The following is a 57,671-nucleotide window of genomic DNA, read 5'->3' as shown; positions in this document are numbered from 1 at the left end:
CGCGAGAAGAACCTGGTAATCGACAGGATTCTTATCCTTTTCAAAAAGGTATGCCACTAATAGCATGCGGCTAATCTTGGCCAGCAGATGCGACTCAACCCACTGTTCCTCAGGGAGTGAAAAGTAGTCAATCATCGAAAGGACAAGACGTTCCTTTGCGGAATAATCACCTTTTTTAGTCAATTTCATCGGCGTACTTTTTAGTTCGACGCCTATTTTTGTAAAGTCTGCTTCTGCATTACTGTTAGCCGGAATCTTGAAATAGAGTGTCTCTAACGCGGAACCGAATGCCCCTCGCTTTACCCTCGGATCATCCAAATCCTCGACACCAAGTGCCTCTCGAAGAGATTTTCCGACTATCTTTTCGGCGTAGTTTACAACTGACTCCACATCAGAATCGTCATAGCCTAGCTCAGTCGAAAAGCTCTTCATAGCAAAAAATGTCCCATCACTCGATTCCTGCATATCTCTTTTCGTATGCTGGTGCGTTTAGCTTATATAATTTTGCGGCCAAAATACTAAAGCAAACCCCCTACCCCGCCACCATGGCGGAATAGGGGGTTGGACGGAGCGTCGTAAAGCGAACGCCCTATCTACGAGACTGCGGTGACCTGATTAGAACAGGCTCGGCAGGTTCGCCTGCGAGGAAATGTTGCTGGCTGCCTGCGTTGCCTGAGCGGTCGCACCCGACAGCTCCGGAATCGGCAGCTCCGGGAGAGACGGGCTCTCCGAGATGATGTCGGCAATCTCCGGCGGGACCTCGACGCCCTCTGGGAGCAGCTCGCCAATCGGGCCCAGCTCCGGCTCTTCCTGTGGGACGTGCTGCTTGGTGTACTGGGAGTCCTCGTCAATCGTGCGGAACTCGGACTGCGGTTCAGTGGAGGTCTCTACCTTGAAGCGCTCGTTGACCTGGCCGTCCGGGATGTCGTACTGCTCTTCAAGAGCAACGTCAATCGGCTGGAAGCGACTCAGCGGGCCGATGCCCATGGAGTTAACGCCAATGGCCTCGCGAGTCTCCGGGTTGAAAGCGTTTCCGCCCGAATCGCCGTGGTCAATCGGAGCGATAGCCCAGACACCATTGCGGACTCGGAAGACCTGGAAGCCGCAGCCACGGCCGGTACGGGAACCGTCGGTGCACACAGGCTCACCGAAGTTGTCGACAGAAATCTCCATCGGCTCGAGAGTGCGCTTGTCCTCGATACCGACGATCTGAACCGGCTCGCCGTGGACGTTGCCGAACTCATCAACAGAGTGGGACATAGAGGTGGTCTTGATGTCGTCCTGAACCTCAATGATGCCGTAGTCACCGCTATTGAAGAGGTCGTTGAAGAACTCCGGCATAGTGGTGTTTTCGTCGAAGTCACCCTCTTCCGGCATGATATCGGTGCCCATGTAGTCCTTGTTGACCAGCTTGTCGCCGTCCTTGGTTGGGATGAAGAACTGGCCGGTGACCTCTTCGCCGGTTTCAGTATCCTTCGCCACAACACAGTGACCGGCAGTCATGATGACACGATGCGAAACGCCATTCTGATCCACAACGGTGCCGGGAACTCCCAGAGAGCACATCGGGGACTGAACATGCCGTCCGTCGATGTTCTTACTGCTCGGGAACGGCATTCGCAACGGCGAGCCCGGGCCGATGACAACATCCGAGTTTGCCGGTGCAGCCTCAGCTACCGCGATTCCGGGCACAAAGCCACCCGCAGCTACCGACAGTGCAGCCGTGAGTGTGGCGACCTTCTTTGAACTGGCCATAGTGTGCGATACTCCATTTCTGTACAGAAAACTTGTCCCACTCAGTGTATTAGGGACACCTTTACAAAGCTCTCCAAAAATGGAACCTAGGGTGAAATTCTCAGTCGAGGAACCGTTCATTCGCCTTCACGGCACGCGCATTACACATCAAAAGGTTTGTTCAACAGCAATGCAAGAGCCAGAACCATCCGCCTTGGATGATTCTGGCTCTCTTAACGGTTCGGGGGTGATTTTTGTCAGATTCTCAGACTGGTGCTAGCCCTCAAAGCTTGGAAGCTGAATTTCTGCCAATTGAGGCAGCTCAAACGGCTGTGACGATTGTGGCAATTGGGGCGATTGTGGCAGTTCAGGGAGCTGCGGTGACTGCGGCAGCTGGTCCACAAGATCAGCTAACTGCGGTACAGAAGCTTCCTGCGAAGCCTGCGAATCCTGCGCCCGGGCATACTCCTGATCCGCCGCCATATCCTCATTGAGGGTGCGGTAGGAGGAGTCGCGCTGAGCCGTGGAATCCGATACCTCGAAGTGGTCATTTACCTGACCATCGGGAATGCCGTAGGCCTCCTGAATGGCAATATCCGCGGGCATCACACGCGAGACCGGACCGAAGGTCATCGAATTTACGCCAATAACTTCGTTAGTGGTCGGATCATAGGCATTTCCGCCGGAGTCACCATGGTCAACGCCAATACCAACCGTCCAAATGCCGTTTCGAGCCCGAAATACCTGATAGCCACAGGCACGTCCAGTACGCATGCCGTCCTTACAGATAGGTTTGCCAAAATTATCGAAGGAGACCTCGCCACGCGGCAGATCTTCATTGTCTTGAATGCCAGTCATCGCTACAGGCTCCCCGTAGCTCTGACCATTTTCATCGATGGAGTAACTTGCGCCGGTAGTTTCTACGTCCGGATCAAGGTTGATTACTCCATAGTCTGCACCATTAAAGGCCGCCGGCAACGACTCCAGTCCGACATCTTCCTGCGGCACTTCCCAACGGTGAGCACCTGTCGTACCAATGCGCTTATCGCCTTCGGTGGTTGGCACATACACCTCACCGGTAACGATTGGCAGCCCCACATCCGGAGCATCATTCACACAGTGCCCTGCGGTCAACATGACCCGATGCTTTTCCCCATTGCGGTCCGTCACCGTCCCAGGAACACCCGCCGAACACATCGGCGAGTTGACATTTCGGTGCCCATCCCACGGGCTTCCCTCCATGGGAGTTCGAATCGGGTCACCCGGACCAACCACGAGAGCATGTGCCGCGACCGGGGCTGCCAAGGACAAAAGTGCTGCGAAAGCCGATACCGCTATTCGACTTCTTGCGTGCTTCATTGAGACGAATCTTTCAAATTTTTAGTTTTCCTTTAGGACCATCCCCCACACTAATCCACCACCCCACCCCCAGAAATAGCGTTTTCTCAGACTCTTGGACTTTTACAAAAGTCGTTATCGAATCGTTTCCACAACCCCACATGTCCCTGCAATAACGCCAGGCACCTAGCCAATTGACTACCCCCACTTGGGTAGCCAATTGATGCTAAACATATCTCGAACAATAGTTCTATATGTTCGAAAATGTGAGTCCGGGGTGTTCGATAACTTGTGAGCCATGAACACAGCAGACGAGTTTCCCATTCATCGCCGCCTAACTCTTCCCCCACTATCCGCTACCTACCGTGCAGAATGTTTCGAAGACCTCGACCTCATCCGCACAATCCTCTGCCACCCCACCATCGCCCGTAGGCATTCGCCCGGCGCGCTAGATCACACCTTTTCGCTTCCCGACGGGCCTGTGGTCACCGTCCGCGCGTCGCGGATAGCGCTTCCTCGCGCACTGGTCTCTCAGCTTGCCGACGTGCACGCGGAATACTTCATCCTGAAGGATGAGCCCATGTTCATGTACTCCGTTTCCGTCAAGGTGGCATCCTCATCGGAGGTAGTCCTCCGCGGAATTGGCGGTTCGAATCGGACGCGGGAAGAAAACCGCCGACGTACTCGGGCTGTGGCTGAGGCTCTCCATCGTGCGCAGGACTGCAGCAAGATACACGAAAACGGCACTGACCTCGCACTCCCCGGGCGCCGTTATAGCTGGATTGGCACCAGGGACGCGCGGCCACTGCCGTGTCCTAACGAGCTCTTTTCTTCTCGCCCATCAGCGGCTTAGCACTGGTCACAGTGCTGCCACAGTACGGCTACTCGCTGTCGTCGCCTTCTTCGTCGTCCTCGTCGTCATAGTCGCCATCGTCATAGAGGTCATCATCGTCGTCATCGTCATCATCATCCCCGTCCAAGGAGGCAACGTGATCAGAGTAGATATACTCCGCGTACCCGTCATCGACGGGTGCCAGCTGATCTTCCCATTCCTCTGCGCGGTCTACCACGAGCGCAAGGACATCCATCAGCTTGTCAAAGTCCTTGAAGGTGCCCAGCGTCAGAACCTCATTGCGCAAGGTCTGGATGTCAGAGTAGAGGTCAGCGAACATCTTGCGACGGTCATCATCGGTGAGAACCGTTTCGGTGTCCGAGTCCCAGAACTCTGCGATGGCCTGGTCGACAATGTCGTCCAAGTTCGCGTCCTGAGAGATGAAGCGGACGTGTGCGCTGGGCTCGTTGTTGTGGGCAGTTACCAAAACCTGGACCAACGAGGAGGTACCAACTTCGGAGGTGACCAAGGTTGCCTCTTCGGGGTCCTGTTCAAACTCCAGGTCAGCAATGCGGTCATCATCACCATCGAGCAGAGTGCGCAGCAGGCCAACAACCTGGTCAGTAGCTACATGGTGGGCGACTGCCGCGACGGCGTCTTCGACGGAGAATACAGCGGAGACCAGAACAGCTTCGAACTCGTCGTCCTCATCATCCACATCGGCAGCGGCTACGTAAACTTCGGCAGCCGGGATGTCCTCATCAATGGTGACGAACTGAACCTCCAGGTCAGAGGTAATGGGAACGAAGAGGGTGTCATCGTTGACACGGCTTTCAATGCCCTCGCGGTCCAGTGCCGCAGCAATCTGCTCGAAAAAGCTCATGGGTGGAATCCTCCCTTGAAAGATAATTGGCCTCTACCCGCAGCCAATCGTAGCGACAAACGCGCAATCATGGGGTGGCTCATGCCCCCGGCAATTGCTGCGAAAGATCACGCCGGCAGCGTCCGTGCTGCTGCAAAGCCGCCAACGCGGTCGGTTGAGGAGCAGGCCACCAGCTGTCGATTCTCGAAAACAGAGCGCTCAGTAGCGTGCCCAGAGTTGATGGCGTTCCTCACGAGAACGTTTTGGACAGGAGACACACAGATCGGCATCTGGGCTGTGATAAATCATGCAGCAAGTAGCTCTCTCCAGGTGAGTAACTACATCGAAGTCCGGTTCTTCTCCCGATTCAGCAGCGGCTTCATCCCAGGGGCGCACCTCGCCTCCGCAGGAATCCATGAAACGAGGAAGAGGGACCCGATGTACTCGCTGTATTCCCTCAACGACATGTTTGCCAATAAGCGCTCCACGCCAGGGCTCCATCAGCTCATTACCGGCGGATATTGCGGCGTTAGCTACGGCATCGGCAGCCACGGCCCAAAGAGGGGCAGGCTTGATTTCCCCGACTTCTCCAACAACCTGAGCCAACGGCTCCAAGAAATGAGCCAGTGCTTCGCCGGAATCCTTCAGCTCATCCGCATCCTCAGCGGAAATGCTTTCAAACTGTTGAGCTTGGAACCCAACCCAATAGTCATCTCGAAGAAATGTGAGCCAAGAAGACCACTGCCACACCGGAACTCGATTGGACACCAACACGCATGCCAGCGATGGCCCTACCAATGCTCCGCACATGGACCACCACCACAACTGGGTCTGGAAACGGGTATCCACCTCAACCTCGGGCATGGGAAACAGCTTTCTCCCAGCCTCAATTCCGGCGGCTACAGCTTCGGTAGAAAGGTGCCACTCCGCAGCGCCGTCGTGAGGCATGACATCTGCGGAAAACCGAGGAAAGTCCGCCAAAAGCTGGGAGTACTCGGGAGGCAATGCGGCACCCCGCGTGACATCGTTCACCAGTCTCATCCTTCTATCGACTGTGTTAATCGCCGTACACCTGTCTATTTTTCCACCGACTACGGAATTTCCCCACAGCTCAGTAGTGTTTATATGGGCATATGGCTCTCAACGGACCCGTTTAGGAGGTCTACTACTTTGTTCCAAAAGACGAAGAAGGATTCAACTCGCACAGTAACTGATGCGGTGAACTCAACCCCCGAAGCGATCGAACGTGATGCCGGAAAACTGGGAACCCTTCTTATCCAAACCCTGGATAAGACCATGAGCTGGCAGTCGTCTGCCATCACCGGGTACGTCAGTTCCCTGCACAAGCGCAAAAAAGATGAAACTCCGGCGCAGGTACAAGAACGTATTGATTCCCACTACCTCAACCTGGTCACCGGCACCGGTGGTGCCGCCGGCGGCAGTGCGGTTCTTCCCGGCGTCGGCATGATTACGGGCTTGGCTGCGGTTACCGGTGAATCGCTGCTGTTCCTGGAAGCATCAGCCTGGTACACACTGGCCTCAGCAACCCTGCGCAATATTGACATCACCGATCCGCAACGCCGTCGCACGCTGATTCTTGCGGCCATGAGTGGTTCTGAGGGGACAGCTATTATGGCCTCTCTGCTTGGCGAGGAATCGCTGCGGAAGCAGACCAAAACTTCCGTAAATTCTCTACTGCCACGGCTTGGCGTTCCGCAGCTGGGTGCAGCAAACCGCCTGCTGATTCGCGAGGCACGCAAGCGCTTGATGAAGAACGCTCGCCTGGCCATCATCGGTAAGATTTTGCCATTTGGAATTGGCGCCGTGGTTGGGGCCTCCGCCAACCGCAAGCTCGGTGGCATTCTTATCAGCTCCACTCGCGCATCTCTGGGCCCGCTTCCCCAGGATTGGTCGGACTTTGAACGAAAGCTACCGGCTAAATCCAACACCTCGGAGGACTCGAAGAAGGACTCAAAGTCATCGAGGTTCTCTATTCCCTCGGCGCTGAAGTGGCCGAAGAAAAAGAAGAATAAGTAGTTCCTCTTACCCCGATTACCCTTCAGCAACGTTTTTCAATGGAAGAGCGGTACCCACCATGGCCCAGAGCAAACCCCTCAGAACCTCTCCCATGAAGTTCTTGTGGAAACAGTCTCTTCACAGGCCACTACCGCTCTATGGTGTCATTGTTGTAGCGCTAATCGTTGTCGGGCTAGAGTCCGTACTTCCGCTTCTCACTAGAGATGCCATTGATGTGGCAACGGGCTCTTCCGATGGCGGTGTCCCCGCGCGCCTACTGCCTTCCCTAACTCCCCTGCAGGCAGTCATTTCCGTCTTTCTGGCCATCGCGTTAGTACGCTTCGTCGCCCAGGTGGGGCGCAGATTCTTCTCCGGCAAACTCTCCATTGATGTTCAGCACGACCTGCGACTAAAGATCCTTCGCTCCCTACAAAACCTCGATGGTCCAGCACAAGACCGAGTCAACACCGGCCAGGTCGTGTCACGGTCAATTTCCGACCTCCAGGCAGTGTCCGGACTACTGGCGATGTTGCCGTTGACACTGGGATCCGTCGTCAAGCTGTTCATCACTATCGGCATCATGCTCGCCCTCTCGCTGCCCCTGACACTGGTCGGCCTCGCCGTCGTGCCAGCGATTGTCTACATTGCGGTGAATTCGCGTGACAAACTCCATGCCGCAACCTGGGCTGCCCAACAGCAAGCAGGCGAGATCGCCGGACAAGTCGAGGAAACCGTTTCCGGCATTCGCGTTGTCAAGGCGTTTGCGCAGGGTGACAACGAAGTTGCGAGGATGGAGCGTAACTCGTCGCTGCTCTATTCCCTACGCCTGCGAGCGGCAAAACTCAGCGCTCGATTCCAACCGGCGCTGCAGTCGTTGCCGCAACTGTCCCTCGTCGGAAATATCGCAGTCGGTGGCTGGCTCGCGATTAACGGACACATCACCCTAGGCACGTTCGTGGCGTTTGCCACGTATCTCACCAGCCTGACTGCCCTGTCGCGTCTGGTCTCCAACATGGTCATCTCGATACAGCTGACGTCGGCAAGCATCGACCGCATTTCCGATGTCATCGACGCCCGACCAGACAACCCCGAACCCACCGACGCGCTCCCCCTCCCCAACGGTCCTGTTGGCATCAGCTTCAACCACGTCACCCACAGCCGTGGCGGACGCACGCTTATCGACGATGTCTCATTCTCCGTCGCGCCAGGGGCGACCTTAGCGTTGATTGGCCCACCGGGGTCCGGAAAGACTATCGCCACGGAGTTACTCGGCCGTCACTATCTGCCGGATTCGGGAACTATCACTATCGATGCGCCCAGCCACAGCACATCCACAGATACGGCGCGCATTCTCTCCAGCGACGTATATGACGCTATAACTGTCGTTCCGGACACTCCTTATCTATTTGCGGGCACGTTGCGTGAGAACATCGCATTCGCCAATCCCGCGGCGTCCCAGGAAGAGATTAACGCCGCAGCGACCGCCGCCCAGGTCAACTTCGTCGACGATCTGCCTCAGGGGTGGGACACAGCCATCGGCGAGCGCGGGCATAATCTCTCCGGCGGACAAGCTCAACGCGTCGCGTTAGCACGGGCATTCCTCGCCCGTCCTCGAGTTTTGGTTCTCGACGACGCGACCTCAGCAATCGATGCTGCAACAGAGTTAGAAATCTTCAACGCGCTGACCTCGCAGCTAGCGGAAACGACTATCGTCATCGTGGCGCATCGATCTTCCACTCTCGAGCAGGCGGACCACATCGCCATTTTCGAAGACGGTGCCATCACTGGCATTGGCACCAAGGCCGAACTGATTACTTCTCATCCGCGCTTCACCGAGCTGATGGACATCGACCAGAGCGCCTACCCCGAAATCGAAAACCTCGTTCTCGACCCCATTGGCAGTGAGGACCCCAACCCCGAGGAACTCTGGCCCGACGAAACCGCGCCAACCTCCGACAACTCCACGCCAGACACCGCTGCGCGGCTTCCCGGAGGTGCCACTTCTCAAATGAGCCGCGGGGTTGGCCGAGCCGGAGGAGGTCCAGGCGGTCCAGGTGGACCCGGTGGTCCAGGTGGCCGCGGCGGCGGTCGTGGTGGCATGGGGGCGGCTCTCGCCAATGCTCCTGCGACGCCTGAGCTTCTCGAGCGTGTGCGAAACCTCCCACCCGCTACCGAAAAACCGCGTGTGCCCGCTGCGGCACTCGACAACTCCGAGCTTTTTTCTCTGCGCCGGCTGCTCTCCTATGTCCGTGGCCTATTTATAAGTGTCATTGCGCTACTCGCCCTCATTGCCGTCGCCGATCTGGCGTTCCCCATGCTCGTGCGCTACGCCATTGACCACGGCATCAGTGAGCACAATGAGGCCGTGCTGTGGGCTTGCGCCGCAGGTGGCTTGGCGACGGTCCTCATCAGTTGGCTTGCCGTAGCCACAAATGCTGTTATTACTGCGCGCACTGGTGAGCGGCTGCTCTATGCCCTGCGTGTGCGCTGCTACCGTCACCTGCAGTCGCTTGGCATTAACTACTTCGAGGCCAATCGCTCGGGCGCCATCATGACGAGGATGACAACCGACATCGACGCGCTGTCCTCTTTCCTGCAAACGGGACTGGCAGAAGGGGCTATCGCCGCGTTTACTCTGCTCGGTGTCACAGCGCTGTTGCTTGCCACACAGGTGTCACTCGCCGCAGTGGCGTTGGCATCGCTTCCCATCATTGTGGTGTCCACTCTGGTATTCCGCCGGATCTCCTCGCGCCTATACAAGGCTGCGCGAGAGCAGCTCTCCTTGGTCAACGCTGATTTTCAGGAGACTATTGGTGGGCTTCGCGAGATTCAGATGTACCACCGCGTCGCCGATATCGAATCTTCCTTTGCCGAGGAATCCAACAAGTACCGCGCAATTCGTCAGAGAGCACAGCTGGTCGTGGCTCTATTCTTCCCCGGCATCAACTTCGTCTCTGAGTTGGCAACAGCCGCGGTATTGGCTGTCGGTGCCCAACAGGTTGCTTCGGGAACCACGACACCCGGCGTACTCGTCGCCTTCACGCTGTACCTAGGAATGCTCTTTGGCCCGATTCAGCAGCTGTCCCATGTTTTCGACGGCTACCAGCAGGCGAAGGTCGGCCTCAATCGCATTGATGACCTCCTACAGACCGCCCCCATGCCAGATCACGGCACTACTGACGGCGCGTCCCGCGCAGCTGCTGGCGACCTGCGCTTAGACAAGGTAACTTTCTCCTACCCCGCCGCCGACTCTGAGCACGAACGCCCGCAGGTTCTCGATGCTCTCGATTTGCAGATTCCTGCCGGAGAAGCAGTCGCAATTGTCGGATCCACCGGCGCCGGAAAATCAACAATCATTAAGTTGTTTGCTCGGTTCTACGATCCAGTTGACGGTGTGGTGCGAGCCTCCGAAACTGACATCCGCGACTTCCCTCTTAACGATTGGCGACGCACCCTCGGCTATGTCCCCCAAGAATCACACCTGTTTTCGGGGACAGTAGCAACAAATATTTCCTACGGTCTACCGGACAGCAGTCATGCTGAAATTCAGCAGGCCGCGAAAAACGTCGGTGCCCTCAGCACCATTGCCAGCCTGCCCGGTGGCTTCCACCACCCCGTCGGCCCAGATGGCCGAGGGCTCTCCTCCGGACAGCGTCAGCTCATCGCACTCGCTCGTGCCGAAATGATGCGTCCTGAACTGCTGCTTCTCGACGAAGCCACCGCGACACTCGACCCTGCAACAGAGTCGGCAATCCTTGAAGCCACTGACCGTGCGTCGCGTCAACGCTCGGCAATTATTGTGGCCCACCGCCTGGCTACGGCGGCTCGGGCCAACCGGATTTTGGTACTTGACCACGGGCGTATTGTCGAAGACGGCTCCCATGATGAACTTCTAGCGGCGGGTGGCCAATACGCAGAGCTCTGGAGCAAGTACCATATGGGGAGCGCGACGGTGTAGTAATTCAGAATTTTCGTTATCCTTGAATGACACTTTGACGCTTGCGCTAATTAGAATAAACGTGAGTTAGTAAAACTAAGACGAAAAGAGGCGAGTACCTGCCGTGAGCAGCGACATGAGCTTCGGCCAGAACGAATGGCTGGTCGACGAGATGTACCAGCAATTCCAGAAGGATCCACAGTCTGTGGGTCAGGAATGGCGCGAATTCTTCGCAACCCACACCCCGTCCCAAAAGGGCGAGGACCTTTCCAATATGGCAAAGCCAGCAGCAGCCACGAAGGAGGAAGCTAAGGCAACCGGACGTCGTGAATCCAAGGGGGTCGAACCCACTAAGACCCCGAACAAGCCGGCGTCCCCGAAGCCAAAGAAGTCCCCAATGGATGCAGCAGCCAAGGTTTCGGCTGTTGAATCCGGCGAGGAGCCTCTGAAGGGCGTCGCACGAGCTATCGCTAAGAACATGGATGTCTCCCTGGAGATGCCGACCGCTACGTCGGTTCGCGATATGCCGGCACGTCTGATGTTTGAAAACCGCACCTTGGTTAACAATCATCTGGCACGCGCTCGCGGCGGCAAGATCTCCTTCACCCACATCATTGGTTACGCCATGGTGAAGGCTGTCATGCTCCACCCGGACATGAACAACAACTACAAGGTGGTTGACGGCAAGCCAGTTCTGGTTACCCCGGAGCACATTAACCTCGGCCTGGCCATTGATATGCCAGCTAAGGACGGCTCTCGTTCGCTCGTAGTTGCTGCTATCCGCGAGTGTGAAACCCTGACCTTCAAGCAGTTCGTCGACGCCTACGAGGACATCGTCGTTCGTGCTCGCCACGGCAAGCTGACCGGTAAGGACTTCCAGGGCGTCACCATTTCCCTGACCAACCCGGGCGGTATCGGTACTCGCCACTCCGTCCCGCGCCTTACCAAGGGGCAGGGCGCGATTATCGGTGTCGGCTCCATGGATTACCCGGCTGAGTTCGCCGGTGCTTCCGCGGACCGTCTGGCAGAGATGGGCATCGGCAAGCTGGTGACCATCACCTCTACTTACGATCACCGCATCATCCAGGGTGCAGAGTCCGGTGAGTTCCTGCGCACGATGAGCAATCTGCTTGTCGACGACAAGTTCTGGGACCACATTTTCCAGACCATGCATGTTCCTTACACCCCAATCCGTTGGGCGCAGGATCTGCCGAACACGGGTATTGACAAGAACACCCGCGTCATGCGTCTGATTGAGGCCTACCGTTCCCGCGGTCACTTGCTGGCTGACATTGACCCGCTGCGTTCTGACCAGCCAAATACTTCTGCTCCGAACCACGCTGACCTCGATATTGAGGAACACGGTCTGACCCTGTGGGATCTGGACCGTACCTTCAACGTCGGTGGTTTCGGCGGCAAGGAGACGATGACGCTGCGCGAGGTTCTCTCTCGCCTTCGCAACGCATACTGCCTCAAGGTCGGTTCCGAGTACGCTCACATCCTCGACCGCGAAGAGCGCGAGTGGCTGGAAGAGCGCATTGAGGGCGGCCAGCCAAAGCCGTCCCACGCTGAGCAGAAGTACATCCTGCAGAAGCTAAACGCCGCAGAGGCATTCGAGAACTTCCTGCAGACCAAGTACGTCGGTCAGAAGCGCTTCTCCCTTGAGGGCGCAGAGTCGCTGATTCCGCTGATGGACTCCGCCATCGACACCGCTGCTGGTGCTGGTCTGGATGAGGTCGTCATCGGTATGCCACACCGCGGTCGACTGAATGTGCTCGCAAACATCGTCGGCAAGCCACTGCGCCAGATCTTCACCGAGTTCGAAGGCAACATCGACCCGGCACAGGTCGGCGGTTCTGGTGACGTCAAGTACCACCTGGGTACTACTGGCCGTCACATCCAGATGTTCGGCGAGGGCGAGATTGACGTCACCCTGACTGCGAACCCGTCCCACCTCGAGGCCGTCAACCCGGTCGTTGAGGGTCTTGCTCGTGCACGCCAGGACAAGATCAACAAGGGCGAAGAGGGCTACTCCGTCATGCCGCTGCTGCTGCACGGTGACGCATCCTTCGCCGGCCTGGGCATTGTCCAGGAGACCCTGAACCTCATGTCCCTGCGTGGTTACAAGGTCGGCGGTACCGTCCACATCGTGGTGAACAACCAGATCGGCTTCACCACTTCGCCGGACTCCGGTCGCTCCTCCTACTACGCAACCGACATCGCCAAGGCATACGGCTGCCCGGTCTTCCACGTCAACGGTGACGACCCGGAGGCTGTCGTCTGGGTCGGCCAGCTGGCTGTTGAGTACCGTAACCGCTACGGCAAGGACGTCTTCATCGACCTGGTTTGCTACCGCAAGCGCGGCCACAACGAGGCCGATGACCCGTCCATGACTCAGCCGCTGATGTACAAGGTCATCGACGAAAAGGAAAGCGTCCGCGCTCAGTACACCGAGGACCTGATTGGTCGCGGTGACATTTCCGAGGAAGAGTACGAGGCAGTTCGCCGAGACTTCCACGACCAGATGGAAGCTGTCTTCAACGAGGTCCGCGCAGCACAGGACGCAAAGCCGGGCGAACAGTCCGGTATTGCAGGCTCTCAGCCGCTGCCGCATGGTCTGAAGACCGGCATCGAGAAGGCTGAAATCGTCGAGATTGGTCAGTCTTACGTCAACCTCCCTGAGGGCTTCAAGATTCACCCGCGTGTTGCGCCGGTCGCTAAGAAGCGCGCGGAGATGACTCAGGAAGGTGGCATCGACTGGGGTATGGCCGAGCTGCTGGCAATCGGCTCCTTCACCGGTGCTGGCATCGACGTCCGCTTCGCAGGTGAGGATGTCCGCCGCGGTACCTTTACCTCTCGCCACGCAGTTCTGATTGACTCCGAGGACGGTTCGGAATACAACCCGATCGACGCCTACGGTAAGTCCAAGAACGGTGGTCGCTTCATGATTTACAACTCGGCTCTGACCGAGTACGCAGGCATGGGCTTCGAGTACGGCTACACCCTGGGTAACCCGGACGCAGCAGTGTTCTGGGAAGCACAGTTCGGTGACTTCGCCAACGGCGCTCAGACCACCATTGACCAGTACGTTTCCTCCGGCGAGGCCAAGTGGGGTCAGACCTCCAAGCTGATTCTGCTGCTACCGCACGGCTACGAGGGCATGGGCCCGGACCACTCTTCGGCACGTATCGAGCGCTTCCTGCAGCTGGCAGCCGAGGGCTCCTACACCGTTGCTCAGCCGTCCGAGCCGGCTAACTACTTCCACCTGCTGCGTCGCCACGTCCTGTCCGACCTGCACCGTCCGCTGGTTGTGTTCTCGCCGAAGTCGATGCTGCGCAACAAGATGGCAGCGTCTGCTGTCGAGGACTTCACCAACCCAAACAAGTTCCGCTCGGTCATCGATGACCCGAACTTCGAGTCCAAGGACAAGTCCGGCATCAAGACCCTGCTGCTCTGCTCCGGCAAGATCTACTGGGAGCTGGAGAAGAAGCGTAAGAAGGACAAGCGCGACGATCTTGCAATCGCTCGCCTGGAGATGCTGCACCCGCTGCCGCACAACCGCCTCCGCGACATCTTCGAGTCCTACCCGGATCTTGAGGAAGTCCGCTGGGTTCAGGATGAGCCGGCTAACCAGGGTCCGTGGCCGTTCCTGGCACTGAACCTCCCAGAGGTTCTGCCGGATATGCCGAAGCTGACCCGCGTTTCCCGCCGTGCACAGTCCTCCACCGCAACTGGTGTGGCTAAGGTCCACCAGATTGAGGAGAAGGCTCTGCTGGAAGAGGCTCTCAAGTAGGTCTCATTGACTGGTCTTCGCCAGTTGGCGTGTAAACGCTAAGGGGTTCCAACCGAACGGTTGGAGCCCCTTTCTTGTTGCTTGGGCGATCGTTGCCAGGCATCAAGGGCGAATAGTCAAAAAGCGTGTCCGGTCGGCGTGTCACCGGGTCGGCACCATTTACTACTTAGTCCTCAATGCGAGTTACTGACTACGTTTATGACAGAAACGGCCCGAAAAATGGCATGAAAGTGTCATAAACTCGCACAGTTTCACATTTGCAGCCCGCATTCATGGGTTAATCAACAAACTTGGCGGCAGCCAACAGCAGATACACGTCCGATACCGCCACAACTAGCCCCCCCCCGCCACGCCGACTACGCCTTATCCAACCACTCCTGAGCGACCAACTCAGGGCTGGCGCCACCAGCCACAGCCCGGGTCATCAGCTTTAAGTCCTCAGTGCTCAGCGAACCCGCAATCTCATTGAGCACGCGGACTCGATCATCTCGGTCCAGCGCTGGCTTGACGTAGAAAGGCACAAGCCATTGCGGCAAGTCAGCCCCAGCATTGTCAGCTGACACATCTGCGCAGCCCTGTGCCATGCCCGCGTCGGTGGCCATTACTTCGCCCGGCAGCGACCGCGAAAATGCGTCGTACACGCGGTCGCGCCACTCGCCGCTGAACTGCTTGTCCGGGGTGGAGTCGTTGGCGTATTCCTCCGCCAGTGAAGCCGCCGACGCAGGGTCGCTCAGGCCGAGTAGCTCACCTGTGCATCCGAAGGAGACCAGGACCGCTTCATTGCGTACGGCCCGCAACCGGTCGTCAGCATTGCGAATGCCGACGACCTCCGCTTGCCGCCCTATTCTCTCGAAGCTTTGCGCATACACGTACGCAAGAGCTGCTTGCTCAGGGTTGCGTAGGTCTGCCCCGACAGTCACTACCGCCTCCTGCTCGGGAGGAACGGGCATCTGCGGATCCAAATCAGAACATGCGGCAAGACCGAACCCCGTCGCCCCAGTGACCAATGCCAGGGCGGTAAAAGTGCACGCAGTAGCCGTGGAGCTACCCTTGCACCCCATTGAGCGGATGCGAAAGTGGAACCCGGCGTTCGCACGTCTAAAATCAATCATCGACACCAGCGTAACCTACGAACGGATTGTGAGGTCACCCAGAATGGGCGAAGAGAAAAGCCGCAACATCAGCGCTTCGGCGAAGGCTCGCAATCCGCGAACTAGCTCGGCCAGTCAAAGCCAAAAACCGTCGGCCACAGCAAAACCCGGTAAAACCGCTCGGGCGACGAATGCGGCTAAATCCGCAGCGAAGTCGGCTGTCTCGAAGGTGACGCGCACCAACGGCTCGTCGTCAAGCACAGGAACAGGACAGTCGAGGGCGGTGCGCGATGCCCTGCGCGATTGCGGCGTCTACATCGGTGGCAAGCGTTTGCCCGGCACCTACGACCACTTCTCCGGGCTGTCCGAAGTACGGAATTTTGGTGAGGGCTTCACGTGGCTGTCATTGTCGCGCCCCAACGCGACACAGATGGACGCCATCGCCGAGCTTTACGGACTGGATGAGCTGACGGTGGAGGACGCACTGACTAACCGCCAGCGCCCCAAGATTGAGATCCACGATGATCACGTGGTTTTTGTAATTCGCTCGATTCACTACTCCCCGGAAGGTCTCGCGGATGACGAAAATGAGATCATTCGCTCTGGCCAGCTGATGATTGTCATCGGCCCGGAGTACGTCATCACCATTCGCATGGGCATGCCGAGCTCGGATATGCAGCGCATTAGCGCACGCGTGGAGAACACCACCGACGCCATCGACTACGGCCCCGCGGGCGTGCTTTGGGCGCTGACGGACAACCTCGTCGACGCGTACCTGCGCATCGCGATGCAGCTGGAAGATCGCGTGGAGATCATGGAAGACGAAGTCTTCGAGCCGAACTTGGATTCGGATATTGAGGACATTTACATCCTCAAACGAGAGATCCTGGAGATGCGCCACGCGATCGATCCGCTGACACCGGCGCTGCGCTCCCTGATGAATCTGCGGGAAGACATCATGCCTAAGGACGTCAGCCGTTACCTTTCCGATGTGCTCGACCACCAGCTCGCCGCCGCGGACCTCGTCTCCGGACTCGACGAACGACTCTCCGCCCTCATCGACGCCGCCGCCGTGAAAATCCAGCTGCAGCAGAACCAGGATATGCGTACCATCTCGGCGTACGCGGCTATTCTCGCCGTCCCGACCGCCCTGGCCGGCATCTACGGCATGAACTTCGACCACATGCCCGAGCTGCACTGGGAGTACGGCTACTTCATCGTCCTCGCCATCATGTTCGCCATCGTGGCGTTTTTGGTGTGGGTCCTGCGCCGCAACAAGTGGCTGTAGGCACTGCTTCTGGCAGGCATCGCTTTACGACGGATACAGCAACCTACCCGCGGTTCCCACCGAGAGCCCGCTGCGCCAGCAGGTCACGGGCCCGCTCAGCATTGCGGGGATTGCACAGGACATCGTAGCGACGGGCAACAATCTCCGTAGTGCTAGAGAAATCCCGCTTGCCGTTTTGCATTGCGTACGGAACTGCGGCCAGCACGATGCCGAAGATGGCGCCCATGCCGAGGCCAACAATCAGCGGACTGACCCAATCCTCTTGGAAAAGGCCCAGAATCAGGCCAAAGAACAGGCCCATCCACAGCCCGTACAGCGCGCCGCCGCCGAGCACCTTCGGCCAAGTCAGCCTGCCGACCACGCGCTCCACCTGCATCAGGTCAACACCGACGATGGTGAGGTCGGAAACCGGGAACTCATCGCGATCACTGAGCGAATCCACCGCCGCCTGCGCGTCGGAGTAGTTGGTGAAACTGCCCACCGGCCACCCCTCGGGTACCTGGCGCTGAGGCAACCGGGACTTCATGCTCTGTTCCCGGCCGCTCCCCCAACCGCTGCCCGCTTCCCCATTTGCCATCGGTACTCTCACCGTTCCCTTGCAGTTGTTGTCGCAGTAGTTGTTGTCACAGTAATTGGTGACGCAGTTGCTAAAAGTGTTGCTAAAACTATTGCCAAAAGGCGTTCTACCGAAGACAACGCCTAACAGTTTCCAATTGTTCCACCGCCTGCCCCACCACACATTTCGCCAGCACCGCGCTTACCGCAGGGGCTGGGCGCTATGCCCGTCGTAAAGCGGAAAACTGCTGATTTTGTCAGTAGTTCTTTGTCTTGCGGGGTCTCACGATAAGATTCACTACATAATGTCTACGATTACTGAAGCTGAAGTTCGCACCGCCCTGGCGCAGGTCGAAGATCCTGAGGTACGTCGCCCGATTACCGAGATTGGCATGGTCAAGTCCATCTCGGTGGCGGACAACAATGACGTGGCCGTGGAGATTTACCTCACCATCGCCGGTTGCCCCATGCAAAACACCATCATCGAGCGCACCGAAGAGGCGCTGAACGGTATCGAGGGCGTTGGCAACGTCACCGTCACCACCGATGTGATGAATGACGAGCAGCGCCGCGAATTCCGCAACGCCGTCCGCGGCACCGCCTCCGAGCCGGTGATCCCATTCGCCCAGCCGGACTCCCGCACCCGCGTGTTCGCCGTCGCCTCCGGTAAGGGTGGCGTCGGTAAGTCCTCCGTGACCGTGAACCTCGCCGCCGCGCTGGCCGCGAAGGGCCTGTCTGTCGGCGTCCTCGATGCCGACGTCTACGGACACTCCATCCCACACATGATGGGCTCCGAGGAAAAGCCGCACCAGGTCGACGACATGATCATGCCTCCGCAGGCGCACGGCGTGTCACTGATCTCTATCGGACACTTCGTCGACGACAACGCACCGGTTGTCTGGCGTGGGCCAATGCTGCACCGCGCAATCCAGCAGTTCCTCGCGGACGTGTTCTGGGGCGACCTGGACGTCCTGCTTTTCGACCTGCCCCCGGGAACCGGTGACATCGCCATCTCCGTAGCACAGCTCGTGCCAAACGCTGAGCTGCTGATTGTTACTACTCCGCAGATGGCCGCCGCCGAGGTCGCAGAGCGCGCCGGCACCATTTCGCTGCAGACCCGCCAGCGCATCGCCGGTGTCATCGAGAACATGAGCTGGATGGAAATGCCCGACGGCTCCAAGATGGAGGTCTTCGGCACAGGCGGCGGCGAGACCGTTGCCCGTCGTCTTACCCAGATCACCGGCGGAAAGGTCGAGCTGCTCGGCCAGGTGCCGCTGGACACCGAGCTCCGCGAGGGCGGCGACAAGGGCACCCCGATTGTCCTGTCCAAGCCGGATTCGGGCGCGGGCGAGGCCCTGAATGCTATCGCTGACAAGCTAGTTGTTCGTCGCGAGTCGCTCGCAGGCAAGTCGCTCGGCTTGGGCGTGACGCCGAAGTAGGCCTTCGCTTTACGACGATCACAGCGACGCCCCCTCCCCGGTATTTTCGGTGCCGGGAAGGGGGCGTCTGCTTTTGCGGCTGCGGTGTTCGGGGGGGGTGTATGTGTTGTGGGGGTTTTCGGTGGTGTAGGTGTGCGGGCGGTGTGGGTGTTTTCAACCTCGGTGCGCGAGAACCTGCGCGTGGGCACGCCCGAGCTTGACGACACCCTCGCCACGCGCGTACTCTCCGCCGTCGGCTTCCCCTTCGACTTGGACTTTGTCCTCGACAACGGCGCCGACTCGCTCTCGGCTGGGCAGCGCCGCCGCCTGCTGCTCGCCCGCGCGCTGTGCAGCGACGCCGACGTGCTGCTTCTCGACGAACCCACAGCGCACCTGACCCCCGACGACTCAGCCGATCTAATGCACATGCTGCTCAACTCGCCGCTGCCCGGGCCGAAACCGCAACGCACCGTGATCGTCGTGACCGACGAGAACTAGCCGGGCTGGTCGATCGGGTCAAGCTCGCCGGACGGCCACACCACGTTCTTCGCCAGCGGGATCTGGTGCGAGGCCGACTCCAGGATGTGCATGAAGTACCCGGCGGTGTTGGGGATTGCGATGATGTCGCCGGCTGAGACCCCCTGGGGGAAGCGGATCCTGCGGCGCAGAATCACCTCGTCCTCGATGCAGTAGGCGCCGACGAGGAAGGCCTCGACAGCCGCGGACGGCGGCGTGCGCTTGACCAGGATCGGGTCGACGAGGTAGTCGTCGGAGGTGGTGCGGCACTGGGTGCGATTCATGTGCAACCCGACCAGGGGAACTCCGTCGCTACGCGTTTTCACGAACGCGACCTGGGCGAGGATGAGCCCGCAGCCGTCGAGAAGTGAACGTCCCGGCTCAAGGTGCAGCCTTAAGCCCCGCTCGCGCAGCTCCCCTGCGACACCGCCGCCTAAGACCTCTTCGAGCCACGCGCCGCGGGTCGGACGCTGGTGGTAGGGGTAGGTCGTGGTCAGCGGGTCCGCCTTCCAGGTGAACGGCTCGGCGTAGCCGGCGCGCTGCACCTCGATCGCCTCGAGGTAGTCCTTCCACTGCTCGGCGTCGTCGATGTAGCTCATGGGCACCCCGCCGCCGATGTCGATGAACTCTGGTGCGTGGCCTGCGGCGCGCAGGGCGTCGATAAGCTGCATGCACTCGCGGATGGTTGCGGAGCGATCCGCAGCGGCGTAACCGTGCAGGTGAGCGTGCACGCCGACGACACGCACGTTGCGCTCGACCGTACTTAAGTGCTCGGCCCAGGCCGTGAGTCGCTCGCCGAAGCGCGTCGGGGCCATGGTGGAGGGGTCCGGGGCGAGCCTTGGCGCGACAAGCGCGGTGTTCTCGCCGGCGAGAGCCACGATGCGGTCGTATTCGTCGCGGTTGTCCACGGAGATCACCGCCGAGCCCTCGATGGCCAGGCGCAGCAGATGGTCGGTCTTGATCGCCGCCGAGACGATGATGCGCTCACCGGCCACGCCACGGCCGAGCACCTGGCGCAGCTCGTCGTAGCTGGCCACATCCACGCCGTGGCCGGCGTCGCGCACAGTGTCGACGAAGACGAGTCCCTTGTTCGCCTTGCGCGCGAAGAACACCTTCACCTCCACCCCGCAGCGTTTGCCGGCCTCAACGAGCTCGTCGATGTTGGACTCCATCGGGCCGGGCTCGAGCACGTTGACCGGGCTAGCGTAGGTATCCAGCAGGTCCTGGCAGGCATCCGGTCTGGCAACTAAGTCAGCGGCCCACTTTTCTGTGCGTGCGGTCAGCGGCGGGGCGCCGTGGACGCGCCCGGGGTGCGCCATCGCGGCCGCGGAGACCCGGTCGGCCCACGCGGGGATGACCTCATGCTTGTCGCGGCGCAGCGTGTCGTGGCCGAGGATCCAGCCCTCGTTCATCCGCCCCGCCGCGGCAAGGTGGGACTGGCCCTCGACCGTGCCGTCGCGCGCGACTTTCAGGCTCACGCCGTCGTAGGTGCCGGCGAGACCGGCGGCCACGAGGTCGCCCACGAGCGTGCCCTCGACGACGCCCGGCGCGGCGGTGACCGAGTCGACTGTCACGCTCGCCCCGACTTCATGCGCCAACGCCGCGAGCTCCTCTTCCCCGCGGCCGAGGACGTCGGGACGCACGCGCCCGGCATCGATGGCGTCGACGAGATCGCTCGCTGTCTCGGGCGGAGGGCCGAACGCGACGCGCTCGAGAACACGGGTGAGCCGGTAGAAGCGCTGCCCGCCGAGCGTGTCGCGCCCGCCGAATGAGGCGCGCTGAATGATCGCGGGGTAAAGCGCCCGCCACGCGTAGCCCACTGCCAGGGCTGGCGTCCACGGCCGCTCACCCGTGGCGGCCGCGAGAGAGGCGCGCAGCTCGGCTACGGCGTCGCCGGTGAAATCCTCGCCCGCGATGACCGCGCTCACGTCCCCGCTGCCGCCTTGGGCGTCGAGGACGACCTGTGCCGCTTCGGAGAGCGCTGAGACGAACTCCTCGTAGGAGGCGCTAGTGGTGATGGCATCGCTGAAGCGGCCCAGGTCCGGTTCACACGCGGGATAGGCCTTGACCTCCATGAACCGCCCCGAGCGGGTCACGGGGAAAAACGCCCGCGCCGGCGCGTAGCGCACAACGTCCATAAACGACAGTGCCGCCCCGCGCACGAGGACCACGTCCTCGGGCGCGATCGCGTCGAGGTTGGTGTGGGGGTAGGCCGCGATCGCCCCGGCAACGGGTATCGCCTTGGCGTGTCCGGTGCACAGCAGGACTTCGTCGAAAAGCGAGCCGTGGACGTTGAAGCGGGTACCGGCGGGAGAAAGCTCGGTGACCTCGAGCTCACGCACCTCAACCGTGCACCCTCGCGGGACGTGTTGGAACAGCGCCTGCCACGACTGCGCCAGGAACCGCCCGACCTCGCGCCGAGGGACGAACGCCTCGGACGCGCCGCGCCACTGGTTGAAGGATCCAAGCTGGGTTTCAATTACGTGAGCTGGGACGTTGAGCAGCCACTGCGGCGGAACGCTCGGCTGAAACGCCCCAATACCGCTCGCCGAATCCAGCGGCCCGTCGTTGAACACAGTCAGATCGATACGCGCGCCGCGCTGGCGGGCGCGCTCCATCAGCTCCTCGGCCGCCCACAGCCCGCGCGGGCCTGCGCCGATGATCGCTACCTTCACTTTTGCCACTACCTTCCTCGGTTGATGTTGCGCGTCGTCTCGCAGATAGCTTAGTCATGCACTCTGGCGCATACCCGGGAAGTCGTGGTGGCGTCTGGACCTAGCTCATCCGCCGCGCCTGAAGGCGGCGTCAATGGGCAGCAAGATACTTTCGGGACACAGCTACACGATTGGAGAGGACGACATGCGCGCATACCAGCAGCACCGGTCGCGATTTTACCTGCTCCAACAGCAGGCTGTGTCTCACGGCCCCGGCCTTGTGCGCGTAAAGAGTTAAAAAACCACCGCGCCCGGCATCGTGAGACTCACACACCCACGGTGCCGGTTTCTCATTCCCCCTTGTGGCGGCACTGTGGGTACGACGTACCCGAAGGTGCACCAGTATGTCACGCCACGAGTGAAGGAGATTTCCATGGCACGCAACAAGCGGGGCAGACCCGGTAGTAAAAACCGGTTCTCCTCGCGGCCCGTTAATACCAACCACCACGTCGAGGTTTTCGCCTCGCATGTCGACGACAACGTCACCGAGCAGGCCAACCAGCTTGCGCGTCTGCCCTTTGTCCACCCGCACGTCGCGCTGATGCCAGACGCACACTACGGCATGGGCTCCGCCGTCGGCACCGTCTTCGGCACCATCGGGGCAGTGATCCCCGCTCCGTCGGCGTCGACATCGGCTGCGGCATGATCGGCGTGCGCACCGGATTCACCGCCAGCGACCTGGCTGGAGGCGATCTCACCCGCCTACGCGACACCATCGAGGCGGCGATCCCGCTGTCCCCCGGCAACTACAACGAATGGATCCTCGGCGGCAGCGCCGAGGCACGCACCCGGGAGCTCGCCGAGCTGGCCGAAGACACAGGCGTTGACTTGTCGCACTCCCCGAAGTGGCGCCAGCAGCTCGGCTCGCTCGGCGGCGGCAACCACTTTATCGAGCTGTGCCTCGACGAGGAGGACCGGGTGTGGATGTTCCTGCATTCCGGCTCGCGCGGGGTGGGCAACAAGATTGCTCAGAAGCACATCGCCGCGGCCCAGGAGCAGTGCGATAAGCACTGGGTGCTGCTGGAGAACCGCGACCTTGCGTACCTCGTGGAGGACACGGCCGAGTTCGACTCCTACATCGCCGATCTCGCCTGGGCGCAGCGCTTCGCATGGCTCAACCGCGAGGAGATGATGGACCGCTTCGCTCGCGTGCTGGGAGAGTTCGTCGGTGCCGAGGTGGCAGAGGCCGAGCGGATCAACTGCCACCACAACTACACCCAGGTGGAGGAGCATTGCGGGCGCGAGGTGTGGTTGACCCGCAAGGGCGCGATCCGCGCCGACGAGGGCGTCAAGGCGCTCATCCCTGGCTCGATGGGAACCTCGAGCTACGTTGTGTCGGGCAAAGGCTTCGCCCCGGCGCTGCGCTCGGCACCGCACGGCGCGGGCCGACGCTTCTCGCGCACCGAGGCCCGCAAACGGTTCATCGCCGCGGACCGGGACGAACGCATGGGCGGGATTGTCTACCGCCCCGGCGACGCGTGGGTGGATGAAATCCCAGACGCCTACAAGGACATCGACCAGGTCATGGTGGACGCGGAGAAGCTGGTCAGCGTCGATCACAAGCTGCACCAGATCCTCAACGTCAAGGGCACCTAGGGGTCAGTGACGTTGTCCGCGACCCACTCGTCGTTGTAGATCGTGTCCAAGTAAGCACGGCCGTCGTCGTGGAAAATGGCGACGATCTCGGCTCCCGGATTGTCACGCGCGAGCTTATCGACGCCCCACGCCACCGCCCCGCCCGACGCTCCGGGCAAAAACCCGGTGGCGCGTGCCGTTGTTCGCGCGGCGTTTACCGCATCGCGGGCATGTACCCGGATCACCTCATGGGGCTCGGTGAGCGTGGAGAGTTCGGTGACCACTCCCGCGCCGTAGCCGGGCAGGACGCGAGCTCCGCGATTGCCGTCAAAAAGCACAGAGCCCTGCGCATCGATCGCCACGACGCGGGTGGGTAGCTTGTGCTTGGCAACGTAGCGCAGGCAGCCACCGACCGTGCCCGTGGTGCTCACCGCGACGGCGAGGATGTCGGGGGCGTGGCCGAGCTGCTCGACGATCTCGCGCATCGTCCCTTCCTCGTGGGCGCTGAACGCGGCCCGGTTGGAATACTGGTCGAGGTTGATCGCGCCGAGCTCATCGACGAGCGTGGCCACAAGCGCGCGCCTGGCCACGAGCCAGTCCCCCGTTTCCAAGTCGGGCCGCTCAACCTCGTGGATCGTGGCACCGAGGGCGCGGATGTGCGCCAGCGTTGAGGCGTTGGTGCGCCTGTCGACCACGCAGTGGAACTCCCATCCGCCGAGCACCGCCTCGCGGGCGAGGGCGACCCCGAGGTTGCCGGAGCTTGATTCGACGACCACGCTGTCTTTCGTGAGCACGCCGCAACGCTGCGCGTCACGGACGAGGGCGCGCGCGGTGCGGTCCTTCGCGCTGCCGCCGGGGTTGAACGACTCGAGTTTGCCCCACAGCGGCCCGGCCCCAGGCGGTCGCAGTTGATCGAAGGCCACGAGCGGGGTATTTCCGATGGCGGAAAGCACGCCGGGCAGGGGTTCCAATGACATAATTACAACCTTATGCGTTTTCCGTCTGCGTCGAGTGCACGGCGTGTAACTTTACTCGCTAATGGTGAGGAAGTCTCCCGTGAAGATGTCGGAGGAGATGTAGTAGGTCTCCACCGTCCCATCGAGCATGACCAGATTCTCCGACAGCGCATCGGGCGTGCCCGCGCCGACCTGCTTGAGCTTACCCGCGAGCTCCTCGCCCACCATGTCGGCGTGGAGCTCAATCGGAACCGGCAGGGCAATGCCGGCGATCTGCGGGGTCACCTTCATCGACTGCACAAAGATGTGGAAGTTACCCGTCAGGGTCGTTCTCACCCCCGGCCCGGAGCGCTGCCACTGGTCCGGAATGCCCTCGAAGCTGCTCGGGAAGCGCACTCGCAGGTTGTCGAGCACCACCTTGTCCGCATCGATCCGGATCGCCGCGCGCGGGCCTTGGGCGGTGTCGATGGTGACGTACGACAGTTTCACGTTTCCCGTCAGTGCTGTCGAGTCCGACTGGACCGTATAGGTGGTGCCCGAGGGCAAACGAGCCCGACCCCTGGAAAGTGGACACCGGGAATTGAACTTATGCGGTCAAGGTGAGTTTACCGCAGGTGCGGTTTTCGAACTCGAGGGGCGACAGATAATCGCACCATGAGTGTCTGCGCTTCTGGTTGTAGCGCACACACCACGCGAAGACGTCCCGTCTGGCGTGCAGCAGTGAGTCGAAGCATTTCCAGTTTTGCAGCACCTCGCGTTTCAATGTCGCGTTGAACGACTCCGCTAGCGCGTTGTCTGCGCTGGTTCCCACCGCTGCCATCGATTGGGTCACCCCTAGCATCGTGCATCGTGAGCTAAATGCCTTAGAGGTATAGACACTGCCGTGATCTGAATGAAAAATCACTCCTTTCAGACTGCCTCGGGCGCGCTGTGCTGAGTCCAGCGCATCGATAACCAGATCGACGCGCATGTGGTCAGCAATAGAAAATCCCACCAGCCTGCGGGAATAACAATCGATCACGGTGGCAAGATACATATTGCCGCCACCGGATACCGGCAGGTAGGTAATGTCGCCGACGAGCACGCGATTCGGCGCCGGGGCATGAAACTGCCTGCAAACAAGATCTGGAAAGACACCACGGCCAGCATCTGCCACGGTGGTGCGCACGCGGCGTTTCTTCGTGAACCCCTGGATGCCCATAGTCTTCATAATGCGCGCGACGCGTTTGTGATTGACCACCGCCTGACCCTACCGGGCCATTTTTGCCATAAGCCTAGTCAGTAACTTGCGGTCGGGAACGGTTTGCAACTTCTATAGGTTGTCGTCGTCGACCCATGCCTGCACACCACGAGGCTGCTGAGGTTGTTGCGGCTGCTGTGGTGTTTGCTGTGCTTGCTGTTGACGGGCCTGGGCAACCGGGTCCTGCCACGTTCCCGGCTGCTGGGCTGGCTGCTGTGCTTGCTGTTGAGCCGACTGCGGGGCCGGCTGCTGCAACGGGGTCGGCTGCACTGGCTGGCTCGTATTGGACTGCTGGTACTGCTGACCCGCAGCCCCGGCCGTTCCTGCAGCGCCCGCAGCTACGGCTGCACCAGTTCCGCCACCACCCGCTGCGGGCTTACCGGAGAGCATGTCCAGGTAGGTGTCATCGCCGTCGAAAAGCGTCCTGGTGATGGCGGTCTTCGGGTTGAGACGACGGAGATCGTTGAGCTCCTGCAGTGGCTTTCGAAGATCATCGAAGTCTTCACCGAACTCGTCCGAGAGGTTATCGCGTGCGTCATTGATTGCGGTGCGCGCAGCCATAAGCAATGCGCGGACGTCCTCAATTACCTTCGGCAACCGCTCAGGTCCGATGAGAATTAGTCCGAGGATAAAGAGGACAAGAATCTCGCCCCAGCCAACATTAGAAAACACGTTATACCACCTTAGTTACAGTGCACCTCGCATGCAGCATTGCGCGGCCAAATCCACCAAATCTGCCAAATCCGCAGAAACCAGCCGAAACCGGTCGAAACCAGCGCCACCCTACTCCGGCGTGATCTTCGCCTCCAGCTCGGCTCCGTGGCGAACGATCTTCAATACCGCCTCATTACCAGCGCCAACAGTCCACAGCGCCACCGTGAGCTCATCTGCGGACGATACCGCGCGGTCTCCCACAGCCGTAATCACATCGCCTTCCTGCAGACCTTCCCGGTCGGCAACTCCTCCCGGCAGGATGCTGGCAATCTCGGCACCAGTCAATGCGCCATTGGAAACCGTGCGCGCTGTCACGCCAATCCCAGGATGAACCGGCTGCTCACCGGCAATGAGCTGCTCAGCGATGGCAACGGCTGAATTGATTGGAATCGCAAAGCCCAAACCCTGTGAGCCACCCGAACTACTGAAAATCACCGTATTAATACCGATGATGGCACCGCGGATATCCACCAGCGGACCACCCGAGTTACCCGGGTTGATGGAGGCATCAGTCTGAATCGCATCGGCGTAACCGTCCGTGTCGGTCCCCTCAGCAGCCAGGCGCACCGGCCGATTAAGCGCCGAGACAATGCCTGAGGTCACCGTTCCGCCCAGCCCCTGCGGCGAGCCCATCGCAATCACGGTGTCACCGACCGCAACCGCGTTGGAATCACCAAGCTGCGCCACAGTCAGCCCCGCAACATCTTCGACCTTAATTACAGCGAGGTCGGTCTTCGGGTCGCGGCCAATAATCTTGGCCGGCACCTCTTTCAACTTGCCGCCGTCCCAAAACGTTACGGAGACCTGCATATCCTGCCGATCCGCCACCGCCGAAACGACGTGGTTATTGGTCAAAATATGACCGTCACCATCAATGACAAACCCCGAGCCCACGCCCGAGACCTCACCGGCACTGACCGCAATCGACACCACCGCGGGACGAAGAGCCTCCGCCACCTTGCCGATCTCAGTCAAATCACCGTTGCCCGGCCGCCCCTCGATCTGCTGCAGCTCCACACGCTGGTAGTCCGAGCGGAAAGTCTTGCCAGCCCAACCGCCAACAAAGCCACCAACACCGCCAATGAGCAGCACCACGGCCGACGACGCCGCAATCACACGCCACGGCACCTCGCGGCCAAAAATCACTTCCCGCGCGCTGACGCGGGGAGCCGTCTTCGGGCGAGGCTTCTTTTTCGCTTCGGGTTTGCGGGCTGGACGCCCCGTCGTCATGCGTGACGACGAATCCTGCCACGGCGAATACTCTTGGGCGGTCGCACTGGTGTCGTCGTCAAGCTTCTGCCCTGGAGCACGCTGTAACCCGCCAGTTGCGGCGGCACGATCGGAGTCCGGGGCAAACGCGGAATCATCGAAAGAGCGATGTTTGCCCACTAGTGACTACCACCTTTACGAAAACCGCGAACGATCTGCTCCAACGCGGCACTCAGCGACTCCGGCGGACGGTGCGCGAGATGCCGCGCCGACCGATGGGGCTCTGAGTCCTCGCAACTGCCTGCGAAATCAGCAATACGAGCGCGCAGCTCAGCTGGAATGTGCAAGGGCGCGCTGTCACGCAGACGCTTGGCCGCCTGCCGCTGCTTCGCGACCTCCCGGCGACACTCCGGGCATGCCATCAGGTGCGCCTGCGCACGACGCTCAGCTACGACCGACAACTCGCCGTCAACAAAAGCGGCAATTGCCTCGGTGCCGAGATGCTCCGTTGACAAAAAACGCTTGTCATCGCCCTGCTGAATCACAGACTGCAGCACCTCCAGAAATCACGCCTATTTAACTAGCCCCACAATAGCCGCTCCCGCGGATTGAGTGCGGGAAATCTAGCCTGCGGTGACCGACTCCGGCAGCTCCTGCCGTTCCTTCTCCAGGCGCTCCAACGTCGCCCGCAAGCTGGAACGTGCCCGGTGAATGCGTGAACGCACAGTGCCCATCTTGAGCCCAAGGGTGCTGGCAATTTCCTCGTAGGTCAGCCCCACCACATCACAGAGGACAACCACCGCGCGATAATCCGGCTGCAGCTCAGCCAGCGCGATTTCCAAATCCGGGTCGAGCATCGCGTCATCGACGGCCTGCTCCGGTGTCTTCAGCGTGCCCGGGACGCGGTCGTAGTTCTCCGGCAACGCCTCCATCCGGATGACCTGCCGGTGCCGGACCATATCCAAAAACAGGTTAGTGGTAATCCGATGCAGCCAGCCTTCGAAAGTGCCGGGACGGTATGACTTCAGCGAGCGGAACACACGCATGAATGTCTCCTGCGTCAGGTCTTCCGCGTCCTGCTGGTTACCAGTCAACCGATATGCGAGCCCATAAACACTATCCGCGTGGGCCTGGACCAGTTCCGACCACGACGGCATCTCCCCCACACCTGCATCAAAAGCCGCGGTGCCGGACAGTTGCTCAGTTACATCAGCGGACGGGGCGTCCTCGCGGCTGTCGCCTGCGCTGACTCGTTCGGACTTGACTCGTTCGGGCATGAGGTTCAGTGTTCCTTACCAACCTTAGGTTTGTAGTGACCTTACCCTGAAAATAGTTTGAGAGTCCAGACAAATTTGAGGCTTGTTTACGCACCTAGTCCGGCACTGACCGGCGCGCCCCGCTACCCTGCCCGAAGTTTTTTCCTACGCTATAGAGCGTGTCCGAAACGAGTTCTTCTGCTACCCCGCTATCCGCACGTGACGCTATTGCACAGCACGTCAACAACACGACCGTAGTCTCCGAGGCCCTTGAAAGCGCCCGAGAGAGCGCTCGCGAATACGGAGTTGCCGTCCCCGATACGATGACCGGCGCCGCTTTGACCTCGCTCATGGCTCTGACCAGTGCTCGCCGCGACGGTCACCCCGCCGCTGTCATCGCATCGCCTGCGGCAGGCGTAGTCGGTTTGCACCTGGCCGCCGGGCTCGGCGATAACGGCGTTCTCACCTGCATCGACCCTGAGCTCGAGCACCAGTCTCTGGCAAAGTCCGCTTTCCGAGCCGCAGGCATCCGCCCCAACCGACAGCGCTTCCTGCCCTCGCATCCGCTGGAGGTCATGGATCGACTGGCCGCCGACTCCTACGACTTGGTCTACTTGGACGTCGCCCCGGCAATCCTCCGCGCTGCCCAGGAAAAGGCCTGGCCGCTGCTTCGCTCCGGCGGCGCGCTCGTCCTGACCGGCGCGCTCCTCGACGGCACTGTTGCTGACTCGTCACGCACTGACCGTGACACCGTCGCTGCCCGCGAAGCCGACGAATACATGCTCCAGCTTGACGACGCTTACGTGATGCGCCTGCCCCTAGCAGCTGGCACCACTGTGCTGGTGAAGAAGTAGTTTTCTACTGTTGGCCGGCCGGCTGGCGGCGGTGGGCCACTGCGACTTACTGACTGCGTTTATGGCTCGCGGCGGCGGGCCAATGCGAGTTACTGACTGCGTTTATGACAAAAATGGCCCGAAAAATGGCTTGAAAGTGTCATAAACTCACACAGTTTCACATTTGCAGCCCATGCCCGTATTCACAGGCGAAGCCCGTAGCCACACGTGCAGCCCATAATTTTTGGGGCTGCCGGTTTTGGGGCTAGGTAGCAACTAGGTAGCAAAAAGGGTTAGAAGAAAAAGGGCACGTACCCCACGGTACGTGCCCTTTTGCAGCCGCTCGGACTCAACCAGCCTAGATAACCTGGTTCTTACCAACGGCCACAACGCCACCAGCGCTGACCTTGAAGCGCTCTGCGTCCTTCTCCGGATCGACACCGATAATGGCGCCGTCGGAAACTACAACGTTCTTGTCCAAAATCGCGTGGCGAACCACTGCTCCGCGGCCGACGCGAACGCCTGGGAAGAGAACCGAGCCCTCCACCGTCGCGCCATCCTCGACCACAACGTTGGTACTAATCACCGAGTTGCGGACCGTACCACCGGAGACAATCGAACCAGCACCGACCATCGAAGCCTGAGCAATACCGCCCTGGACAAACTTGGCCGGAGGCAGGTTCTCCTCCGAGAAGGTGTGGATTGGCCACTTCTTGTTGTAGAGGTTAAACACCGGGTGGACGGAAATCAGGTCCATGTTGGCCTCGTAGAAGGCATCGATGGTACCGACATCACGCCAGTAGCCCTTGTCACGTTCGGTCTCACCCGGAACGTAGCTGTCCTTGAAGTCCCAGACGAAAGCTTCACCCTCCTCTACCAGCATCGGAATGATGTTTCCGCCCATGTCATGGTCGGAGTTTTCATCTTCCGAGTCACGCTTAATAGCGTCGATAAGCGCGGAGGTAGTGAAGATGTAGTTACCCATCGACGCGAACGTCGAGTTCGGGTCATCCGGGGTGCCGGGCGGATCAGCCGGCTTCTCCAGGAACTCGGTGATTCGGTTGTTGTCATCGGCATCGATGACACCGAATGCGCTGGCCTCAGAACGCGGGACGCGGATACCAGCGACGGTCACGCCAGCGCCAGACTCGATGTGGGCCTCCAGCATCTGCTGCGGATCCATGCGATAGACGTGGTCGGCACCGAAGACGATGACGTACTCCGGATCCTCGTCATAAACCAAGTTCAGCGACTGCAGGATCGCGTCCGCCGAACCGGTGAACCAGCGCTTGCCCAGACGCTGCTGAGCCGGCACCGGGGTGACGTACTGGCCGGTGATGCCGGACAGCTGCCACGCCTGCGAAATGTGACGGTCGAGCGAGTGGGACTTGTACTGGGTCAGCACACAGATCTTCAAGAAACCTGCGTTGACCAGGTTCGACAGCACGAAGTCGATAAGCCGATAGCTACCACCGAAAGGCACGGCGGGCTTAGCGCGGTCTTCCGTCAGCGGGAAGAGACGCTTGCCTTCGCCACCGGCAAGGACAATGGACAAAACATGTGGTTGACTCCTCACACCAACCAACCTATATGCGATTTACGTTCCTCGCTGCCAGTCTCCCCTCCCCGCTACCCACACCCAGGCATATCAAGCGACGGAAATTGTCAAATCTGGTTACGCTGGAACTATGCGTGTTGCCATGATGACCAAGGAATACCCTCCGGAGATTTACGGCGGAGCAGGTGTTCACGTAACTGAACTGACTCGTTTCATGCGCGGCCTCGACGGCGTTGACGTCGATGTGCACTGCATGGGTGCTCCTCGCGATGAGGCGGATGTATATGTCCACGGCGTTGACCCGGAGTTGAAGGATGCCAACGCCTCGATTAAGACGCTGTCCACGGGGTTGCGCATGGCAAATGCCGCCGCGGCAACCGACATTGATGTCGTCCACTCTCACACCTGGTATTCAGGCCTGGGCGGTCACCTCACTGGTCTGCTCAAGGGCATTCCGCATGTGGCAACCGCGCACTCACTGGAGCCGCACCGCCCGTGGAAGCGCGAGCAGCTCGGCGGCGGTTACGACGTTTCCAGCTGGTCCGAGCGCAATGCTATGGAGTACGCAGACGCTGTCATTGCTGTTTCCGCGCGCATGAAGGACGCCATCCTGGACGCCTACCCGCGTATCTCCCCCGACAAGGTTCACGTTGTCCTGAACGGTATCGACACCGAGCTGTGGCACCCGCGCCCGACGTGGGAAGAGTCCAAGGAACAGAACGGCTGGTCTGTCCTGGAGGAGCTCGGCGTTGACCCGTCTCGCCCGATGGTCGCGTTCGTCGGCCGCATCACCCGTCAGAAGGGTGTCGCTCACCTGGTCAAGGCCGCATCGCTTTTCGACGACGGTGTGCAGCTCGTTCTGTGCGCCGGCGCTCCGGACACCCCGGAAATCGCGAAGGAGACTGAGCAGCTCGTCCATGACCTCCAGGAGAAGCGCGATGGCATTTTCTGGGTGCAGGACATGCTGCCGAAGGAGAAGATTCAGGAGATCCTGACGGCCGCGGATTCCTTCGTCTGTCCGTCCATCTACGAGCCTCTGGGCATCGTTAACCTCGAGGCTATGGCATGTGGCACCGCAGTTGTCGCCTCTGATGTCGGCGGTATTCCGGAGGTTGTCGTCGATGGCGAAACCGGCACTTTGGTTCACTACGAAGAGTCCGATCCGGAGGGCTTCGAGCGTGGAATCGCTGCCGCTGTCAACAACATGGTTGCCGACCGTGACCGCGCTGCCAAGGTTGGCCAGGCGGGTAAGAAGCGCGCTGAAGATGTGTTTAGCTGGGAGAACATCGCTCAGCAGACCGTCGAGGTCTATAAGTCTTTGATATAGCAGGCTGTCCGCAAGACGCCACGGCTGCGCGGTGGACGAAGTCTCCTCAAAGGCCCATCGCTTCCGAAGAGGAAGCGGTGGGCCTTTCTTAGCCTTTTTACTAACCCCGTTCAGGACATTTACTTATGCCTTTGCCCACTTTTTCTAAACCTAATTTGAGTTTTGGCTGAATTTATCATTACTGGTCAATAGCATACTGAGTATGAGATTCACTAAGAAGGTGGCAGCAGTTGGTGTCGCCATTGCCATAGCGCTAGCGGGTGCAGTGCCGCATCAGGCGCTCGCTACAGAAGTAGCCCCATCCCCTAGTACCGCTACCATCACCGAGCGTGGTCCTCTTGGACAGTCCGGTCGCTGGTTTACCGACGGTGACGGCCGTGCTTTCCTCACTCAGGGATCGAACATCGTCTACAAGCACGATCCTTACACCCCAGAGGCCGGAGGCTTTAACGAGGACGATGCTGACTGGCTCGTGCAGCAGGGCTTCGACTCCATGCGAGTCGGCATTATCTGGAAAGCAGTAGAGCCAAAGCCCGGCGAGTACAACGACGAATACCTGGATTCCATTGCCCGCACTATCTCCATGCTCACTGAGCGTGGAATCGCGGTCTTGGTCGATGCCCACCAGGACATGTACAACGAGAAGTTCGAAGGCGAATTTGCCCCGGATTGGGCTGTCATTGACGACGGCGTTCCCAGCCTCTTGAAGGTTGGCTTCCCCGCTAACCAGGCCCTCAATATCGGCCTCATTAGGGCATACGACAACTTCCTGAATAACCGCAAAGGACCGGGCGGCGTTGGGTTGCAGGAGCGTTACGCAGCCATGTGGGGCCATGTCGCCAAACGCCTTGGCAAAATGCCGGGACTGATGGGCTACGACATCATAAATGAACCGTGGCCAGGCTCGGCATACCCACTGTGCTATTTGGCTCTCGGCGACTGTGGTCCGGCTAAGGAAAAGCTCGATGAACTGCACCAGAAGGCTGCCAATCAGATTGTCGACAAGGACCCGGACGCTATTGTCCACTACGAGCCCTACTCCATGTGGAATACCGGATTGAACACCAATCCGGCAGCCCCGAAGGTTCCTGAAACCGCTGGTACGGCCCTCAGCTGGCATGTCTACTGCACCACGAATGCCCTGTTCAACACCTACACGGGCTGTGACTTTTTCGATGGTCGTACCTTCGACAATGCGGAAATCGTCTCATCCGGTAACGGCTCGGCCACACTGCTGTCCGAGTTCGGCGCCACCGACGATGCCGATACCCTCAATGGCGTAGTTTCGCTTGCCCGCCGCCACATGGTCGGCTGGCAGTACTGGTCCTACTGCGGATGCGACGACCCGACGACGCAGAACCAGAAGGAACAGGGCATGGTCTTCGACCCGACTGATCCAGGACCCGTAGGTGCCGATGCCTTCAACCGCGACAAGATGACCATCCTCGCCGCTCCACACCTGCGGGCGGTCGCAGGCACCCCGCAAGCTACTGACTGGAACCACGACACCCGTGTCTACCAGGCCAGCTGGAACAATAACCGCGTCGATGGCACCGGATCTTTCGCACCTGGTTCCACCAGCGAGCTCGTTGTGCCCTCAATTAACTTCCCGAATGGGTTCACAGTGAATGTCGAGGGTGGCCACGCCGCTGTCGCTGCCGATGGCCAGACGGTTCATATCGTCTCCACTGCTGACCACGTATCAGTCACCATCCAGCCGAAGTAGAACCAACCGCTCGATTCACCAAATCACGCCCTGTGGATTTTTCCGCAGGGCGTTCTTCGTGCCGCAGAGTCCTCCCACACCATCGGACCGAAAACGCCGAACAAACTGAGCCACAAGCACCGCGAATATAATGGCTTCCATGACCACTCACGAGAATTTTCCAACGGTCCGACACACAATTTTCCAAAACTCACTGATGTCCGCACTGCTCGATGGCATCTACGACGGCGAGATGACCATTGGCGAAATCCTTGGTCATGGCAACTTCGGCATCGGCACCTTCGACGGTCTCGATGGCGAAATGGTAATCCTCGACGGTGTCTGCTGGCAGGTGCGTCACGACGGCTCCGCGACCCGGGCCACCATGGATCAGCGCAGCCCCTACACGGTGGTCACCAACTTCGTTCCTCACACGGTGATGGATGCGCCGGAAAACCTGACTCGCAAGGAAATTAGCCCCATCATCGATTCCCTGGTGCCGAGCCAAAACTTTATGTACGCACTGCGGATTACCGGCGAATTTGAGTGGGTGAAGACTCGAACCGTCGTAAAGCAGGAAAAGCCGTACCAGAAGATGGTTGATGCGACGGAAGAAGACGCGTCGGTTGATTTCGAGAACCTGCGGGGCACGATTGCGGGCTTCCGCACGCCGGTCTACGAGAAGGGGATTTCGGTGCCCGGCTGTCATGTGCACTTCCTCGCGGAAGGCGGCACCGGCGGCGGGCATGTGCTGGACTTTAAGCTGCGCTCGGGCACTATCGAGTTGTGCCCGGGCACTGACCTGCAGCTTCGCCTTCCGCTAACGGCGGAATTCTCGGATGCTGACCTGGATCCGGAAGACCTGGATGAGCAGATTCACAAAACCGAGGTCAAGGAGTAAACGCTAGTCTCCCGGGCGGCCAAGACGAGTGACGTAGGCACGGGCGGTGACGTGCATCTCTGCAGGTAGCGCCGCAATGCGTTCCTGCAGCACCTCCGGATGAATATGGCGTGCCGACGGGCTCATACCGATCTGCGCGGCGATTGCACCCTGGTTGAGGTTCATACCGAACTCCACCAGCTCCGGGTCGCCAACAGGCACGAGGTGCCCCTCTGCCTGGGAAATCATGCGCTCGACCTTGCCGCGCTCGACATCAATGATGCCCAGTGGCTCACGAAGCTCACCCAAGTGACCAGTGGTGGCAGTCAGAACCACAACCTGGCCGCCCGGCTTGAGCACGCGAGCGAACTCCTCCGCGTTGCGAGGTGCGAAGACGACTGTAAGCGCATCGATGGAGCCATCACGCAGCGGCAGACGCGCCCACGCATCGGCTACAACGGCGCCGAGGCGCGGGTGGCTCTTGGCCAGGTGCTTGGCGGCCGGCACAGACACATCAATGCCTACGCCACGGGAATTGGGAATGCTGTCCAGCGTGTGTGCGAGGTAGTAACCAGTGCCCGCACCGACTTCGCAGATGACTGGGCTGGCGGCCTCGGACACGTTGGCGTCGTCAAGCACGTCCTGGACGTTGCCTGTAACTGCCTCAACGAATGGAGCATAGTGGCCACCAGAGAGGAACTCCTCGCGGGCGGTAATCATCTTGGCGTCATCGCCGGTGTAGCGCAGACCAGCCCCACCGGCGAGCGTAACGTAACCCTGGCGGGCGACATCATAGCTATGTCCGGATTCGGACTTCAGAGTCATTCGTTCGGCATCACCAAACTTCAAATCAGTGCCATCGATGGGGTCAGCAAGCACATCAATGATGTCAGCTAGCACGTCGGTCACTCCTCAAACTGAGCTAGAAAAATAATTTTCACTATCTTAGCCCGTGACGAGCTCAGCCAAGTAACTCCAATGCGAGTTACTGACTACGTTTATGACAAAAATTGCCCGAAAACTGGCTTGAAAGTGTCATAAACTCGCACAGTTTCACATTTGCAGCCCGTACTTTTTGTTCATAAACCCTCATTCGAGCCGTTATCACCTGAAGAAGAAAAGGCGACCTACACCAGTGGTGTAGGTCGCCGCTGGGTCAAAACCGGACAGGCCCGGCCACTACCCCACTACTCTGCTACTCCACTACTGCTACAAGCTCTGCACCGAGCTCCTTGGCTTCCTCCGGGGACAGTTCCACCACCAGGCGCCCACCACCATCTGCGGGGACGCGCATTACAATCTTCTTGCCCTCTTTAACTGCCTCCAGCGGACCATCACCGGTACGCGGCTTCATTGCTGCCATGTGAACTCCTTCGTTCTAAGACAATGTCGATGCAGGAGACGACCAGCCACCCCAGCTCGGCTGTGGTAGCCAGGAGATTGACAATCCCGGTTCAAGACCTCGGTCTACGACCCCGGCTCAAGATCCCGGTTTAGAATCCCTGTCGGCATTTTCGACTACTTCTCTTCATCATAGTCCTTTGTTTCACGCAGCGGCATGGGTGGAGCGCCTCAAACTACGCCCCTTACACCAGCCCACGCACCGGATGCAGTGGCGCAAAATCACCGGAAATAGCCAGAGTCATACGGCAAACATCAAGAGTTTCGGACACCTGATGCGAACGGAACACCGCAACACCGGCAGCTGCCGCATGGGCGGTCGCAGCCAAGGTGCCGGGCACACGCTGCTCGACCGGGCGGTCCAAAGTCTCACCGACGAAGTCCTTATTCGACAGCGCCATGAGCACCGGCCAGCCTGTAGCCACGAGCTCATTGCAGCGCCGCAGAAGCTCGAGGCCGTGGTAGGTGTTCTTACCAAAGTCGTGGGTGGGATCGATGAGGATGCGGTCCTCCGGCACGCCAGCGTCCACTGCCCTCTGGGCGAGCTTGCCGGTTTCTGAGATGACATCGTCCACGACGTCGTCGTAACGCACGCGAACCGGATTGGTGCGTGGCAGTGCTCCACCGGTGTGCGAGCAGACGTAACCCATCCCGTGGGCGCCAGCGACTTCCAGCAGCTCCGGGTCATGGCCTGCCCAAGTGTCGTTGATGAGGTTGGCGCCAGCTTTGATGGCGGCTTCCCCGACTTCGGCGCGCCAGGTGTCGACGCTAATGTGCAGGTCAGGATAGCGTTCGCGAACCTTCGCGATGGTCGGCACCACGCGCTCGATCTCCTCGGCAACAGTTACTTCCGCACCGATACCAGCCTTGACACCGCCAATATCGACAATGCCTGCGCCTGCCGCAACAACTTCGTCGACGCGAGCAAGCGCGACCTCCTCCGCAGCCGTTGCGCCACGGTCATAGAAGGAATCCGGGGTGCGATTGACGATGGCCATCACCGTCGACACCGCGGAGTCCTGATAAAAACTCCGCACAGCGTCTTACCTCTCGCTGAAGCGACGGACTCGGCGGAGCTTTTCGGGAACGTCAGAGGTCGGCTCACACTCTTCCATCAACTTTTCGTGCGCGGCCTCGATGTACTCGACCGCTTCTTCAATGGAGTCGGTGACCAGGAAAAGGTCCATATCAGTCGGAGAAATCAGCTCCATGGCCACGAGTTTCTCGCGCATCCAATCGACCAGCCCCGACCAGAACTCAGTGCCCAGCAGCACGATTGGGTGATTTTCCACCTTCTCGGTCTGCACCATCACCAGTGACTCAAAGAGTTCATCGAGCGTGCCGAAACCACCCGGAAGACAAATAAACGCCTGCGAGTACTTCAGGAACATGGTCTTGCGCACGAAGAAGTAGCGGAAGTTCATGCCCAGGTCGACCCAGTCATTCAAGTGCTGCTCGTGCGGCAGCTCAATGCCCAGCCCAATGGACAGGCCGTCGGCGTCGTAACAGCCGCGGTTGGCGGCTTCCATGATGCCCGGGCCGCCGCCAGTGATGGTCGCGTAACCCGCCTCCGCCAGCGCCTTGCCCAGGTCGAAGCCCCACTGGTAGTACGGGCTGTCCTCCGGCAAGCGCGCCGAACCATACACCGTCACCGCCGGCGGAATCTCCGCCAACGCACCAAAGCCGTCAACGAATTCCGATTGAATGCGCAGCACACGCCAGGTGTCGTTGTGCAGCCAGTCCGTGTTCGGATTGTGTGACAACAGCCTGCGGTCGGTCGTAGACGCCTGCGGTTCGCCCGCCTGTCGAATCGCGATTGGGCCGCGGAGTGCACGGCGCTTAGCTGGGGACGGAGTACGTACAGGTTTCATAACCTCACAATGTATGCCAGCAATGACATACGCGCACCCGCTCAGCGAGGGCAGGGTGTGATTCTAGGCTCACCCAGCCACCGGCGCGGTGGTCAAGTACCGCCGCAGGTCCTCCCACAGTGCCGTAATGCACTCGACCGGAATCTGCTCATCCTTCTTGTGGCAGTACGCCGGATCACCCGGGCCAAAGTTCACTGCAGGAATGCCGAGCGCGGAAAAACGCGCCACATCGGTCCACCCAAACTTGGGCTTTACGACGTCGCCTGCGACCGCAACCAACTCCTTCGCAGCAGCCGCATGCAGTCCCGGTAGTGCCCCAGGGCTCACATCCTCGACATCGACGGTGAGGTCCTCGGCCGCAAACTCGTCGAGTCCCAGCACCTCGCGGAAGTGTGCCATGGCCTCATCGGCGCTGCGGTTGGGCGCGAATCGGAAGTTGACTCGCAGCACCGCCTCGTCGGGAAGCGTATTGGTGGCAACCCCGGCCTCCAGCCAGACGACGTTGAGCCCTTCGCGGTAGGCCAAGCCGTCGATATCCACGGTCTGCGGTTCATAGGCGGCAATGCGTGACAGCACCGGTGCTAACTTGTGCACGGCGTTGTCGCCGAGCCACGCCCGAGCCGAGTGTGCACGTGTGCCGTGCGCGGTCAGACGCAGGCGAATAGAGCCCTGGCAGCCGGCTTCGATGACATTGCCGCTGGGCTCGCCCAGCAAAGCGACATCGCCAGCCAGGAGCTCCGGATGCGACTCACTCAAGTGCCGCAACCCGTTGAACTCCGCGGCGATTTCTTCGCATTCGTACATGATGAGCGTCAGATCGCGCTGCAACTCCTGGCTTGCCGCCAGCGTCGCAAAAGCATGCAGGTAGACCGCGTCACCGCTTTTCATGTCCACAGTTCCACACCCAAACAGTGTGTCTCGCCCCTGCGCGTCTACCCCACGCGTCGAGGGCACATTGTCCGCAGTCGGCACCGTATCCAGGTGTCCTGCCAAAATCACGCGCTGCGGCAACCCCCGATGGGTCCGCGCAATCACGTTGTTGTCAATGCGCAGGACCTCAATCGACTCATCTGCCTGCGCGACCTCACGCAATGCCGCCTCGACGGCATCCGCTATCGCGGTCTCATTGTGGGACACCGATTCGATGTCCACCAGTGCCGCCGTGAGGTCTACAGGATCTTGGAGCAGATTTAACTTCGATTTCACATCAATTAAGCGTACAAACCATTGTGCGCCAGCGAAACCAGAATTTTGTGATGAATATGCGCCGCACGACCATTGATCGCATCTCCATTGGCGGGCGCGCCACCGCCGAGGAACAGCGCCAGCTCATGCGGTTCGGCGGAGGTCACACCAATTCTCCCCTCCGCCGGGCGCTTGAGCCCATCAGCCACCTCAAAGACCAGGGTTTTCGCTCCTTCCGGGAGAGTTTGGGCAATGATTGCCTCCGGAGTTTCGCTTGCCGACGACCCCAGCGCCCGCTCCTCCCCTGCAGAATCGGTCGCCTCTCCGTTTCCGCCATCCTCCTCGACAACGCCCGCGCCGGGACCATAGACCACAGCTACACGGGAGCCATAGACCGCAATTACCGGACGCAGCTCATTCGTGCTGACAATCACCGTAGAACCGGCCAGCGGCTTACAGACGGCCGCGACAATCTTGGCCGTTGCATGTGGCAGCTGCACTGGGGTGGGATCGATGTCTCGTCGATAAGCAGGACGAAGCGTTTCGGCGACATCGCCCAGCTCATCGCGCTCCCACATCGGCAGGGCATCGATGCGTGCCTGCTGATCGCGGTTCTTGCGCTCCAGCAAAAGGCGGGCAATCATGCCACCGCCGAGCCCCACCGCGATGGTAACTGCGATAACCAGCACAAGACGGTTCGGCGCAATGAGCGCAACCACTGCGGCGATAGCCACACCGACTGCGCCAATTGGCATTGCTCGCGGCGGCAGAACGAAACCAAAGAAGCTGGCTACGGCAAGAATCCAGGCACTCAGCAGTGCGAATCCCACGTAGAAGACCACCGGCAAGGCCAGGACGAAGCCGAGTCCGAGCACACTGACAGCAATGATGAGGCTCACTAAGAACCACTGCTTCATTTTCTGTGTGCTTTCAAGGCCAGCTAGGGGCATAGTTCATCCTTCCGCGAAGATTCCTCTAAGGGATACTAATATTAAGAATCATGATTACATCTGGTGCTGTCGCTACGGGAATCGCCAATATCGCAATGGACGGTACAGTTCTCGATACTTGGTTTCCCGCACCTCAGTTAAGCGATGAGGTCGTAGAATCGAGCACTCACCGGCTCGGCGCCGCTGATTTGACCCCACAGTTGCTTCGTCAGGTGATTTTGGACGAGGATCGCCGCGTGGAGCAGGTGGCAGTGCGCACGTCCATTGAGGATTTGTCCAAGCCTGCTGTCGACCCGCACGATGCCTACCTGCGCCTGCATTTGCTCTCCCACCGCCTGGTCAAGCCGCACCAGCTAAACACCAAGGGGCTCTACGAGCTACTCCATGTGGTGGCGTGGACCAATAAGGGGCCATGTCTGCCGGACAACTTCGAGCAACTGCGCACCCACTTGCGCGTCCGCGGTCTGATTCACGTCTACGCCATCGACCGCATGCCGCGCATGGTCGATTATGTGCTGCCCGCCGGTGTGCGCATTGCAGAGGCCGAGCGCGTGCGGTTGGGCGCTTACTTGGCACCGGGTACGTCCGTACTGCGCGAGGGATTTGTCTCGCTGAACTCGGGCACTCTGGGCCCATGCAAGATTGAGGGACGTCTATCCTCCGGTGTCGTCATTGGCGCGCACACGAAGGTGGGACTGTCGGCCTCCATCATTGCCGCTCATGACGATTCCGGTCAGCGTAAGCCGCTCACGGTTGGCGAGCGCTGCCACATCGATATCGCGGCCGGCACCGTCGGCGTCAGCCTCGGCAATGACTGCATTATTGACCGAAGCATCCTCATTGCCCCCGATACGCCCATCGATGTCCCCGCGGAGAACCGCCGTATTCAGGCATGGGAAATTTCGGGCCGCGACAACATGCACTTCTACCATCACCCGGACCACTCGGCGGTGTGCGTCCGCCGCACGGAACGCCCGGGCAATGACGAAGGTGCCGCTGCTTTCGCTCAGCTTGCCGACGTGCCGGATGAGCTGGCCGGATAACCTACTTTCGGTGCTCGTGAAGGCACATTAGTTGACCCCAAAACGGTGAATGGGGGTAAACCCGTAATACGGTTATTGCCCCTGTTATCAGCGAGGTAATGTTTGCGACATGACCGAATCGCAAATTACCTCCACCTCCGGCGAGACAGCTCAGCTGGGCAAGGGGCTGCAGGTTCGACACCTGACCATGATGGGTCTTGGCTCCGCAATCGGTGCCGGTCTTTTCCTTGGTACGGGCGTCGGCATTAAGGCAGCTGGCCCGGGTGTTCTAGTTTCCTATGTCATCGCTGGCTTCATTGTCGTCCTCGTCATGCAGATGCTCGGCGAGATGGCCGCTGCCCGCCCGACACCGGGTAGCTTCTCCACCTATGCCGAGATGGCCTTTGGTTCCTCGGCTGGCTTTGTCCTCGGCTGGCTCTACTGGTTCATGCTCATCATGGTGCTCGGCGCTGAAATTACCGGTGCCGGTGCCATCATGGGTGCGTGGTTCGGTATTCCGGGCTGGATTCCAGGCCTGATCTGTGTTGTCTTCTTCGCTGTAGTGAATTTGGCGAATGTGCGCGGTTTCGGCGAGTTCGAGTTCTGGTTCGCGTTCATCAAGGTCGCGGTGATTATCGCGTTCCTGGTCATTGGCGTTCTTCTTTTCTTCGGTCTGCTGCCAGGCACCAGCTTCGTCGGTACGACGCATATTGCCGAGTCCGGATTCCTCCCGAATGGCGTGTCCGGCATTGCCGCTGGTCTGTTGGCCGTGGCCTTCGCCTTCGGCGGTATCGAGATTGTCACAATTGCCGCTGCTGAGGCTGAAGATCCGCAGCGTTCCATCGCTGCTGCTGTCCGCTCGGTAATCTTCCGCATCTCTGTGTTCTACCTGGGCTGCGTGACCGTCATCATCCTGCTGTTGCCGTACTCCCAGATTGACGGCGCTGACTCCGCAGCTGAGTCGCCGTTCACCCAGGTTCTGAAGCAGGCGAACATTCCGGGTGCCGTTGGCTTCATGGAGGCCATTATCGTTCTGGCACTGCTGTCCGCGTTCAACGCTCAGATTTACGCAACCTCTCGCCTGGTCTACTCGATGTCCACCCGCGGTGAGGCACCGCGCTTCTTCGCCCACACCAATGAAGGCGCAGTTCCGAACCGTGCGGTCATCATGTCGATGGTCTTCGCCTTCGTCTCCGTCGGTCTGCAGGTTGTCTTCGACGGCTCGAGCGTCCTGGTCTTCCTGCTAAACGCTGTCGGCGGCTGCTTGCTGGTGATCTGGCTGGTCATCGCTCTGTCCGAGATTAAGCTGCGCCCGCAGATGGAGGCCAACAACGAGCTTTCCGTTCGCATGTGGGCCTACCCGGCACTGTCCTGGGTAGCGGTCATCCTGATTCTGGGCCTCGCTGTTGGCATGCTCACCGATTCTGGTGCTCGCCAGCAGGTTATCGCCGTTGTGTGTGTCACTGCGTTCCTCGCGGTGCTCGCTGCACTGACTAAGAAGAGCCGCACCGCGGCCCGCGAGGCTCTCGAGTCCAGCGATAGCAACTAGCCGTTAGCAACTGACTGCAGGGCCTAACCACCCTGCTACCCCTATCCGAACATTTCCTTGCTACACATTTGCGGAACACTTTTCATAGATAGGGATATGCCGGTAGCCTGTTTTCCATGAAATTTGGAGCACAAGCTACCGGCATTGCCACTTTTAACAACGATACTGTTCTCGACGTCTGGTTCCCCGCCCCCAAGCTCATCGAAGAGGGCGTGGCAACCTCCACCACGACCGGAACCATCGACGCCGACGCGCTGCCCGAAGATTTCACCTACCTCGCAGACCTGGCCGTAGCCGATGCGGACCGTGGCACCACACGCCGTCTGGTCACAGCTACCATCGCTTCACTCGAAGACGCACCAGTCGACACCATCGATGCCTACCTGCGTCTCCATCTGCTGTCCCACCGCCTGGCCACCCCCAACAGCATCAACCTGGACGGCATCTTCGGCAAGCTCAACAATGTGGTGTGGACGAATTTTGGCCCCTGTGCTGTCGAAGGCTTCGAGGTAACCCGAGCCAAGCTGTCACGCCGCGGGCCTGTCACCGTCTACTCCATCGATAAATTCCCCCGCATGGTCGACTACGTCACTCCCACCGGAGTTCGCATCGGTGACGCTGACCGCGTGCGCCTTGGAGCCCATCTCGCAGAGGGCACCACAGTCATGCACGAGGGCTTCGTCAACTTCAACGCAGGCACGCTTGGACACTCCATGGTGGAAGGCCGTATCTCTCAGGGGGTCGTCGTCGACGACGGCTCCGATATCGGCGGTGGTGCGTCCATCATGGGCACACTATCCGGTGGAGGTAAGGAAGTTGTGTCCGTCGGCAAGCGATGCCTACTCGGTGCGAACGCTGGACTCGGAATCTCGCTCGGCGATGACTGCGTACTCGAAGCCGGGCTCTACATCACTGCCGGCACCAAGTGCCTCGTTGCCCTAGACGGTGTGAAGAAGACGCTCAAGGCCCGCGAGCTCTCGGGCGGATCGAATATGCTCTTCCGCCGCAACTCGCTCTCTGGTGCAGTCGAGGTTGTGCCGTGGGCTGCTGAAAAGGTGAAGCTCAGCGCGGAGCTGCACGCTAACTAAGGGGTGGTCGGCACGTCTGCCGGGGCCGCGATAGTCCGCGCGCTCCGGTATGCACGTCGCTCACCAGTGACGGGGTCGACAAAGGCCAGCGCGGTCGCCGTCAATCGCAACTGCGGCGTGTACTTTGGCACGCCACTCGCGCTTGCCGACGGCCCCTGCGCCCCCGCTTCCCGGCCATAGGTATCCTCACCGAGGATCGGATAGCCTAGCCAGTCCATCGTCGCCCGCAGCTGATGCGTGCGGCCCGTATGGGGCTGTAGCCGCCAGTGCCCCACCTGCATGCGGCTGCCGCAATGCCCACAACCACAGCCGACTGCGTGCAGCGGAATGCTGGCGCTGGTCACACCACCGCTACCGCCACTGCTGCTCGCCAGCACATCGCCGATGTCCGCTGCTACCGGGCCGAGGAAGGTCACGGTTGTGCGTGCGAGCTTGAACTTGGGATTCTTCGCGGCAGCGCGAGCGGAATGGTCGGTCTCCACGACTTTTACTCCGCGCCCCGCAGGGTTGGGATCGAGCAGGAGTGTGACGTCTCGGGTTTCCCCCACATGCCAATCATCGGGCATCACGGTGAGGCATTCGTATTCTTTGGTGATTTCCTGGTTTTGGAAAAGCTGCTGGTAGCGCGCACGGGTAGCCGGATTCCGCGAAAGCAACAGCAGCCCACTGGTCAGAAGATCCAGGCGGTGAACGGCCACGATCTCCGGTTCCCCGAGACTACGTCGCAGTCGCTCCTGCACGGTATTGGCCACGATGCGGCCATTGGGGGTTGCGGGCAGAAAAGGCGGCTTGTCTACGACCAGAAACTCATCGGTGTCGGCCACAATTGCCGGCTCAAAGGGGATGTACTCCTCGCGCTCGTGAGCGGCAGCATCGACTTGCGCTGTCTGACGGTTCTTCTCAAGGCCCCACCAAGCATCTCGGTTACCTGCGGCACGTCCCACGGCACACTCCCTTTTTCATGATTTGGTCTATGCCGATGTCGGCACCGTTTGCAGCATTGGGCCTACTCGGGCCAGCACATCTGGCCGGGCTAGCCGCGAATACGCGCCGCCGCCACTTCGATGTCGTTGAGCGTCGCTGTGAGCCCCACCCGCACGTGCTGCGCACCCTTGGGGCCGTAGAAGCTACCCGGTGCGACCAGGATGCCACGTTCGGCCAGCCAATCAACCGTCTGCCAGCAGTCTTCCCCGCGAGTAGCCCACAGATAGAGCCCGCCCTCGGAGTCGTCGATACGAAAACCTGCGGCTACCAGAGCATCGCGCAGAATTTCACGACGGTCACAGTAGCGCTGCTTTTGTTCGGCCTCGTGGGAGTCGTCGTTAAGCGCGGCGATCGTGGCGTGCTGGATGGGCCCCGGCATCATCAGCCCCATGTGACGGCGCACGGAAACCAGCTCGGCAATGAGGTCCGCGTCGCCGGCGAACCAGCCGGTGCGGTACGACGCCATGTTCGACGTCTTCGACAGCGAGTGGATAGCCAGCAGGTTGGTGAAATCACCGTCGCACACTCGCGGGTCGAGAATACTGACTGGCTGTTCAGTCCAGCCGAGCCCCAGATAGCACTCATCAGAGGCAACAATGACGTCCCGAGAACGCGCCCACTCAACCACCTTGCGCAGGTGTTCAACACCGAGGACCTTGCCGTTGGGGTTGCCCGGGGAATTGATGAACATCAGCGTCGGCGAGGCGGGACCGATTTGCGTCAGCGAGTCGGCACGCAGCAGCTCAGCGCCTGCGATACGGACGCCGACCTCGTAGGTGGGATATGCCAGCTCGGGGATGACGACGGTGTGCCCCGCGCCTACGCCGAGAAGAAAGGGCAGCCAGCCAATCGCTTCCTTGGTGCCAACGACCGGAAGCACATTGCCACCGTTGACCGCTGACTCCAGTCCCGTCACGCCGTAGCGCCGCGCCATCGCTGCAACAATCGCCGCGCGTAGCTCAGGCGTGCCGACGGTCTGAGGGTAGCCCGGCGCGGCAGCGCCTTCGGAAAGGCCCTGCCGGATTATCGGAGCGACTTCATCGACCGGTGTGCCGACCGAGAGATTCACCATGCCCTCTTCATGCGCAGCCGCAGTGGCTTTCGCCTGCGTGAGAGAATCCCACGGAAACTGAGGCAAAAGAGAACCGGGAGTTACGCGCTTGCGGGCAGCTGACATGGGCGGTGATGAAGTCCTTCCCGGGAAAAGAAATAGGTTTAATCCTCTGTGGTTCTAGTCTTCTGCCTGCGGCGGCAGAGCTGCCACGAATGGCACATCGAAGTCCTGGGGGCCGAGCTTGGCGGCACCGCCCGGGGAACCCAGCTCATCGAACCAGTCGACATTGGCATCGATGAATTCAACCCACTCATCCGGAACATCGTCCTCGTAGAAGATGGCCTCGACTGGGCAGACCGGTTCACAAGCGCCGCAGTCCACGCACTCATCAGGATGAATGTAGAGCATGCGCTTGCCCTCGTAAATACAGTCAACCGGGCACTCTTCAACACAGGCACGGTCGAGGACGTCAACACATGGCTGGGCAATGATGTAAGTCATGGTTTTAGGTTTAAGAACCTTTCTCACAAGATATGGGATGAGGCTTTCGCTATCTGTCGATTATGCCGTTCCGACGAGAAACAGAGCAAAATAGACAGAGCGGTATATTCAGATTGGAGTCTACACCCAACGTGGGTGTTGTTATCAACTGGCTCCAGAAAGGGCCACATTGATGCGGGCCTGCCCTGCATCAATTCCTCACCGTCTCCTGCAGTATCCGCTGCAGTTTTCGCTAGAGTGCCCGCAGATGGCGCAGTGGCCAGGCACCGCCCAGCACACCGCAAACAAGCAGCAGCACTGTTCGCAACCACTGCCCCATTGCCAAATCACCACCGAAGGGCAGCACTGCCCACAGCAGAATGCCTGCAAAACCCAGCACCCAGATGACAGTCGGAATTGCAGCTTTGGAGCGATCACGAGTCCACAGCAACGCTGTGTTGGTAATGATCAGATTGGCAATATAGGCCAGCGGAATGGTCCACGGCAACGGAATAGCAACCGAGCCGATGGTAATCCACGCTCCGAGGAAAACTACTTCAATCACCAACGCTGCCAACGCAGCCAGCGACAGCCAGACCAGCGCTACCGTGACCTCGCCCTGATGGAAATTCTCGCGCGGCTGCGAACGTTCCGGATTCCCCCAATAGCGCTCATCCCCGAATGTGCGCTTTTCAATACTCAAGCGCTCGTTCTTCAACTTTCCGCCAGCAGCGTTAATCAAGTCTTCGCTTTCGTGAGGCTGAGGGTTACTCATCGTCCGCGCTCCCCTCCACTGCCAGGTCCGCGCTCGGCACTGAGCCGGCACTTGCTGCCGGGTCCTGCAGCAATCGGACATTCACCAGTTCCCCCAGCTCTTCCAGGGACGCAGCAGTCGCCGTACCAAAACGGTATGCCTCAGTCGGCGTCACCGGCTGACACAGCAAATTGGAAAACGCCCAGACGGCTCGCGCATGACCAGAGCCGTCGGTCTGCCCATAGACAGCATCTGGATTGACCTCACTGACGGAACCATCGGCGAACCACACTTGTGTCGCATGCGCGCGCATGGCCTCAACCTTGGCAGCCACAGCGCCGTCATCCAGCTGAACCTCGAAATGGCCGGTCACGGTAGCGAAGTCGTCGACATCGCACGCCTGCCAGGTCTCCGGCACCACGGTAATGGCATCCAGCCCCGCCACCATTGCCTCACGATCGGTGACCGCCCACAGCGTCGGAAAGCGATTTCCGCACGCCGCGACAGTGATATCGTGCGCGCGAATGTGGTCCGGGTGCCCATAGCCACCATCGGCATCGTAAGTAATGACCACATCTGGCTGCAGCTCATCGAGGATGGTGCGAAGCTGGGCGACCGCCTCATCACCTGAGTTCATGAACGCACGGGGATGCTCATTGCCCTTGTCCCCTGCCATACCGGAATCACGCCAACGCCCGGCACCACCGAGGAAACGTGGCGCATTGTCTGGGCCATTGGCCCCCAGCGCACGCAGCGCCGAGCGCAACTCGGCGACGCGGAAACCGCCCAACTGGTCAGCTTCATCAGCAACTAGCCCTTGGTACGGCGCGCCGATGACCTCTCCCAGCTCGCCCATCGTGCAGGTCACTACGCTTACCGACGCTCCGGAGCGCGCGGCAGCCGCAATCAAACCACCTGTCCAAATGGACTCGTCATCTGGATGTGCGTGAACAAAAAGTAACTTCACGGGCTTTCTTACTTCCCCTTGTTCTCCTGGTCGGCGTTATCGCGGACTTCTTGGTTCTGACCCGAACCGTCCTGCTCAGTATCTTCGCGCGGACTATCTCCCGGTTGAGAATTCTCCGACGATTCTCGAGTCCCGCTTTGCGTCGCGACTCGGCGAACCTCGCCCAGAACACCGAGGCGGCCCAACACTGGGTCATCAGTCCACTGCGAAGAGTCCTTCCGTCCGGTAATTGTAATTTCCGGGCTGACGACCGTCAGCAAGCCGTCTTTCACCAAGGTCAGCTCGATACTGTGACCAGCAATGATATCGGCAAGTTCAGCGGGCAACGCAGAACTGTCGGGAGCGAGCAGCTCATCAACCTGCGGGTCACAAAGGCCGGAAAGATTCTCGCTCCGAGCAGCCGATTTCGGAGCGACAGGTACTTCGCTGAGATCAGCCGGTTCCGCTGAGGTAGAAGATGTGGACTGCTCAGACGATGTTGTCCCGTCCAGCGAGCTCTGTTCTTCAGCACTCTTTTCCCGATCTCCGCTTGGCGCAGGCTTCGTCGAACTGTCAACGCCCTCAGACTCAGACTCGGCCTCTGACTCAGACTCGGCAGCCGACTCTGCGCCTGCTTCGTCCAGGTCCTTCGGCGGTAGCGAACTCACCGAGCCTTCCGTACACGCATAGCGTTCCCGGGCCGCCTGGACGGAATTGGGCTGCTCTGCCCATGCCACCACGGCATCGACAGTTCCGTAGGGCAACGAAGACCGCAGCATGTCCGCCGGAGAATACGAAACAACGGTGGCGGGGATACCAGTTGCAGTCAACTGGTCAGCGACCGCAAAAGCCGCGGCGCGTGCCGCTATACCGTCGCTAATGATGCCAATTCGTAGCGGATTGTCCTCAGTAAAACCGGCCTGTGGTGCCTCGGATTGCTCCTGGTCACCACCGTCACCAGAACCACCTGCAATTCGGCGTCCGGTGGCCACCTCTGAGACCTGTGCAACGTTGATGGTGCGCAGAATGGCCCGGCGGACGGACTCGTCGGCAAGCCTGCTCGACGCGAGGTTGGTACTGAAAACCAGTTCCCGGTTGGGCTCATGGAAGAACTCAGCAACACCGGGGACCAGACCGTACGTCAGCTCAGAGGTCTCCGTCGGACGGACCTGCACGGCCTGGATCTGCCTCGACCGCAGTTGCTCCGCACCATCGATGGCACTACGCATGGCACGCAGCGTAATAACCTCCGAGGCTGCTGGCTGCTCACCCCAGTAGCGGTCATTTCGAACCAGTCGAATGATGTTGCGGCCGACATCCATCGACTCGACGGTGTACTGCCCACCGGAGGCCGGGAAACGGCTGGCCAGCCCTTCGGAAAAACCATCAGTGTTCGACCGCATCAAATGCGCTGGCAAGAGATGTGCAAACAGGCGCTGCCAATGCGTAATCGGCTGAGTGAACGTCACGTCAATCTGACGGCCACCATCGGAGACATCAATGGATTTAATCAGCTCATAAGTCGCCGTATCCAGCGATCCTGGCGTGGACGTGACTTGGGAAAATAGGTAGCGGAAGTCCTCGCCACTGATTGGCGTGCCATCGCTCCACTGCGCCCCTTTTCGAATGCGGTAGCGGACATGCTCTGCCGCTACCGTCGGATCCGTGATGTCAACATCGGCCGCTTTTCCGTTTCCAGCTCCGTTTCTGGCGTCACCGTCTTTGCTGTCATCACTCTCGATGACCTGCACGGAATCCAGCAAGTCGGAGTTGAGCAGCCATTGGGGAGCTCCTGCCGAGCGAGCATTGGCAGCGTTATCCACCACTCCGGGAGCTTGCGCGGAGGCACTGGCGTCACCAGCCTCGCCCTCAACCGGCGCAGGGGTAAAAACACTAGGCAGTGTCAGTCGCGCTACCAGGCTGGTCACCGGGGAGACGTCGGCAAGCAAATGCGGATTGAAACCTTCGACAAACTCGTCGACACCGACCGTGACTTCACGCATCTTTTTGGCTTGGTCAGCGGTGTCTTCCTGTTGCACCGGCGCTTCCTGCTGCCCGGGCACAGTCGGAGCGTCCGACGGGCGAGCCATGCACGAAGACGCCAAAGCCGCCGTCACGCAGAGTGTCGATGCTACGAAAAATCGACGAGAGGCTGCGTGACGACGGCTGCGAATAAACATATTCACGAGATTACTCGACACCTGACCGAGTCAGTTACCCCGAGACTGGTTTTCAGGTGGCCCAGTCCCCTAGCAACCCGAATTACTTCTTATTCATGGCCTTCGCGCGGGAACGAGCGCGAGCGCGATCGGTGGCGCTGAGGATCTGCTTGCGTACGCGAATGCCCTCCGGGGTGACCTCAACGCACTCGTCAGCGCCACAGAACTCCATAGCCTCATCGAGGGAAAGCTTGTGCGCCTTCTCCAGAGTCACGGTCGCATCAGCCGAGGCTGCGCGCATATTGGTCAGCTTCTTTTCCTTGGTGATGTTGATATCCATGTCCTCATCACGCGGATTCTGGCCAACGACCATGCCCTCGTAAGCCTGGTCACCCGGCTCGACGAAGAAGGTGCCGCGGTCAGAAAGCTGAATCAGTGCGTAAGCGGTGATCTGGCCGGTACGGTCAGCCACCAACGATCCTGTCGGACGGTCCTTAATCTCACCAGCCCACTCGCCGTAACCGGCCGAGTAGTGGTTGGCAATACCGGTGCCCTTGGTCTCCGTCATGAAAGTGGTACGGAAGCCAATCAGACCGCGGGACGGAATAAGGAACTCCATGCGCACCCAGCCGGTGCCCTGGTTACCCATCTGCTCCATGCGCCCCTTACGAGCCGCCATCAGCTGAGTGACAGCGCCCAGGTGCTCTTCTGGAACGTCGATCGTCAGGTGCTCGTACGGCTCCTGAACCTTGCCGTCGACGGTCTTGGTAACAACCTGCGGCTTACCGACGGTCAGCTCAAAGCCCTCACGACGCATAGTTTCAACCAGAACGGACAGCGCCATTTCACCACGGCCCTGCACCTCCCAGGCATCCGGGCGCTCGGTCGGCAGCACGCGCAGCGAGACGTTACCAATCAACTCCTGGTCCAGGCGGGCCTTGACCATACGAGCGGTCAGCTTATCGCCACCACCCTGGCCTGCCAGTGGCGAGGTGTTCACGCCGATCGTCATAGAAATAGCCGGCTCATCGACCAGGATGCGCGGCAGCGGGTCCGGATGCTCGGCATCACAGAGAGAGTCACCGATCATGACCTCGTCGATACCGGAGATAGCGGCGATGTCACCAGCAATGGCCTCTTCAGCAGGTACGCGGGTCACGCCGACGGTACGCAGCAGCTCCGCGACCTTCGCGTTCTTGACATGCTCATTGCCCTCGGAGTCGTAATGAATCCACGAAATCTGCTGTCCCTTGCGGATACGGCCCTTGTGGATACGAATCAGACCAATTCGACCAAGGAAGGAGCTGGAGTCCAGGTTGGTCACCTGCGCCTGCAGCGGGGCATCGATCTCAGCGGACGGCTCCGGGAGCACCTCGGTGATGACGTCGAACAGCGGCTGCAGGTTCTCGGACTCCGGCAGGTTGCCGTTACCCGGGTTCTCGGTCGAAGCCTTACCGGCACGACCAGAGGCATAGAGAACCGGCAGCTCAAGGTTGCGCTCAGCGACCTCTGCAGCTTCCGGGTCTTCCAGGGTGGAGGCTAGCTCGAGCAGCAGATCCTGTGCTTCCTCGACAACCTCGTCGATACGTGCATCTGGGCGGTCAGTCTTGTTGACGACAATGATCACCGGCATGCAGGCAGCAAGCGCCTTGCCCAGGACGAAGCGGGTCTGCGGCAGCGGACCTTCAGAGGAGTCGATCAACAGCACGACGCCGTCAACCATGGACAGTGCGCGCTCCACCTCGCCACCAAAGTCGGCGTGACCAGGGGTGTCAATGACGTTGATGATGAGGTCTTCGCCGTTCTTGCCCTCACCTTTTCGGCGAATAGCGGTGTTCTTCGCCAAGATGGTGATGCCCTTTTCCTTTTCAAGGTCACCAGAGTCCATCACTCGGTCTGCAACTTCTTCGTGGTCGCTGAAAACGCCGGACTGCTCCAGCATGGCGTTCACGAGAGTGGTCTTGCCATGGTCGACGTGTGCGACAATGGCGACATTACGGAACTCGGTATCGCTCACAGGCGGATAGCTCCTAACAAGCTAAGAGGACTAAAAGAAAAAGATACGGCCTTGCTCTAAAGAACTGTCTTTACGACTGCCTTAACGCCCCGCATCAACGCGTAATAAAGCGTTCTACAGTGTACTCCTTCTTAATGGCCCTGCACATCTGGCAGAGATTCTCACAACCCCGAGCACCTATCCGTCATGCAAAGTGGCACTGCCGCGCCACCCTTAGGGATAAATTACCCCCTTACTGCACCCCCGCTTTACCGACAGCCATAACAGCATATCCGCCAACGCCACAACGCTTCACGACGGCAATCTCTCAGCCCGCCATGTGACACATGTGACCAAATGCCATAGTTGTAACCCCACGGGATGAGACTTGACTTCACCCGCTTACGCGCTGCGAAACACCATTAACCCCACACGCATACATGAAGTCCCAATTTTCACAATCATCTCGTTCTACACCAAAAATCACTCTAATTAACTTGCGACACGCGGGAATCCGTGCGTTAATCCCCTGAGAAGATTCTGAACATTTCTTTTTCAAATCTTTCCATTTCACGTTGGAGTCGTTCTAAGATGAGCAACGATTCCGAAATTTTGATTCCGACTCCAATAGCCCACGAATGAGAGGTTCTTCACCGTGGTTTCGACTGGACGCTCCTTCCTGCGCCGTGCCGCAGCGACCTTGGGTGCAGCTGCAATTCTCACTGCGGGCATGACTCCCGCCGCTTCTGCTTCCCCGTCGCTGGACTCCCTGAACATCGCTTCGCCGAATCTCTACGGCAACGCGCGCGACATCATTAACTCCCCAGGCGTTCCTGAGGAAATTTCCAGCGCACTGAACAAGGGAATTGACTTCCTGACTGGTGAGGGCGAGGGCGAGCCGGGCTTCAAGGTTCCGGAAGGTGCCCCGAAGACCAACCAGTTCCTGCTGCCGACCGTGGCTGACAAGTGCATCGGTGGCGAAGGTCGTTCCTTCGGCCTGGCCACTACCGTTCCGGGCCCGGCAGACCTGCCTCTGCCTGGCGTTCCGGAGAACCAGCTTGGCTTCATCTTCACTGGCCTGGGCACCAAGCAGCTGGCTAAGCAGCAGGACACAGAGATGAATGTCTACTGGGTCAACGTTGCTAACGGCAAGTACGGCAAGACCACCCTGGAGAACAACGGCATCAACGCCGAGGAGGGCCCGGGCGCTGTCAACGGCACCGCTGACACGGGCAAGGGCGTGGTCATCGCTGTCATGCAGGGCGGTATCACCACTCAGGAAGAGCCTGGTCCGACCAACTGCAGCTACACCCCGACCGCCGGTGTCTTCCCGGTCGGCCTGAACTAAGTTTTTCTAGTTCTCCCCTAGCCCTTTTTGCATCACGTATGCAGAAAGGGCTTTTCTATGCCCAAAAAGGCAGCCCCCACACGTTAAGGTATTCGCATGTCCACTTCACCGGCCACTTCGGCTTCGACCGCGGCAGCTCCTGCACTCTCCCCGATTCGCTCGAGTCAGGACACACATCCTCCGAAGGTCGAGACCTTTGACCTACGTGAAATGGTCAACACCGACCCCAAGGGCTTTCAGCGCAATGTCGACGAGTTTCGAACTCTCACTCCCAGCCGCCTCTATATGCGCCGTGGGATGGATCATCCAAAGTTTGGATATCTTGAGTCATTCCTGCTTGCCGACGAAGGGTTGCGCATCAGCATTTATCACTTCCGCCCGGGCGTGAAGGTGGAACACCAACGCTACGTCGATATTGTCAGCATCGACCGGACTGATCCGCAGTGCTGGCGTATGACCGATTTGTATCTCGACATCCTGCAGGCACCGACCGATCCTGAGGCCATTGCTCCCCTACCTGTCGATGCGGCCACACAGATTCGAGTTGAAGATGTCGACGAGCTCGTCGCGGCCCACACTCAAGGGCTGATTAGCGATGAACTCACCGAGTTCGCTATCGAGACCACACTGACTGCACGCGCCGCAATCGCTGCACACGGTGACAACATTGATGCGTGGATGCGGACTTTGAACCTCGATGCGACGTGGGCTGATGCCGTTGAGCTTTCGCCTGCGGCCTAGAACGACCACCTCAACAAAGGAGTACCGCCCGTGTTCGATAACTTAACCGGCCCCATTCCTCCCGCCGGCCCCGATAGCAATGCGATTATCAAAGCAGTCCGAGCAGCATTTTCCTCCTATTTTGAAGAGTCCAACCCCGGCGAAGCCCAGCTGACCTTCCTTGGCTCTGCGCCACTGAAGATGCTGCGCTTCGGGCCTGACACAGACCGGATTGTCACCTATGCAACACTGGGCTGCAGTGCCGAGGCGATGCAGGATCCGTCCGCAATGGTGGTGGACACTAACTCTGGCCCGCGCGCCGAGCTCATCTTGCCTATTCGTGGTGGACTGGACGAAGTCATCCGCCCGCTGGGTATTCTTGCCGCTTCCCCAAGCATCGAAGGCCTCATCCTCACCGAGGGGGCACTAATCGACTTCGGCCAGCCACTGTGGGATCAGTCGCGCTTCACCGGTTTTGTGCTGCTCAAGGCAGAAATCCCGCCGGTCGCGGTGGAGGAAACCGAAGTCACGATGTTCCAGCCGGTCCCGGCCACGACCAACGAATTTGCCCTTGCTCGCGCTAAGGGCGTTGACGAACTGCGTCGCGTGTGGGAAACCCAAGGTGTCGACTTCACCGATCCGCACCGCACCAGCGCTGTATAAAAGTTAGCTTTTGTGATGGTTGCCGATCATCTGCTCGTCGGCAAGCGATAAGTTCAACCTAGCAGTGACGTTTCGCGCCGCGACAGCGTGGTTTAGAGTGTGGAGTTATGGCAGTCAATTCGGCTAAAGACGTTCCTTTCCATGCAGCGCAGTCCTTTCGGTGGTGGCGGCTGGCGGTATATGTTTACGTCCCAGCGCTAATCCTCACCGTGGTCAGTTCCCTATTGAAATGGGACGCGACTGTTACGGAAGCGGCAAAGGCCAACAACATCGAGATTTCTGCTGCTCAGACCAGCTTGGCCGTGAGCTTCGCGTTCGCGATTATCGCGCAGACGGCAACGGCGATTGCGTGCTGGTGGCTTGCCGGCAAACTCCTTGAAGGATCGACTGCAGCGCGCACGGTGCTGTCCGTGGCGGCGGCAGTTTTTGTCATTAATGCATCAATGACTCTGGTCGGAACGATTTCCCAGATACGCTCCGGAGACTCGTCGGTGCTCGGTTTGATTACAGCTGGCCTGCTGATCGTTGCCTCTATCATCGCCGCAACTGCAACCGCCCAGTCCTACCGCGGCGAGCGAAACCAGAAGTTCTTTGTGACGACGTAGGCAGCTCTTAGAGATTTGGGGCGGGGCGGGAAGCCTTCCAGGGCCTCCACCATCCGCTTTAGGTCGGCGTACATTTTAGGTATGCCCACTAATACTGAGAGCGCCAGAAACATTTTGAATGGTCTCGCGTCCACCCAATCCCAGCGCGAGGAACTGTACAAATATTTCCACCAGCACCCTGAGCTTTCCATGCAGGAGCACAGCACTGCAGACCGGATTATTCAGGAGCTCGAAGCTTCAGGTATTTCCACACATCGCATCGGAGACACCGGCATCGTTGCCATTATTGAGAACGGTGCCGGGCCGATTGTAGCTATGCGCGCAGACATTGATGCGCTACCGGTGAAGGAGACTTCCGGCAAAGACTACGCCTCCACAGCAACGCAGATTGATGAAAAGACCGGCACAGAGGTCCCCGTCGCCCACGCTTGTGGGCACGACTTCCACCTGATGTCTTTGCTCACAGCGCTGCAGGCTTTCAACGAAAACCTTGATCAGTGGTCTGGCACATTCATCGGTATCTTCCAACCCGCTGAAGAAACCGCCGAAGGTGCACGCGCAATGCTGGCGGCAGATCTGGAGAAGGCTATTCCGCGTCCCCATGTTTATCTCGGTCAACACGTACTAGCTAGCTTGCCCGGCGGCTATGTGGGCACTCGCCGCGGGCCAGTTCTCTCCTCTGCATTCTCGGTCAAAGTCACTGTGTACGGTAATGGCTCCCATGGATCCATGCCGGAGCTCAGTGTCGATCCCGTTGTCTTGGCATCCACCATTGTGATGCGTCTTCAGACCATTGTCTCGCGTGAGGTAGCAGCCACCGAGACCGCAGTGGTGACCGTTGGCGCGATTCAGGCGGGAACTAAGTCCAACATCATCCCTGACTCCGCAGAGCTGCTCATCAACACTCGTGCCTACAACAGCGCAGTGACCGAACACCTCAAAGAGGCAATCGAGCGCATTGTACGAGCAGAATGCGTTGCTGCCCGCAGCCCTCAAGACCCGGAGTTCACTTACTACGACCGCTATCCCCTCACGAATAATGACGGGGATGCCACGAATACTGTGCGTGAGGCATTCGACGCGTACTTCGGTGAAGAAGTCTCCGACTTGGACGCAGTGCCCGCCTCTGAAGATTTCTCAATCATCCCCGATGCGCTTGGAGTGCCATATACATACTGGGGGCTCGGCGGCTTCGCGGATGAGAGCAGCGCCGTTGGCAACCATAACCCAGCTTTCGCCCCGGACCTCCAACCCACTCTTGACCGGGGCGCAGAAGCAATCGTTGTAGCTGCCTGTGCTTGGTTGGCGAAATGAGGGTGTGATTAGCGAGGCTGATGCGTGCGGCTGCAGGCGAGCTGGTGGATGGTGTAGTGCCGGACTCGTGCCGGACTCGTGCGGGGCTCGTGCGGGACGGCCGAAAAACCGGGGGTTAAGAGAAAAGTAGACCCCGGTGCACGCCGATTGGACACGCTTCTTGCTACTTAACGCAAAATTTACGGGCTGCAAATGTGAAACTGTGTGAGTTTATGACACTTTGAAGCCGGTAGGG

Annotated in this window: 46 protein-coding genes and 3 pseudogenes (1 of these 49 running past the window's edge); 20 read left to right on the top strand and 29 right to left on the bottom strand. The window is 59.7% G+C overall.

From position 1 onward, the window contains the following. From CRD20_RS09155 to CRD20_RS09145, 3 genes are all read right to left on the bottom strand, one after another. A protein-coding gene (locus CRD20_RS09155; RefSeq protein ID WP_069358841.1) for a Sau3AI family type II restriction endonuclease crosses the window boundary here: on the bottom strand, positions 1-465 show its 5' end (the start). 921 nt of this gene lie to the left of the window's left edge; 465 of the gene's 1,386 nt are visible here — the first part of the coding sequence; its start codon is at positions 463-465; its stop codon lies off the left edge, out of view. A 150-nt stretch (positions 466-615) separates the two neighbouring features. After that, a complete protein-coding gene (locus CRD20_RS09150; protein ID WP_224433197.1) occupies positions 616-1,755 on the bottom strand; it encodes a trypsin-like serine protease in 1,140 nt (379 codons plus the stop codon). Positions 1,756-2,010: 255 nt separating this feature from the next. After that, positions 2,011-3,093, bottom strand: a complete 1,083-nt coding sequence (locus CRD20_RS09145) for a S1 family peptidase (RefSeq protein WP_222866279.1) — start codon at positions 3,091-3,093, stop codon at positions 2,011-2,013. A gap of 277 nt (positions 3,094-3,370) precedes the next feature. Between CRD20_RS09145 and CRD20_RS09140 the strand changes: the two genes are divergently transcribed. After that, entirely contained in the window at positions 3,371-3,925 is a 555-nt protein-coding gene (locus CRD20_RS09140) for a hypothetical protein (protein ID WP_070565980.1), read from the top strand. Positions 3,926-3,953: 28 nt separating this feature from the next. On the opposite strand, the gene CRD20_RS09135 is transcribed toward CRD20_RS09140, so the two are convergent. Beyond that, complete coding sequence (locus CRD20_RS09135; RefSeq protein ID WP_048732832.1) at positions 3,954-4,787, bottom strand: hypothetical protein; 834 nt, start codon at positions 4,785-4,787, stop codon at positions 3,954-3,956. A 198-nt stretch (positions 4,788-4,985) separates the two neighbouring features. After that, a complete protein-coding gene (locus CRD20_RS09130; RefSeq protein ID WP_222866278.1) occupies positions 4,986-5,807 on the bottom strand; it encodes a (2Fe-2S)-binding protein in 822 nt (273 codons plus the stop codon). Positions 5,808-5,984: 177 nt separating this feature from the next. Here CRD20_RS09130 and CRD20_RS09125 point away from each other — a divergent pair, with 177 nt between their 5' ends. The 3 genes from CRD20_RS09125 (at position 5,985) to CRD20_RS09115 (ending at position 14,512) form a co-directional block, all read left to right on the top strand. Next, the gene (locus CRD20_RS09125; protein ID WP_224783718.1) at positions 5,985-6,803 is read left to right on the top strand and encodes a hypothetical protein; all 819 of its coding nucleotides are present in this window, start codon (positions 5,985-5,987) and stop codon (positions 6,801-6,803) included. 91 nt (positions 6,804-6,894) lie between these two features. Next, entirely contained in the window at positions 6,895-10,740 is a 3,846-nt protein-coding gene (locus tag CRD20_RS09120; protein ID WP_255468810.1) for an ABC transporter ATP-binding protein, read from the top strand. Positions 10,741-10,843: 103 nt separating this feature from the next. Continuing rightward, positions 10,844-14,512: a multifunctional oxoglutarate decarboxylase/oxoglutarate dehydrogenase thiamine pyrophosphate-binding subunit/dihydrolipoyllysine-residue succinyltransferase subunit gene (locus CRD20_RS09115; protein ID WP_070858429.1), complete on the top strand. Its 3,669-nt coding sequence runs from the start codon at positions 10,844-10,846 to the stop codon at positions 14,510-14,512. A gap of 356 nt (positions 14,513-14,868) precedes the next feature. Here the strand turns inward: CRD20_RS09115 and CRD20_RS09110 are convergent, their stop codons facing one another. Further along, positions 14,869-15,624 (bottom strand): hypothetical protein, encoded by a 756-nt coding sequence (locus CRD20_RS09110; RefSeq protein WP_101687648.1) that lies wholly within the window; start codon positions 15,622-15,624, stop codon positions 14,869-14,871. 43 nt (positions 15,625-15,667) lie between these two features. On the opposite strand from CRD20_RS09110, the gene CRD20_RS09105 reads away from it, so the two are divergent. Then, on the top strand, positions 15,668-16,891 hold the full coding sequence (locus CRD20_RS09105) for a magnesium and cobalt transport protein CorA (protein ID WP_016422415.1): 1,224 nt from the start codon (positions 15,668-15,670) through the stop codon (positions 16,889-16,891). Between the two features lie 43 nt (positions 16,892-16,934). Here the strand turns inward: CRD20_RS09105 and CRD20_RS09100 are convergent, their stop codons facing one another. Then, entirely contained in the window at positions 16,935-17,417 is a 483-nt protein-coding gene (locus CRD20_RS09100) for a general stress protein (protein WP_042388577.1), read from the bottom strand. A 334-nt stretch (positions 17,418-17,751) separates the two neighbouring features. Here CRD20_RS09100 and CRD20_RS09095 point away from each other — a divergent pair, with 334 nt between their 5' ends. Further along, positions 17,752-18,885, top strand: coding sequence for an Mrp/NBP35 family ATP-binding protein (locus CRD20_RS09095; RefSeq protein WP_187405288.1), 1,134 nt, complete (start codon positions 17,752-17,754; stop codon positions 18,883-18,885). A gap of 144 nt (positions 18,886-19,029) precedes the next feature. After that, positions 19,030-19,362: pseudogene (locus CRD20_RS09090) on the top strand (ATP-binding cassette domain-containing protein); the annotation flags it as partial. Here the strand turns inward: CRD20_RS09090 and CRD20_RS09085 are convergent. Continuing rightward, complete coding sequence (locus tag CRD20_RS09085; protein WP_187405364.1) at positions 19,359-22,055, bottom strand: FAD/NAD(P)-binding protein; 2,697 nt, start codon at positions 22,053-22,055, stop codon at positions 19,359-19,361. The pseudogene CRD20_RS09090 and the gene CRD20_RS09085 overlap by 4 nt on opposite strands. Positions 22,056-22,467: 412 nt before the next feature. On the opposite strand from CRD20_RS09085, the pseudogene CRD20_RS09080 reads away from it, so the two are divergent. Then, positions 22,468-23,690 (top strand): annotated as a pseudogene (locus CRD20_RS09080) (RtcB family protein). On the opposite strand, the gene CRD20_RS09075 reads toward CRD20_RS09080, so the two are convergent. The 7 genes and pseudogenes from CRD20_RS09075 to sigE all read right to left on the bottom strand — a co-directional run bounded on the left by CRD20_RS09075 (position 23,687) and on the right by sigE (position 29,065). Further along, complete coding sequence (locus CRD20_RS09075; protein WP_187405287.1) at positions 23,687-24,646, bottom strand: pyridoxal-phosphate dependent enzyme; 960 nt, start codon at positions 24,644-24,646, stop codon at positions 23,687-23,689. The pseudogene CRD20_RS09080 and the gene CRD20_RS09075 overlap by 4 nt on opposite strands. Positions 24,647-24,697: 51 nt before the next feature. Further along, positions 24,698-25,171: a hypothetical protein gene (locus tag CRD20_RS09070; RefSeq protein WP_187405286.1), complete on the bottom strand. Its 474-nt coding sequence runs from the start codon at positions 25,169-25,171 to the stop codon at positions 24,698-24,700. 40 nt (positions 25,172-25,211) lie between these two features. Then, positions 25,212-25,862: pseudogene (locus CRD20_RS09065) on the bottom strand (IS3 family transposase); the annotation flags it as partial. A gap of 75 nt (positions 25,863-25,937) precedes the next feature. Further along, positions 25,938-26,537 carry a Sec-independent protein translocase protein TatB gene (tatB, locus tag CRD20_RS11240; protein WP_187405284.1) on the bottom strand — a complete coding sequence of 200 codons (600 nt, stop codon included), beginning with the start codon at positions 26,535-26,537 and terminating at the stop codon, positions 25,938-25,940. Positions 26,538-26,648: 111 nt separating this feature from the next. After that, on the bottom strand, positions 26,649-27,968 hold the full coding sequence (locus CRD20_RS09055) for a S1C family serine protease (RefSeq protein ID WP_070652891.1): 1,320 nt from the start codon (positions 27,966-27,968) through the stop codon (positions 26,649-26,651). Then, complete coding sequence (locus tag CRD20_RS09050) at positions 27,968-28,333, bottom strand: anti-sigma factor (protein WP_016422410.1); 366 nt, start codon at positions 28,331-28,333, stop codon at positions 27,968-27,970. The genes CRD20_RS09055 and CRD20_RS09050 overlap by 1 nt, the downstream gene beginning before the upstream one ends. A gap of 78 nt (positions 28,334-28,411) precedes the next feature. Next, positions 28,412-29,065: an RNA polymerase sigma factor SigE gene (gene sigE, locus CRD20_RS09045; protein WP_048732853.1), complete on the bottom strand. Its 654-nt coding sequence runs from the start codon at positions 29,063-29,065 to the stop codon at positions 28,412-28,414. A gap of 158 nt (positions 29,066-29,223) precedes the next feature. Between sigE and CRD20_RS09040 the strand changes: the two genes are divergently transcribed. Then, positions 29,224-29,898 (top strand): O-methyltransferase, encoded by a 675-nt coding sequence (locus tag CRD20_RS09040; RefSeq protein ID WP_016422408.1) that lies wholly within the window; start codon positions 29,224-29,226, stop codon positions 29,896-29,898. A gap of 337 nt (positions 29,899-30,235) precedes the next feature. On the opposite strand, the gene glgC is transcribed toward CRD20_RS09040, so the two are convergent. Beyond that, on the bottom strand, positions 30,236-31,453 hold the full coding sequence (gene glgC, locus CRD20_RS09035; protein ID WP_042388575.1) for a glucose-1-phosphate adenylyltransferase: 1,218 nt from the start codon (positions 31,451-31,453) through the stop codon (positions 30,236-30,238). Positions 31,454-31,565: 112 nt separating this feature from the next. On the opposite strand from glgC, the gene glgA reads away from it, so the two are divergent. The 3 genes from glgA to budA all read left to right on the top strand — a co-directional run bounded on the left by glgA (position 31,566) and on the right by budA (position 35,368). Continuing rightward, a complete protein-coding gene (gene glgA, locus CRD20_RS09030) occupies positions 31,566-32,762 on the top strand; it encodes a glycogen synthase (RefSeq protein ID WP_049171936.1) in 1,197 nt (398 codons plus the stop codon). Between the two features lie 202 nt (positions 32,763-32,964). Then, the gene (locus CRD20_RS09025; RefSeq protein ID WP_222866277.1) at positions 32,965-34,488 is read left to right on the top strand and encodes a cellulase family glycosylhydrolase; all 1,524 of its coding nucleotides are present in this window, start codon (positions 32,965-32,967) and stop codon (positions 34,486-34,488) included. Positions 34,489-34,618: 130 nt separating this feature from the next. Beyond that, positions 34,619-35,368 (top strand): acetolactate decarboxylase, encoded by a 750-nt coding sequence (gene budA / locus CRD20_RS09020; protein ID WP_080969585.1) that lies wholly within the window; start codon positions 34,619-34,621, stop codon positions 35,366-35,368. A gap of 3 nt (positions 35,369-35,371) precedes the next feature. On the opposite strand, the gene CRD20_RS09015 is transcribed toward budA, so the two are convergent. The 6 genes from CRD20_RS09015 to CRD20_RS08990 all read right to left on the bottom strand — a co-directional run bounded on the left by CRD20_RS09015 (position 35,372) and on the right by CRD20_RS08990 (position 40,721). Continuing rightward, complete coding sequence (locus CRD20_RS09015; RefSeq protein WP_048732862.1) at positions 35,372-36,247, bottom strand: methyltransferase domain-containing protein; 876 nt, start codon at positions 36,245-36,247, stop codon at positions 35,372-35,374. 295 nt (positions 36,248-36,542) lie between these two features. Further along, on the bottom strand, positions 36,543-36,710 hold the full coding sequence (locus CRD20_RS09010) for a DUF3117 domain-containing protein (RefSeq protein WP_005509573.1): 168 nt from the start codon (positions 36,708-36,710) through the stop codon (positions 36,543-36,545). Between the two features lie 223 nt (positions 36,711-36,933). Then, positions 36,934-37,746 (bottom strand): dihydropteroate synthase, encoded by an 813-nt coding sequence (folP, locus tag CRD20_RS09005; RefSeq protein WP_149420937.1) that lies wholly within the window; start codon positions 37,744-37,746, stop codon positions 36,934-36,936. A gap of 45 nt (positions 37,747-37,791) precedes the next feature. After that, a complete protein-coding gene (locus CRD20_RS09000) occupies positions 37,792-38,619 on the bottom strand; it encodes a TIGR00730 family Rossman fold protein (protein ID WP_048732866.1) in 828 nt (275 codons plus the stop codon). A 69-nt stretch (positions 38,620-38,688) separates the two neighbouring features. Continuing rightward, complete coding sequence (gene dapE, locus CRD20_RS08995) at positions 38,689-39,825, bottom strand: succinyl-diaminopimelate desuccinylase (protein WP_187400438.1); 1,137 nt, start codon at positions 39,823-39,825, stop codon at positions 38,689-38,691. A 5-nt stretch (positions 39,826-39,830) separates the two neighbouring features. After that, complete coding sequence (locus CRD20_RS08990) at positions 39,831-40,721, bottom strand: hypothetical protein (RefSeq protein WP_255468809.1); 891 nt, start codon at positions 40,719-40,721, stop codon at positions 39,831-39,833. Positions 40,722-40,804: 83 nt separating this feature from the next. On the opposite strand from CRD20_RS08990, the gene CRD20_RS08985 reads away from it, so the two are divergent. From CRD20_RS08985 to dapD, 3 genes are all read left to right on the top strand, one after another. Next, positions 40,805-41,797 carry a succinyltransferase gene (locus CRD20_RS08985; protein WP_049193666.1) on the top strand — a complete coding sequence of 331 codons (993 nt, stop codon included), beginning with the start codon at positions 40,805-40,807 and terminating at the stop codon, positions 41,795-41,797. A gap of 124 nt (positions 41,798-41,921) precedes the next feature. Beyond that, positions 41,922-43,325 (top strand): amino acid permease, encoded by a 1,404-nt coding sequence (locus CRD20_RS08980; protein WP_172620259.1) that lies wholly within the window; start codon positions 41,922-41,924, stop codon positions 43,323-43,325. 116 nt (positions 43,326-43,441) lie between these two features. Next, the gene (gene dapD, locus CRD20_RS08975; protein WP_187404251.1) at positions 43,442-44,413 is read left to right on the top strand and encodes a 2,3,4,5-tetrahydropyridine-2,6-dicarboxylate N-succinyltransferase; all 972 of its coding nucleotides are present in this window, start codon (positions 43,442-43,444) and stop codon (positions 44,411-44,413) included. Here the strand turns inward: dapD and CRD20_RS08970 are convergent. The 7 genes from CRD20_RS08970 to typA form a co-directional block, all read right to left on the bottom strand. Continuing rightward, positions 44,410-45,357 (bottom strand): pseudouridine synthase, encoded by a 948-nt coding sequence (locus CRD20_RS08970; RefSeq protein WP_187405282.1) that lies wholly within the window; start codon positions 45,355-45,357, stop codon positions 44,410-44,412. The two genes, dapD and CRD20_RS08970, sit on opposite strands and share 4 nt — an antisense overlap. An 89-nt stretch (positions 45,358-45,446) precedes the next feature. Then, entirely contained in the window at positions 45,447-46,574 is a 1,128-nt protein-coding gene (gene dapC / locus CRD20_RS08965; RefSeq protein ID WP_187405281.1) for a succinyldiaminopimelate transaminase, read from the bottom strand. 54 nt (positions 46,575-46,628) lie between these two features. Next, positions 46,629-46,952 (bottom strand): ferredoxin, encoded by a 324-nt coding sequence (gene fdxA, locus CRD20_RS08960; protein ID WP_005509435.1) that lies wholly within the window; start codon positions 46,950-46,952, stop codon positions 46,629-46,631. A 232-nt stretch (positions 46,953-47,184) separates the two neighbouring features. After that, complete coding sequence (locus CRD20_RS08955; RefSeq protein WP_049172726.1) at positions 47,185-47,706, bottom strand: hypothetical protein; 522 nt, start codon at positions 47,704-47,706, stop codon at positions 47,185-47,187. Then, positions 47,699-48,652 (bottom strand): N-acetyl-1-D-myo-inositol-2-amino-2-deoxy-alpha-D-glucopyranoside deacetylase, encoded by a 954-nt coding sequence (mshB, locus tag CRD20_RS08950; RefSeq protein WP_149420931.1) that lies wholly within the window; start codon positions 48,650-48,652, stop codon positions 47,699-47,701. The genes CRD20_RS08955 and mshB overlap by 8 nt, the downstream gene beginning before the upstream one ends. A gap of 8 nt (positions 48,653-48,660) precedes the next feature. Further along, positions 48,661-50,811, bottom strand: coding sequence for an ABC transporter family substrate-binding protein (locus CRD20_RS08945; protein ID WP_070642234.1), 2,151 nt, complete (start codon positions 50,809-50,811; stop codon positions 48,661-48,663). A gap of 82 nt (positions 50,812-50,893) precedes the next feature. Then, positions 50,894-52,807 (bottom strand): translational GTPase TypA, encoded by a 1,914-nt coding sequence (gene typA, locus CRD20_RS08940; protein WP_016422389.1) that lies wholly within the window; start codon positions 52,805-52,807, stop codon positions 50,894-50,896. Positions 52,808-53,441: 634 nt separating this feature from the next. Here typA and CRD20_RS08935 point away from each other — a divergent pair. The 5 genes from CRD20_RS08935 to CRD20_RS08915 all read left to right on the top strand — a co-directional run bounded on the left by CRD20_RS08935 (position 53,442) and on the right by CRD20_RS08915 (position 57,436). After that, on the top strand, positions 53,442-54,134 hold the full coding sequence (locus CRD20_RS08935) for a hypothetical protein (RefSeq protein ID WP_016422388.1): 693 nt from the start codon (positions 53,442-53,444) through the stop codon (positions 54,132-54,134). Between the two features lie 96 nt (positions 54,135-54,230). Continuing rightward, on the top strand, positions 54,231-54,875 hold the full coding sequence (locus CRD20_RS08930) for a DUF402 domain-containing protein (RefSeq protein WP_187405280.1): 645 nt from the start codon (positions 54,231-54,233) through the stop codon (positions 54,873-54,875). 30 nt (positions 54,876-54,905) lie between these two features. Beyond that, positions 54,906-55,517 (top strand): suppressor of fused domain protein, encoded by a 612-nt coding sequence (locus CRD20_RS08925; protein ID WP_187405279.1) that lies wholly within the window; start codon positions 54,906-54,908, stop codon positions 55,515-55,517. A 107-nt stretch (positions 55,518-55,624) separates the two neighbouring features. Next, positions 55,625-56,122: a hypothetical protein gene (locus CRD20_RS08920; protein ID WP_016422385.1), complete on the top strand. Its 498-nt coding sequence runs from the start codon at positions 55,625-55,627 to the stop codon at positions 56,120-56,122. An 81-nt stretch (positions 56,123-56,203) separates the two neighbouring features. Next, positions 56,204-57,436, top strand: a complete 1,233-nt coding sequence (locus tag CRD20_RS08915; RefSeq protein ID WP_042388568.1) for an amidohydrolase — start codon at positions 56,204-56,206, stop codon at positions 57,434-57,436. Positions 57,437-57,671: the final 235 nt, after the last annotated feature.

It is taken from the genome of Corynebacterium sp. LK33, assembly GCF_014334955.1.
GTDB classification, from domain to species: Bacteria; Actinomycetota; Actinomycetes; order Mycobacteriales; family Mycobacteriaceae; genus Corynebacterium; species Corynebacterium jeikeium_D.
This window is presented reverse-complemented; position numbering and strand designations above follow the sequence as displayed.

What these genes read in the sequence shown, in the direction of transcription:
- CRD20_RS09150 (WP_224433197.1), bottom strand. Translation starts at nt 1,755, where the DNA reads ATGGCCAGTTCAAAGAAGGTCGCCACACTCACGGCTGCACTGTCGGTA.
- CRD20_RS09145 (WP_222866279.1), bottom strand. Translation starts at nt 3,093, where the DNA reads ATGAAGCACGCAAGAAGTCGAATAGCGGTATCGGCTTTCGCAGCACTT.
- CRD20_RS09140 (WP_070565980.1), top strand. Translation starts at nt 3,371, where the DNA reads ATGAACACAGCAGACGAGTTTCCCATTCATCGCCGCCTAACTCTTCCC.
- CRD20_RS09135 (WP_048732832.1), bottom strand. Translation starts at nt 4,787, where the DNA reads ATGAGCTTTTTCGAGCAGATTGCTGCGGCACTGGACCGCGAGGGCATT.
- CRD20_RS09130 (WP_222866278.1), bottom strand. Translation starts at nt 5,807, where the DNA reads ATGAGACTGGTGAACGATGTCACGCGGGGTGCCGCATTGCCTCCCGAG.
- CRD20_RS09120 (WP_255468810.1), top strand. Translation starts at nt 6,895, where the DNA reads ATGAAGTTCTTGTGGAAACAGTCTCTTCACAGGCCACTACCGCTCTAT.
- CRD20_RS09110 (WP_101687648.1), bottom strand. Translation starts at nt 15,624, where the DNA reads ATGATTGATTTTAGACGTGCGAACGCCGGGTTCCACTTTCGCATCCGC.
- CRD20_RS09105 (WP_016422415.1), top strand. Translation starts at nt 15,668, where the DNA reads ATGGGCGAAGAGAAAAGCCGCAACATCAGCGCTTCGGCGAAGGCTCGC.
- CRD20_RS09100 (WP_042388577.1), bottom strand. Translation starts at nt 17,417, where the DNA reads ATGAAGTCCCGGTTGCCTCAGCGCCAGGTACCCGAGGGGTGGCCGGTG.
- CRD20_RS09095 (WP_187405288.1), top strand. Translation starts at nt 17,752, where the DNA reads ATGTCTACGATTACTGAAGCTGAAGTTCGCACCGCCCTGGCGCAGGTC.
- CRD20_RS09075 (WP_187405287.1), bottom strand. Translation starts at nt 24,646, where the DNA reads ATGTCATTGGAACCCCTGCCCGGCGTGCTTTCCGCCATCGGAAATACC.
- sigE (WP_048732853.1), bottom strand. Translation starts at nt 29,065, where the DNA reads ATGCCCGAACGAGTCAAGTCCGAACGAGTCAGCGCAGGCGACAGCCGC.
- glgA (WP_049171936.1), top strand. Translation starts at nt 31,566, where the DNA reads ATGCGTGTTGCCATGATGACCAAGGAATACCCTCCGGAGATTTACGGC.
- CRD20_RS09025 (WP_222866277.1), top strand. Translation starts at nt 32,965, where the DNA reads ATGAGATTCACTAAGAAGGTGGCAGCAGTTGGTGTCGCCATTGCCATA.
- budA (WP_080969585.1), top strand. Translation starts at nt 34,619, where the DNA reads ATGGCTTCCATGACCACTCACGAGAATTTTCCAACGGTCCGACACACA.
- CRD20_RS09010 (WP_005509573.1), bottom strand. Translation starts at nt 36,710, where the DNA reads ATGGCAGCAATGAAGCCGCGTACCGGTGATGGTCCGCTGGAGGCAGTT.
- folP (WP_149420937.1), bottom strand. Translation starts at nt 37,746, where the DNA reads ATGGCCATCGTCAATCGCACCCCGGATTCCTTCTATGACCGTGGCGCA.
- CRD20_RS09000 (WP_048732866.1), bottom strand. Translation starts at nt 38,619, where the DNA reads ATGAAACCTGTACGTACTCCGTCCCCAGCTAAGCGCCGTGCACTCCGC.
- CRD20_RS08990 (WP_255468809.1), bottom strand. Translation starts at nt 40,721, where the DNA reads ATGAAGCAGTGGTTCTTAGTGAGCCTCATCATTGCTGTCAGTGTGCTC.
- CRD20_RS08985 (WP_049193666.1), top strand. Translation starts at nt 40,805, where the DNA reads ATGATTACATCTGGTGCTGTCGCTACGGGAATCGCCAATATCGCAATG.
- dapD (WP_187404251.1), top strand. Translation starts at nt 43,442, where the DNA reads ATGAAATTTGGAGCACAAGCTACCGGCATTGCCACTTTTAACAACGAT.
- dapC (WP_187405281.1), bottom strand. Translation starts at nt 46,574, where the DNA reads ATGTCAGCTGCCCGCAAGCGCGTAACTCCCGGTTCTCTTTTGCCTCAG.
- fdxA (WP_005509435.1), bottom strand. Translation starts at nt 46,952, where the DNA reads ATGACTTACATCATTGCCCAGCCATGTGTTGACGTCCTCGACCGTGCC.
- CRD20_RS08955 (WP_049172726.1), bottom strand. Translation starts at nt 47,706, where the DNA reads ATGAGTAACCCTCAGCCTCACGAAAGCGAAGACTTGATTAACGCTGCT.
- CRD20_RS08945 (WP_070642234.1), bottom strand. Translation starts at nt 50,811, where the DNA reads ATGTTTATTCGCAGCCGTCGTCACGCAGCCTCTCGTCGATTTTTCGTA.
- CRD20_RS08930 (WP_187405280.1), top strand. Translation starts at nt 54,231, where the DNA reads ATGTCCACTTCACCGGCCACTTCGGCTTCGACCGCGGCAGCTCCTGCA.
- CRD20_RS08920 (WP_016422385.1), top strand. Translation starts at nt 55,625, where the DNA reads ATGGCAGTCAATTCGGCTAAAGACGTTCCTTTCCATGCAGCGCAGTCC.
- CRD20_RS08915 (WP_042388568.1), top strand. Translation starts at nt 56,204, where the DNA reads ATGCCCACTAATACTGAGAGCGCCAGAAACATTTTGAATGGTCTCGCG.